Raw genomic sequence first — 54696 nt, 5'->3', positions numbered from 1 at the left:
ATTCGTAGACATCGCGTGCAGGCGTTCGAGCAGTGGGACGAGTTCGGGCCCCGCCGCATGGTCGGAGATGCCGAGCGAGAGCGTCTGCGCGACTGAAGCCTCACCTGACAGCGCCCGGTCATGCGCCTCCATCAGCGCGCGGGCACGATCGCGGAACGCGGCGCCCTCGGCGGTGAGCCGGACCGCGCGCGGCGAGCGTTCGACGAGACGCTTTCCGAGCAGCGTCTCCAGCCGCTGCATCTTCAGGCTGACGGCCGCCTGTGTTGTGCCGAGCGCCTCCGCGGCGCGGGTGAAGCTCTGGAGCTCGGCGACCAGCAGGAAGGCCTGGACGGTGGCGATGTCGAGGACGGCTGTCATCACAAGTCGTTATCATTGATATCATCAACGATAACATACCAAAATGGCGAAGGGAGATCTAGCTTCTCATCAACGCCGCGCGACCTGCGCGGCTCCGGAGGAGAACATCCATGCCCCTGATCACCGTGTCCTACACCACATCCCGCCAGTCGCCCTCGCTGAAGGCCGACATTGCGAACGCCGTGTCCGAGCTCACCGCAACGATCCTGCACAAGGACCCCAAGGTGACTGCCATCATCGTGAAATCGGTCGATGCAAGCGACTGGTTCGCCGGCGGCAAGTCGCTCGCCGAGCAGAAGCTTGCGAGCTACTGGATCGACATCCACGTCAGCGAAGGCACCAACACCAAGGACGAGAAGGCGGCCTATCTCGCTGCCATGTTCAGGCGCATGGCCGAGCTTTTGGGCCCGCTGCATCCCGAGACCTATCTGCACGTCGACGAGGTCAAGGGCGATGCCTATGGCTTCGGCGGCCTCACTCAGGAGCGCCGCTACATCGCCGGCAAGCTCGAGGTCCCGCTCAAGGCGGCGTGATGCCGGAGGTCGCGGGTGACGATCTCACCCGCGGCACGGACCGGACATCGAGGATCGTCAGCTCGCGAGCCGGAGCTGAACTTCGGAATTGTTCAGAAAGCACATCTTGTCGAACAGCTTCAGGTCCAGCGGATTTGGCAGCCTGACATCGCCGAGATCGGGGCATGGCTTGACGGAGGGGTCGTAGGATCGATTGATCTGCGAAATGAAGACGACGACCAATCCCCTGTCGTGTGCGAACGATTTCAGTGCGCGCACCTGAACGGAGAGGTCCGGCTCCCGCCTCTGATCGAGCAATTGCAGATAGTCTATCACCACGACCGTGCCGCAGGGAGCTGCGGCCATTTGCTTGACGACGTAGTCGGCGCTGATGGCGTCGGAGCAATCGATCTCGAACAGCCTGTCGAATTGTGCGGGTTCCACGCCGATCGCGCGGAGGCGGTCCAGAACCTCTTTCTCGGTATATTCGAGCGAGAAGAACGCAGCGCGATGGCCCGACCGCATTGCCTCCACCGCAAGCTCGAGGCTCATCAGGGTTTTGCCGTGAACAGGACGCGCGCCGACCAGCACCAGGTCGCCCGGCCGGAATTGCGAGAATAGCCTGCTGGCCGGCGTTACCGCCGCCGCCTTCGCCGCGAGCATGCTCCAGGCCGAAAACCCCTCAATCGTCGCGATGCGGTCAAGCGCCTCGTGAAGCGGAATGCCTCGCTCGCGGGACATGCGTTTCGCCTTGCGCTTCATATGATAGATGGGCGCAGATAATTTCATCGCGAGAACCTCCCATTGCGAGCATGATCGCAACCCCTCCTTATGCCTGGCGCTCGAACAGTCGGTCGAAGATCAATTCGCCCGGTATGAAGTCTACTTTCCCGGCGGAGGGGGGAGGCGTGGGCGACACCGAAACAAGCATAGCTGATTCCGCGAAGACCACGGAAGCGTCAGACCTCCGCTTCCGGCACCAGCGCGCGTGTCGGCCCGAACAATTGCTCGAACGCCTGGCGCAGCGCGATGTCGACATCGGCCATGGCCACGAGCTGGCCGAGATCGACCAGCGAGGTGACGCCATAGCGGGGATCGGCGACGCCGCAAGGGATGATGCCGCCGAAATGCGACAACTCCGGCTCGACGTTGATCGCAATGCCATGGAATGACACCCAGCGTCTCAGCCGGACGCCGATCGCCGCGATCTTGTCCTCATGCTCTGGCCCCTTGTCCGGCCGCCTGACCCAGACCCCGACCCGGTCCTCGCGCCGCTCGCCGCGCACGTTGAAGGCGGCCAGCGTGCGCAGAATCAACTCCTCCAGGCTCGCGACATAGGCCCGGACGTCCGGCCGGCGGCGCTTGAGGTCGAGCATGACATAGGCCACCCGCTGGCCGGGGCCGTGATAGGTGAGCTGGCCGCCGCGTCCGGTCGCAAAAGTTGGGAATCGTGGATCGAGCAGGTCGGATTCTTTGCCCGAAGTGCCGGAGGTGTAGAGCGGGGGATGTTCGAGCAGCCAGACCAGCTCGGCAGCCTCGCCCGCGGCGATCGCCGCGACTCGGGCCTCCATGGCGGCTACCGCGTCCGGATAGGGCACCGGAGCGTCCGAGATAAGCCACGTGACGGGGTGGCCGCTGGCGGCGGAAAACGACGTCAAATCGAGCTCGTGACGCGGGTTTTGGCGGGGGTTTTCGGGCGAATTAACCATTGGCTAACCATAACGTGGTGATCATGACGGGAGCAAATGCCAAGTTCTTTGGTTCAAAGTCCTTTGGTTCACAGTCCCAAGTTGCGGCGGTCCTGACAGTGCCCACTCTCGATAAAGTCACCGTGGATCTCATGGTCGTCCTCGGGACGACCACCATGCCGATCCATCAGGTATTACGTCTTTCCCGCGGCGCCATCATCGAACTGGACGCAACCGAGGCCGACGAGGTCAAGGTTTTGGCCAATAATTTGCCGGTCGCCTCCGGCGTCGTGCTGGTCGATCGCAACCGGATCGCGGTCGAGGTCAAGCAGATGCTGCCGCGCACGCCGGGGACGCGGTAGCGCCCCGGGGACGAGGTAAAGGCCTGGGCACGGGCTGAAGCCAGATCCCAAGGGAAGGGGCATGAACTTTCCTGCCTTGTGGAATTCGGGGCCTTTGCAGGCTTGTATCCCCCTGATGGATTTGTTAGATCGGCGGCCGCTGATCCGGCCAGCCTAAGACCTCAGGCCGGCATCTCCTAGCGCTCGTGGCGGAACTGGTAGACGCGCTGCCTTGAGGTGGCAGTGGGTAACACCGTGGGGGTTCGAGTCCCTCCGAGCGCACCACACCCACATATTCGGAGCGTCCGGAGCGGTCGCTTCGTCTGCGGACGGCTGGTCGAATATTCATCCCCTTTGTCCGGTCCACGAATTCAGGCCGGACGCCCCACCAAAAGCGCCATTCACGGGGGTCCGCGAGCGACCCGCTCGCATCAGGCCACGTTAGCGCAGAATTACCAGTCATTTGGTACGAAGGAACTAGTTCCGGGGGCGGGCGTTATCCAGGCAAATCCAAGCAAGTCGAATTCCGCAACCAGAGGGGAGCCAGGCCATGGGCCGAATGGCGAGCGATGATGCGCGCGAAAACGAACCTTGGACCGCGATTTTGTCTGCTCTCGAGAATGGCGCCATCGTGGTCGATAGGAAGGGAAACCTCGTTTGGGTCGATGAGAAGACCCGAAGTCGGCTGGATGGAAGTCTCAAGAGCCTTGAGCTGCCCCTTCGGAGGCCGGCAGGTCAAAGCATCGATTGCTTCGTTTCGGTTCGAACGCTGACGCTGTCGGATGCGCCGACCGCCATCTGCATCATTCAGGAAACGGAAGAGGCAAACCAGGACACGATGTCGGCGATCGAGTCGGTCCTGGCAGATACAACGTCTTTTGCCCGAACCATTATCGAGAAGCTGAAGGGTGTCCGTATCGCTCAACCGAATCCTTCTGTGGCGGATATCGAACTGCTCACCGATCGCGAGCGGGAGATTCTTGGACTGATCTGTCAGGGCAAGAGCGACCTGCACATGAGCGAGCAGCTGCACCTGTCCCAGAACACGATCCGCAACCACGTTGCATCGCTCTATCGCAAGATCGGCGTCAATCGGCGAAGCGCGGCAATCCTTTGGGCGCGCGAGCGCGGGATCACCAACGAGGCTTTGGCGGAGGCAAGACGGAGGCGACCGCGTGCGGATCGAGCGGAACGTTAGCCGCTACTAGTCGCCTAGTATTTCTCTCTCTCTTGCGCTCCGGGGAACCATGTTGTTCCTTCGGAGCGCAGGCTTGTTGAGCGACCGAAGACCGCCGGAGGGGCGAGCAGTGGCAGCTTTGGTTCGGCATTGACCCGACGATCAAAAAAGTAAGGCTATGTCCGGTGGCTGCTCCGCTCGTGCTACGACTCTACATTGCGGGTAACTCGGCGAACTCCCGCCGCGCCCAGCAGAATCTTGAGCGCCTTCGCGCCTCGGTGAGCAGCAAAGGCTGGGACGTCGAGATCATCGACGTGCTCACGCGTCCTGATCTCGCCGACCGCGCCGGCATCATTGCCACGCCGACCCTTTCGTACGAGGACGGCCCTCGCTCCCGTCGCATCGTCGGAGACCTCAGCGATACCAAACGCATCCTTGAATTCATGGGAATCGAAGGAGATCACGCATGACCGCCCAGGATAGCGGCCAAGACGGCGACCAGGAGACCGAGATCTCCAGCGTACTGGAGCGGGTCAGGACCGGCGTCGATGCGTTCGATGAATTGGTGATGGGTGGGCTCCCGCGCGCCCGAACGACGGTCGTCGGCGGCACGCCTGGAAGCGGCAAGACGGTGTTCGCCACCCAGTTTCTCGCGCACGGCATCGAGACGTTCAACGAGAACGGCGTGCTGGTCACGTTCGAGGAGCCGCCCGCCGATATCGAGGCCAATATGAGCGGGTTCGGCTGGGAACTGGCCAAGTGGCGGAAGGCCGGTCGCCTCGCGTTCGTCGACGCGAGCCCACCGAGCACGGACGAACTGGTCATCGGCGACTTCGACCTGGAGGGGCTGCTGTCCCGAATCATGCATGCAGTCAGGAGCGTCAACGCCAAGCGCGTGGTGCTGGACTCACTCACTCAGCTTTTCGATCATTTCATCAGCGATCCCAAGATACTGAGGCGCGAGCTGTTTCGCATCAGCACGGCCTTGAAGAAGGCGGGCCTGACCGTGCTGATGACGGCGGAGCGAAACAGCGAATATGGAGAGATCACGCGGCATCGGCTCGAGGAATTCGTCGCCGACAATGTCGTCATCCTGCGTAATCTCCTCTACCGAGAGAAGCGCCGGCGGACGATCGAGGTGCTCAAGATGCGAGGCAGCCATCACGCGGAGGGCGAGGCGCCATTCACGCTGTTGGCAGGACGCGGGGTCGTCGCCATTCCGCTGTCGTCTCTCCGGCTCGAGCAACAGTCCAGCACCGTGCGGGTCACCAGCGGAAATTCCGCAATCGACGAGATGTGCGGCGGAGGCTTCTTCCGAGACAGCGTGACGCTCGTGAGCGGAGCCACAGGCACCGGAAAGACGCTGCTGGTCACGAATTTTCTCGCAGGCGGCGTCGAGGCCGGGGAAAGAGCCATTCTGTTCGGATACGAGGAGAGCAAGGGCCAGCTCTTCCGAAATGCCACGGGCTGGGGCGCCGATTTCGCGCGGATGGAGGCGGAAGGAAAATTGAAGATCGTTTGCCTGTACCCCGAAGCCCAGGGGCTGCCCGATCACCTGTTGACGATCCAGGGGTTGGTTGACGAATTCAAGCCCAACCGAATTGCCGTCGACAGCCTTTCGGCCCTGGAGCGAATTGCCCCCGAGACCGGCTTCCGCGAGTTCCTGATCAGCCTGACATCCTTCATCAAGAAGCGGGAGATCGCCGGTTTGTGCACGGCGACCAGCAAGTCTCTGGTGGGCGGCGAAAGCGCAAGCGAGCAGCACATTTCCACCATGACCGACTCCATCATTCTGCTGCGATACATCCAGGAGCAGGAGATCATGCATCGCGGGTTGATGGTGTTGAAGATGCGCGGCAGCGAGCATGCCAAGGAGATCCGGCGTTTCACGATAGACGGCGCCGGCATGCATTTGGGTGAGCCGTTCAGTCGGGCTCCGAACGTATTCAGAGAATGAGCTCGCCGACGCATTCCACATGGCCGCTTCAGGTGAATCATGAGCATAGCGGGTCCGTCCACAAAGCCGGCGATCGATCAGTCCGAGGTCCGGTTTCTGATCGAAAAGAATGCCGACGGCATCATTGTCGTCGATGAATCCGGCGTCGTGCTGTTTGCCAATCCGGCCTCGGAAACGATCTTCGGCCGCCCGATCGGATCGTTGATCGGATCACCCATCGGGATTCCCTTTGTCGTGGACGATATGACCGAGATCTCGGTTCATCAGCCGGGCGCTCGCGTCATCGATGCGGAAATCCGCACGGTCGAGACGACTTTTGATGGCCGGCCTGCGCGCCTTGCGAGCATTCGCGACATTTCGAGCCGCAGGGCCACCGAGGAGCGTCTGCGCCATGCCGCCAAGATGGAGGCAGTGGGTCGGCTGACCGCCGGCATCGCACACGATTTCAACAATCTGCTAACGGTTGTGCTCGGAAATCTGGAAAGCGCCATGCGCGTGACTGCAGGAGCCGACAGCCGGATTGCCAATGCGCTCGAAAATGCCGCGCGGGGTGCCCGGCAGGCCGCGCAGCTGACGGCGAAGCTGCTGAGTTTTGCCCGCCAGAAGCCGCTGGAGGCCCGGCTCGTCGATCTCAAGGAGCTGATCTCGAGCTTGTCCGATCTGCTGCAACGGACGCTCGGAGAGACGATCGTCGTCAGAACGACGGTCGCAGAGGATCTTTGGCCGGTCGAAGTGGATCCGACGGAGCTGGAATCGGCGATTCTGAACTTGGCCGTGAACGCCCGAGACGCGATGCCGGAGGGCGGAAGTATCGCAATTGAAGTGGCGAATATCGATCGAAAGCTCGCCGATGAAACCCGCGAGGATGAAGGACGCCCAGGCCCTCACGTCCTCATCGCCGTGACCGATTCAGGCTGTGGAATGACTCCTGACGTGCTCAGTCGCGTGTTCGAGCCTTTCTTCACGACAAAGCCGGATGGAAGAGGAACGGGGCTGGGCCTCAGTCAGGTCTACGGCTTTGTGAGGCAGAGTGGGGGCCACATTACGCTGTCGAGCAAGCCAAATGGCGGAACAAGGATCGAGATCCTGCTTCCGAAGGCGGCGGCGCAATCCGACGCTCTGCCGCCGCCGCAAGCCTCAAAGCAAGACAGTCCGTTTGTCCTCCACTCACGAGAGGGCGAAACCATCCTTGTCGTCGAGGACAACGAGGATGTGCGGGCTTTCGCGAGCAACAGCCTCCGCGAGTTCGGATATGTGGTGATCGAAGCGAGCGACGCGCATTCGGCGCTGAAGATACTCGAGCGCGGCGCCAGGGTCGACCTTCTGTTCACGGATCTTGGCCTTCCCGGCCAGCTCACCGGGAAGGACCTCGCCGAGTGTGCTCGTGCGCATCGCCCCGGGTTGAAGGTTCTCATCACCACCGGCTATGCCGGTGACGTCCTCATTCGCGAAGGCCGCCTCGAGGCCGGCACCAGACTGCTCAGCAAGCCGTTCTCCTCGGCGGAGCTTGGTGGCAGGGTGCGCGAACTCTTGAACCACGGAAACGCCCCCACGCGGCGCGTCCTTGTCGTCGAAGACGAATTCCTCTTGAGCCTGCTGCTCACGGACATGCTCTCGGAGAGGGGCTTCGTCACCGAGGCCGCGACAAGCTTCGAGGAGGCAGTCCTGAAGGCGAGAAGCACGCACCACGAGCTGGCGGCCGCCGTGGTCGATCTCGGGCTTCCCGACCGACCCGGAGATGGACTGGTTGAGGAGCTTCGAGCCCTGCGGTCAGACCTGCCCATCGTCCTGACAACTGGCTACGCCGATGACGAGATTCGGCAACGCTTCGCGCCTGCGGCGCGACTTGAAATTCTGACCAAGCCCTTCGACGTGGATCAGCTGATCGCCGCGCTTGAGCGAATGGAGGTTCACTCGTAGATACTGAATGTGCAGCTGAACTCCATGAGCAATTCCCTGTATTTCATGCCGGCTTTATCGGATTTCGTAATTGGAACCAGGCTTCCCTCGGGCCGTTAAAGGCCCATCTTGCCGGACGCTCCTGCACTTCGGCCGGCAATATTCGCAGCGAGGAGAGTGGCGATGGCAAGTGCGGCAGATCGTGATCCCCGACACCATACACAGAAGATGCAGAAGGCTCTCCGCGATATCCGGAGCCATTTGCGCGAGGACATCGAGAAAGTCGACGAACCGCAGTTGAAGGCGATGTTCGAAACGTCCGCCGAGGTTTTGGGCGGCCTCGAGAAGGCTTTCAAAGACTACGAACAAAAGAACGAGAAGGCATGGCGCTGATCACAGCACGGTGCGGCCCCATTCACGGCAGGGCTATCGCATATGAAGGAAGCGTGGCGGATAGCTCGCCGCGGCCATCCATGAGACGCCCGCCTGCGGCGGGCCATCAGGATTAGGTCTCGTTTGGCGGCCGAAGTTCATGGCCTTGCTCGGCGCGAGCGTCGCAACAGGAGCGCCGCGTGCTGTCAGCTGGTGAGGCCCGCTTTGCGCAAACCATCGAGAAAGTGCTCGCGGTCGGCGGGATCGCGATAGCGGTCGGCTCGGGCCCGGGCCAAGTCGAGTGTCTTCGCGGGTGCGGCGTCGCCACGCGCGTTAAGTTCTCGACGCCGCTCGCTGATGAATGCCTCTGCTTCGGATCGGGCCTCGTTGAGCCGTCCGATCTGCGCATAGCACGCCGCGAGGAGAGCGTGTGACCACCTATCGAGCGATCGCGCCTCCATCAACGCATTGACCGCCTGCGTATACTCGCGGCCCGAATAGAGGGCGAGCGCGTGATACCAATGGTACAGGTTGGGCGGAAAGGGATTCAGCCGTTTGGCTGACCCGATCCATAGGAGGGCCTCGCGCCACCGTCCCCAATAGACCAGAATGTTGGCGAAGACGGCGACGACGTCGGCATCGTTTGGATTGAGTGCGAGAGCTCGACTGAAATGGATTTCGGCCTTGGCGTCTTCATTCAGCAGGAACAATAGCTGTGCGAAGACGCCATGAGACCAGGCGTCGCCGCCGTCGATGTCGAGCGCGGTCTCGATCTCGCGAAGCGCCTCGTCCAAAGTCGCGATGGTCGGCGATTCGAGAAACGCGTCGCAGACCATGGTCCAGGCGATGTTGACGTGGGCGCGGGCATATTGCGGGTCGAGCGCGACGGCGTTCCGGAAATACTCCCTGGCTTCGGCCATGCCCTTCACGGTCAGCTGACGCCACCGCTCGTTCCCCAGTAGAACCAGATCGTAGGCGGTCACGCTGGCGGTCGGCTTGCATCGGGCGATCTCGCGGCCGGCGTCCTCAAGCCGGCCCGGCAGAGCCGCGACGATCGCCCCGACGATCTCGTCCTGGAGCGCGAAGATGTCATCGAGTTCACGGTCGTAGCGCTCGGTCCAGAGATTATAGCCGCTCGTGGCGTCGAGCAGTTGAACGGTCGCCCGCACCCGGCTGCCGATCTTGCGCACGCTGCCCTCGGCGACATACCTGACGCCAAGCTCGCGGGCGACGCGCTTGATCTCGGGAGGCTTGTCCTTGTAGGCGAAGCTGGAGTGGCGGGCGACGACGAACAGCGACCTGAACCGCGATAGTTCGGCGATGATATCGCCTGTGATGCCGTCGGAAAAGTAATCCTGCCGGGGGTCGCCGCTCAGATTCGAGAACGGAAGCACTGCAAGTGACAGCCTATCGGACCCTGCAGGCGCCGATGAGGCAGGCTGGCCGGCTCCAAAGTCGATGGCGACCGGCGGCCCGACATAACGGTAGCCGCGGCGCGGCAGCGTCTCGATCCAAGCCGCGCCCCTGTCGCCGTCGGCAAATATTCGCCGCAGGGCGGCGATCTGAACCGTCAGATTGCTCTCCTCGATCGCAAGCCCCGGCCACGCCGCCTGCATCAATGCGTCCTTGGAAACCGGTGTTCCGGCCCGTTCGATCAGGAGCCGCAGCAGCACCACGGCGCGCCGACCGAGCGCGACCGGTTCGGCCTCGCGAAACAGCATCTCGGCCTCTGCATCGAGCCGGTAGGGACCAAATTCGTGGGTGGTCATCGCCTGGAGACTACATTTTTCGCGACTTTTTCGGAACTGATTTAGGACTTCCGGGAAGCGCGGGATCATGCTGCGGCGGCGCTGCCAATTTGGAGGTTTGCCCAATGCGCGACCATTGCGATGTGCTCGAGGCGGACGACCTGCTGCCTCGCCCTGATCCGGACGTGATTGCCGGCACCCCGGAGCCGGCTCGCCACCTGCTCGAGACCATCCAGGGACTTGCCCCGCTGATCGCTGCGCAGCGCAGCAAGTTCGACGATGCGCGGCGCTTGCCCGACGCGGTGTTCGCGGCACTCGCTGACGCCGGTCTATTCCGCCTGTGGCTGCCGCGTGCGCTCGGTGGACCCGAGTTGTCTCCCTTCGCGTTCATGCGCGTTGTCGAGCCCGCCTCGGCGCTCGATGGTTCAGTCGGCTGGCTGGTCGGCAACGGCGGCGGCATGAGCCGGCTCGGCGGCTATCTCGGCGAGGCCGTTGCACGCGAGTGGTTTGCCGACCCGCGCGCCTTCGTCGTCAGCGCGACTGGCGCAGTCGGCATGGCAACGGCGGTTGCAGGGGGATACCGCCTCTGGGGACGCTGGCCGTTCGGCAGCGGCGCGGATCATGCGACCCGTTTCATGGTGCTGGCTAGCATCAAGCCTGAGGACCCGGCGTCGCCACTTCTCTGCTGCTATCTCGATCGGGCAGACGTGACCATCCACGACAACTGGCATGTGTCCGGACTGCGCGGCACCGGAAGTTGCGATTTCGAAGCGCGCGATGTGTTCGTGCCGGCCGCTCACGTCCATCCGTTTTTCGCGCCGCGACCGACCCAGCCCGGACTGCTCTATCGCATGCCGCCATTATCGGTATTCGCGTGGAGCATCTGCGGCGTGCCGCTCGGCATAGCGTCCGGCGCCATGACCTCGTTCGCGGAGCTCGCCTGCCGGAAAAGCAACGTTGGCAGCCGGGTCCTGCTGCGCGATCGTGAGACAGTCCAGGCAACGCTGGGTCGGGCGAGAGCAACGCTTCGCGCCGCCCGCGCCTTCCTGAGTCATGCCATGACGGACCTGATGGCCGCTACCGCTACGGGCGGCAAGCGACTGGTGGAGGCGCGGGCGGACATTCGGATCGCCAACGCACACGCGGCAGAGACTGCGATGTCCATTACCGATGAGCTGGCCACCAGTGTGGGCGCGGCCGCCATCTTCGAGACCTGCGTCCTGGAGCGCGCCGTCCGCGACGTGCGCGCCGTCGCGACGCATATCGCGATGAGTCCGAACAACTACATCATCGCCGGCCGGCTGGCGCTTGGGCTCGATTCCGGCACCGCGAGATTTTGAACGTCACCTGATCACCAGCGGAGTTGCCCGATGTCTGTGATTTACCGGCTGGCGCGCGCCCAGGATCTGGAAGTCGCCGATGCTCTCGTCGTGTCCAGCATCAACGATCTCACGCAACGGCATGGCTTTGGGCCGATGGCCGCTTCTTCTCCTCCCCGGTTTCAGTTGTATTCCATGCAGGACGACCCCGACGGTCTGTGGGTGGCGGAGGAGGGCGAGCGGATTCTCGGCTTCGCCTGGAGCTGGGTCTGCGGTGACATGTGGTTTCTGGCCCAGCTCTTCGTGTCTCCCGATCAGCAGGGACGCAGCATCGGCCACGAACTGATCAAGCGGACCCTGGAGCACGCCGAGACATCGGCCGCCTCCAACCGGGTGCTCATTACCTTCAGCTTCAACACGGTCTCGCAAGGTCTCTATATCCGCCATGGATTGCTGCCGCGATTTCCCATCTACAGCGTCGGCGTATCGCGAGAGCATCTGATGGGTCGTCTGCACGGTGCGCGGTTTCAATTCACGCCGCTCGATGATGCGGCTTCGACGCTGCGTCGCCTGGTTCAGGCGGACGAGCGGGTGCTTGGCGTGTCCCGCGAAAAGCATCATCGCTATCTCATGAGCGACCGCGCGACGAGAGGGGTCAATCTCTACGACGGCAGCGACTGGGCGGGCTACGCTTACGTGGACGCCGGCGGACACATCGGACCGCTCGCGGTCCTGCAGGCGAATGCCGTCGCTCCCGCGTTCAGGACGGCGCTGCATTTGGCGCTTGAGAGTGGCTCGTCGCGGATATCGGCCTTCCTGCCCGGCGCAAGCGGGCCGGCTCTCAACACCGCGATCGAGCACGGAATGCGGATCAAGTGTCCGATGTTGCTGATGTCCTCGCGTGAGTTCGGAGACTGGGCCCAGTATCTGCCGCGCAACCCGGGCTTCATGTGACCGGACGGGAAGCGCAAGCGGGCCCAAGGTCAGCTCAAGGGCAGCCCAAGGGCAGTTCCCAGGAACCAAAGCCTTTGCGTTCGCATTGCCGTCGCTGAACTCGGCGGGGAATGCCAGCTGACGGCGTGCGGCCGAGCGCCTGACGGTGGAGAACGATGAGGGATAGTAGCTCGGAGATTGCCGAGATCAGGGATGCCGTTCACCTCTGCATCGACATGCAGAACATCTTTGCGCCGAGCGGGCTCTGGGCGACGCCCTGGATGGAGCGGGTGCTGCCGACGATCGCCTCAATCGTTTCCCGCCATCCGACCAGAACGATCTTCACGCGCTTCATCACGCCGCAGGATCCGGAAGACCGTCCCGGCCAATGGCAGAGCTATTTCCATCGCTGGCGCCAGGCCACTCGCAGGTATCTTCCGCCATCCGGTCTCGAACTCGTGCCGGCCCTGAGCGAGTTCGTTCCTCCGGCCGTCATTATCGATAAGCCGGCCTATTCCGCATTCAGCAATCCCGGACTCGCGAGTCTGCTGATCGAAAAGAATGTCGGTGCGGTCGTGGTCACGGGCGCAGAGACCGACGTCTGCGTGCTGTCGACGGTGTTGAGCGCCGTCGACCTCGGCTTCAGGGTCGTCATCGTCGAGGACGCGCTGTGCAGTTCGTCCGACGTCGGGCACGATGCGCTCATGACGATGTACCGCACCCGCTTTCACGGCCAGGTCGACCTCGTGACCGCGGAGGAACTGGAGGAGTTCTGGCGGGAGTAGATGGCCGATGAAGCGCGGCGCCCGATTCACATAACCTAGTGCGCGGGTCCCCCAAGGTGGTCAAAGTGTGCGGGCTGGAAAGGGGGCTGCGATGGCGATGGACCGCATCGAACAGGCTTTTATCGCCACTGCAATCACGGGCTTTCTCGTGATGATGGCGGCCATCGTTTGGATGATGATGGAGTGACCGCGCGAGGTTTCCTGTCTTGCGCGCCGCGCTGCCCTATGTCACCCCTGGCTCGCTGTCGCGCATCTGTTCTGATCGTCAACCGCGCGGATCGGCGATGAGTGCGGCCAGCTTCCGCGCCATCGCGCCGAGATCGATTGGCTTTTCCGGAAGCGGCACGTCCTCGAATTCCGGACCGACGGTGATCTTGTCATAGCCTGTGGTGAACACGAACGGGATGTTGCGCGCCTTCAGTTCGCGCGCAATCGGAAAAATCATCTCGCTGCGGATGTTCACGTCCAGCACCGCGCCATGCAGGATGCTGCCGTCGTGCAGGATTTTGACGGCATCCTCGAAATGACCGGCCGGACCCGCAATCTCCGCGCCCAGCGCGCGAAACGTGTTGCCGATGTCATCGGCGAGAAAATACTCGTCCTCAACAACGAAAATGCGACGCCCGGCGAGCGGCCCGCGCTGATGCGACGGGTTGGGCGATGTTGCCATGGTGCCTCAAGCCTCCGCTTCCAGCCCCTTGGAACATACAAGGGGGACCCGCCTTGGTAAAAAACGATGCGACCCAAATGGCTAACCGCGACATCATCGTCATCGGGGGCTCGGCGGGAGCGACCCAGCCCCTGAAGCAGATCCTCGGCCGCTTGCCGCCCGATCTGCCGGCAGCCGTCTTCATCGTCCTGCACATCCCGGCGCAAGGGATCGGCATTCTCTCGACCGTCGCCAGCAGCGTCGCCGCCCTGCCAGTCCGGCAGGCGGAAAGCGGCATGAAGATCGAGCCTAGCCGGATCTATCTGGCTGCACCTGACCACCATCTCCTGCTGGCGGAGGATCACGTGTTGCTCGGGCGCGGCCCGCGCGAGAACATGGTCCGGCCGGCGATCGACCCCTTGTTCCGCTCAGCAGCCCTCTATCACGGGCCGCGCGTGATCGGAGTGCTCTTGAGCGGCCTGTTGTCGGACGGGGCGGCTGGCCTCAATGCCATCAAGCGCTGCGGCGGGATGACCGTAGTCCAAGACCCCTCCGACGCCATTGCCGACGAGATGCCGCAACGCGCGATGGAGGCGACCACTGTTGATGTCTGTGTTCCCAGCGCCGGTATGGGCGACGTTCTCTCCGAACTCGTCAGAGAGCAGGCCGGAGCCATTCTGCCGATCCCGCCCGAGATCAGGCTTGAGGTGGAGATCGCAGCCGGCGACCGGATCGGCAGTGACAAGCTTGTCTCGATGGCCGATCCCGTCGCGCTGACCTGTCCGGCGTGCGGGGGCGTGCTGTCCGAGGTCAAGGAATCGCGCCCGATACGTTTCCGCTGTCAGGTCGGTCATGCTTTCGGTGCCGATGTCCTTGCCAAGGAGCAGGAAGGGCGGGTCGACGAAGCCCTGCGTGTTGCTTTGCGCATCATCGAGGAACGCGCGGAACTGGTGCAGCGCATGGCCGCGGATGGGCGTCGCAGTGGCCGGTCCGCCGTTGCCGAGATGTATGAGGCGAGGGCAGCCGAATATCGCGAATATGCCGACATGATCAGGCGCGTCGTGCTAAGGTCGCTGGATGCTCCGTTGCGCAAGCGGGAAGGTTGAGGGCGCTGTCATGGCCATCTCCGTTACCGAATGCTCCGAGCAACTCGATTCCGAGCGCCGCCATCTAACCAAGGCCAATGAGGACATCGAAGAGGGCTCGAAACGTATCCGTGACCAGGAGGATCGGGTTCGAGAGCTCATGGCTGGTGGCCATGACGCGGGTGAGGCCGAGCGGCTCGTCGCCCTTCTCAAACAGACGCTGACCGAGTGGGAGCGCCACCGCGTCCTGATCGAGGAGCGTGTCGCCTATCTCCAGCACGAGATTGATCCTGCGCTGCCGAGATAAGGCTGACGTTGGACGCTCAATTCCACACGATCTCAACCCCGGACGGTCGCGCTGCCGGCCCGAGCTGCGCAGCCTCTATTTTTCCGCGGGTTCAAAATGGGAAGGTCGGCATGCGGGCTGAGCCGCCCTCGGGCCACTATTGGCTCTAAGCATTTCTGCCTTCCATCTATTGGGATAACATCCATTTCTGCTATGTGCTTGGGGGGAGCGGTTCGCCCCGCCAGCCAATGAAAGCTAGCAAGGACATGCACGAAGTCGGCGACCAGCCGGTCGAAAGAGAGCGCCAGATCAGGTCCCCGCTGATCGTGGGGGTGGGTGCCTCGCCGACTGCCCTGGACAGTATCGAGCGCTTCTTTGCCAAGCTCACCGTTGAGCCTGATCAGGCTGTCGTACTGGCGCTTCAGCATCATGAGGCGTTGGACGAGCCGCGGCTGCGCGAAATCCTGCAAAATGCGAGCGCTGCCGTGGTCTCCGGCATCGGCGACGGCCAAACCATCGAGGGCGGTACGATCTATCTTTGTCCACCGGCGATGATCACCACGATCCATGGCGGCCGTTTTGCGATCCGCGAGGCCGAGCAGGCGCCCGGTGAGCGGGCCACGATCGACAGCTTCCTGGTGTCGCTGGCGGAAGAACGCGCCGAGCAATCGATCGGTGTCATACTGGCCGGCACCGGCGGCAACGGCACGCTCGGCGCAGCGACGCTGAAGGATCATGGCGGTCTTGCCATCGCCGAAAAAGTCGCGAGCGAGGAGCTGGATCATCTCGAGGACGCCAACACGCCAGCGGCCATCGCGGACTACGTGCTGCCGCCGCAAGACATTCCGGAGCACATCCGGGTTTATGCCCGCCATCTGCGACGGTTGGACGAGAAGCAGGGGTTTGATGAGGTGCTGGCCGCGGCCGCGGCCTCGCTATCACGCATCGCCGACATTCTGCGCAACAAGACCGGAAACGATTTCCACGGCTACAAGCAGAACACCTTCTTGCGCCGCGTGCAGCGGCGCATGCAGGTGGTCCAGATCGACGAAATCGCCGCCTATGTCGATTTCCTGCGCAACGATAAGGACGAAGTCCAGCACCTCTTCAACGACCTTCTGATCGGCGTCACCGAATTCTTCCGGGACAAGCGCGAATTTGAGGTCCTGGAGACCCAAATCGTCCCGAAGATATTCGAAGGCAAGGGCGCGGGGCAGCAGGTGCGCGTCTGGGTGCTCGGTTGCGCAACTGGCGAAGAAGCTTATTCCATCGCCATCCTTCTCCGCGAGCAGATGGCGCGGATGGATTCCCCGCCGCAGGTGCAGATCTTCGCGACCGACATCGATGGCCGGGCGCTCGCAACGGCGCGCGTCGGCCGCTATCGCACCAATATCGAGGCCGATATGAGCAGCGAGCGCCTGGCGCGCTGGTTCGTCCGGGAGGGCGACACCTATTGCGTGGTGAAGGAACTGCGCGAGATGTGCATCTTCTCCCAGCACAACGTCATCAAGGATGCGCCGTTCTCCAAGCTCGACCTGGTCTCCTGCCGCAACCTGCTCATCTATCTCAATGCCGAGTTGCAGAGCCGGGTGATCCCGCTGTTCCACTTCGCGCTGCTCCCCGATCGCTTCCTGTTTCTTGGCAATTCCGAGAACGTGACGCGGCATCCAAAATTGTTCGCGCCGGTGGACCGCCGCGCCCGCATCTTCAAGCGGCTCGAGACAGGAACGCGGCTGCCGCCGGAGTTTCCGATCACGACCGTGGCGGGAAGGGTCCCCGTCGAGCTGCCGCCGGTGCGTTCGTTCGGCCCCGACGTCGGCCTCGAGCGCCGCGCACAGCGCATCGCGGAGCGCTATGCGCCCGCTTACGTTATCACTGACGACAATTTTCAGGTCCTGCACTTCTCCGGGCGCACCGGCCGCTACATCGAGCCGACGGCGGGCGCCGCCACGCTCGACCTGCTCCAGCTCGTACACCGCGATCTGCGCCTGGAAGTACGCACAGCGCTGGGCCGCGCGGCAGAGACTAACGAGCCGGCCCATGCCGAGCAGGTGCAACTCGGGGTGCATGGCCATCGTATCCTCGTTGACGTCACGGTCGAGCCCATCCAGGACGGCGCCGGTGGCCATCGCAGCTTCGTCGTGCTGTTCAAGGATGGTCCACTCCGCACGATCGAGGCCGGCCAGGCCAATCCAAATGCGCTGGTCAGGACCGAGCATGTCGAGCGGCTCGAAAACGAGCTGCGTGCCACGCGCGAGCGCCTCCAGGCCACCATCGAGGAGCTCGAAAGTACGAACGAGGAGCTGAAGTCCTCCAACGAGGAGTACCAGTCGCTCAACGAAGAGCTGCAATCGGCCAATGAGGAGCTCGAAACCTCGCGTGAGGAATTGCAGTCGGTCAACGAGGAGCTGACCACCGTCAACGGCGAGCTGGCTCATCGCGTTCAGGAATTGACCCGCGCCACCAGCGACCTCAAGAATTTCCTCGAAAGCACGCAGATCGCAACCGTATTTCTCGACAATGATTTGCGGGTGATGACCTTCACGCCCGCGATTACGCAGGTTTTGCATCTGGTCGAAACCGACACAGGTCGTCCCATCAGTCATATTAAGGCGCGCGTCCCGATCGAGGAGCTCTATGACGACGTCCGCCGCGTGCTGCGCACGCTGGCCAGCGCGGAGCGCGAGCTGAGCGCGCCCGACAACGGTACGCGCTACATTGCGCGCGTCCTGCCCTACCGCAGCATCGACAATTTCATCGCCGGTGTCGTCATCACCTTCATCGACGTCACCGCCATCACCCGCGCCGAGGAGCGGCAACGCCTGCTGCTGGCCGAGCTCCAGCACCGCGTCCGCAACACGCTGGGCGTCGTGCGCTCGATCGCTCGTCGCACGGCCGACACAAGCCAGAGCGTCGAGGAGTTTGCTTCCCATCTCGATGGCCGGCTGAGCGCATTCGCCCGCACCCAGGCAATGGTGACCCGCGATCCCGAAAGCGGTGTCGATCTCGAATACCTCGCCGTCGAGGAGCTGCTGGCCTATAATGCCCGGGAAGGCGAGCAGGTGCGTTTGACCGGTCCGAAGGTGCGTTTGCAGTCCAAAGCCGCGGAAACCTTTGCGCTGGCTCTTCACGAACTCGCGACCAACGCGCTGAAATACGGCGCCCTGAGCCAGCCGACCGGGCGCATCGAGATCTCATGGCGAATCGAGGAGAGCACCGAGCCGGCAGTGATGATGTTCCAATGGCGGGAACGGGGCGGGCCGGTGGTCGCACCGCCGCCGCGCAAAGGTTTCGGCACCGAGCTCCTGGAGCGCACACTTGCGTTTGACTTCAAGGGGCAGACCACGATGGCATTCGATCCTGCCGGCCTGCAATGCACGATCACGGTCCCCCTGAGCAGACGCACTTTCCATACGCCGGCGGTGGCTGACTGATGCCGCTTTCAACATCCGACCGCAGCCTCGCTGAACCGGTCATTCGCCGATTGAACGTGCTCAGGCCGATGTCGGCTGAGGCGCGGCAATCACTCGAATACGCGTTGCTTGAGGCATTGCAGCGCACCAGATCGGGCGAGGACCTGATCTCCGAGGGCGATGCCGTCGATAGCGTCCGTCTCGTGCTGTCGGGCTGGCTCTGCCGCTACAAAACCCTTGAGGATGGCCGGCGCCAGATCGTCAACTTCATTTTTCCGGGCGAGAGCTGCGACGCGCACGCATTCCTGATGCCGGCCATCGACCATTCCATCGCGACGATGACGCCCGTCGTATACGCCGAGATCAAGCGTGCACACTTCGAGAGCCTGGTGGCCAACCACCGCTCGCTCGCCGAAGCGTTCCTGTGCGAGACCCTCGTCAACGCCGCGATTCAGCGCGAATGGGCCATCAATCTCGGCCGTCGCGTCGCCCTGGAGCGCGTCGCGCATCTGTTCTGCGAGATCATCGAGCGGCTTCGTCCCGTCGGCATGGTCGACGGCAATTCTTGTGTCATGCCGATCACGCAGACGGACCTTGCGGACGCCACCGGGCTCTCGGTGGTCCATCTCAATCGCACGCTCCAGGAGCTGCGCGCCTCCGGCCTCATCGTGCTGCGCGAGCGCACGCTGACCATCAACGATCTCGGCGCGCTCAAGAACGCTGCCCTGTTCTCGCCGAGCTATCTGCAGCTCTATCGGCGCGGCTGAAATTTCGGATGAGGCCGGCGAGCCGCTGAGCCAGTTCCAGAGTCGTTTCTCTGCCGAGGGCCAGCTTGGGCCGTGTGCTACCGTTGGATTCGCTGCGATCTATCTCACTATGAAGTGGAAGCAATCTGGAGTATTGTGCCTGCATCACCGGCCAAGGCTTTGCCCGTAGGCGCCGGTGGCTGAGAGATCGCGTGCTCCCGCCTGCATTGATCGGGAGCATGCTATGGACGACGATCCTTTCGCCTTTGAAACCCAAGACCTGCTAGAGCGCGCTGATCGCGTAATTGAGGAGAGTGTCCGCCTGCGGGCTCTCAACGCTGAGATCAGGAAGCAGCTACATCTCGCCCGTGATCAATTGGAATGGCAGCTCGCCGGGGCGGTCCTCAAGAAGTAGGGGCGCCGTCCTGTCTGCGACTGGTGAGCGCGCGGGCTTTCGCAAACTTCCACGAACCAAGCGTCGATCGTCCCGCTTCCGAGCGGCTCATTTCGACAGGCACGGCAACGCCGTTAAGATCTTAATCCAAGTTAGTGCCTGCATGAATTTTGAGCCGGCGGCGCATTTTGAGTAACTTGCGTAAAAGGCACTTTCACGCTGGCGTCCTATCATGGACCGATGCGCGATCCCCTCCTTTGCCGCGCAGCCGGCACGATAGACATCAGCCGCGCTCTGCGGGAGCAGCATCGACTGCTTGCGGCCGAGCACCGCCAGGCCGCGGGTGAACTGCGCCTTGCGCTCATGGAGAGCGCCATGGTCCTCACCGAGGTGAAGGCTCATCGTGACAATCGGGAAGACGAGTTCACATCGAGTGCCGGTTAGGCGATCTGCTGCCAGGTTTTTTGCGGAACCCGGCAACCGCTCCGCTTCTGGAGCGTTGATGGTTCGCCCACGCCGTTTGGGTGTGGCTAGCGCCTGACCATGGGGAACGCAACGGCGCGCTCTGCCCGATCATCAGGGAGAACGCCTCATGTTGATGCGGCATCGATCGAAGCAGACGGATCCGCTGGAGATACGCCTCGCCGCTGAAGCGCAGCGGCTGCGCGAAGAAGCCAAGGCGCTGCCGCCGGGAGCGGCACGGGACGAGATGTTGCGCAAGGCGAGGCAAGCGGAGACCGGCTCTCAGATGAGCGAATGGCTTCGATCACCAGGCTTGCAGCCGCCCGACTAGAACCACGCAGAGGCATGCGCAGACTGGCGCGCAAGGCCGCGGCGCAAATAATGCGACGCGGGTCCGGGCTGCACGCACCGGGAACAGGTTAGATGTCGGCGCGTACCGATGCGCTGGTGTCGTGGGCAGAAACCGGAAAAATGAGCACCACGTCCATCGTCCCCGTTGCGTCCGGTTGTCACCCGGCGGTGCCTTCCGTCAACGCCGCTTCGCGGCTTTGGTTCGCCTGTTATACGGCGAGCGATTGGTGGGCCTCAACGAAATCCCTTCACGCTGCGCCTTGCTGCGGATGGCTGCGGCCGGACGCTGAAGCTTAATGCTCATGACGCCGGTTGGCGTGTTGCCTTTCGCGAGCTGCTTCAGCTTGCTCACGTCCGCAGGCGTCCACGGCTCGCGCGCGCGGCGCTTGTAGGCGGGATGCGCCTTGCGTGGTCCTTTGCGGCCGATCGGTGAGCCCGGCCGTTTCCATGCTGCTTTCGCCATGATGATCCTCCTTCAAGTCCCCCATGAACATGCGAATCAGAATTTCGGTTCCGGCGCAGTCGAATTGCGCTGCGACGCAAACCTGCTGCGTAGCCGCGAGCAAAATCACGCATTGTTAACTTATTGAAATGCCGGAACCCGCTGATGCGGCGGAAGCTACAAACATCGCCGGGCTGGGCCGCCCCAGCCGGTACGAAACCTGGGCCCCGGTGCCCGACCTCCCGCCGGGGCCAATTTCCTTCCATCCAAATGATTTGTGAAACGACAATGACCGCCAAACGCAACCGCAGGAAACAGACCCAATCGCTCCAGGAGCGGCTGGCTGCATTCGCCGAAAACGCCCGCGCACGTGCGCGCAGCCTGCCGCCCGGTAGGGAGCGCGAGATGCTGCTGCAACGGGCCAAGCAGAACGAGGTGACCTCGAACCTGACGGACTGGCTGAGCGCGCCCGCCCATCCCAGGCGAGATCGATGACGATGCCGGGCATGAAGCACTATCGCGCTTTCCAGATCGATCGCGACGGTCATGTGTTCGGATGCATCAATCTCGTCTGCGGCGATGACGAGCAGGCCAAACGCGAGGCCGCCGCGCTCGTGCTGGTCCATCGCATCGAGCTATGGCGGCTGGACCGGCGGATCGCGCATTTCGATCTGGCTCAGGAAGCCGTTCGCCAACAGGCATTCGGGAACTAGCCGCTGCGCCCCGGGTTGGTCGAACGCGCCCGACTTTGCCAGGAGCCAGCATGACGGAAGCCGACATTCGCAAGGGGATGCCGCCCGTCAGGCTGTCGCGCGAAGAATTCGAGAGCCGTTACAGGAGCCAGTTCGTCGATCCTGCCTTTGCCCCCCTGCAACGCGAGCTTGATGCCATCGTCGGCGCCGCCTGGGACGCTTACAGCCATTCGCGCAAGGCGCCGCTGACGCGCAAGGCGGGAGCAGGCTTCGCCGATCCCGATTACGACATTGCCGTCGATTGGCTGGAGGCGCGTGCCGCCGTGCTTGCGGCGCAGCGACGGCATGACGATGCCAGTGAGACGCTGCGGATCCTGATCATCAACGGCTCGGCCCGCAGCGAGCACACCTGTCCCGGCGAGATGTCCAAGACCTGGCGCCTGGTCAAGTTGGCCGAGCCGGTCTTCACCGAGATGGGATTTGCCGTCGACATCCTCGATCTCTCGCGCCTCGCTTCGGAATTCGGCAAGAATATCCATCCCTGCAAATCCTGCGTCGCAACCGCGATGCCGCTCTGCCACTGGCCATGCAGCTGCTATCCGAACTATTCGCTGGGGCAGGTGGGCGACTGGATGAACGAGATCTATCCGCTCTGGGTCGCCGCCCACGGCATCCTGATCGTGGCGCCGGTGAACTGGTATCACGTGCCCGCCGGACTGAAAGCGATGATGGACCGGATGGTCTGCGCCGACGGCGGCAATCCCGATCCGAGCTCGACCCATGGCAAGAGGGCCGCTGAAGCCAAGGCGATCGAGCTGAAGGGCTGGCCTTATCCGCGTCATCTCGCCGGCCGTCATTACGGCGTCGTCGTTCACGGCGATGCGGTCGGCGCCGAGGGGGTGCGCCGCGCCTTGTCCGACTGGCTTACCGACATGCAGCTGATCTCGGCGGGCCGTTACGCCGAGCTCGACGGTTATGTCGGCTATATGGAGCCATACGCCAATTCGCATCGCGAGCTCGACGAAGACGACGAATTCCAGCAGCAGGTGCGGAATGCGGCGCGCGCGCTCGGCAACGCGGTCCGGCTGGCGCGGAGCGGGCGGCTCCAGGACCCCGGTGCTGGTGTTCAGGACCCAAACCCCAAATGACCAGCGCGCCACTCGATTGCTTGATCGTCGGCGGCGGCCCGGCCGGACTAATGGCCGCAATCTATCTGGCGCGATTTCGCCGCAGCGTCTGTGTCGTGGACGCCGGCGCGAGCCGGGCGGCGCTGATCCCGCGCAGTCACAACGTCCCCGGCTTCGTCCACGGTCTGTCCGGCACCGAATTGATCGCGCGCATGTCGGCGCAACTGGACGAGCTCGTCGTGGCGCGGGTCGACGCAGAGGTCACCACATTGCAGCGGCACGCGCATGGCTTTGAAGCGAGCTGGAACGGTCGCGCACATCAGGCCGTCACCGTCGTTCTCGCCTGCGGCATCGTCGACACCCATCCGCCGTTCGTGGAATGGCGCGCGGCGGTCGCGGACGGGCTGTTGCGCTATTGTCCCGTCTGCGACGCCTTCGAGGCCGCCGGCCGCCGCACCGGCGTCGTCGGCCCTCTTCACCGCGCTGCCGGCAAGGCGTTGTTCCTGCGCGGCTACTCGCGCGACGTGACGCTGCTCGCAACCGGTCCGGACGACGGGAAGGCAGCAACGTCAGAGCTGTCTGAAGCGGGTGTGAGGCTCGTGTTCGCGCCCGACCTGCACTTGCGGCGACGCGACAACGGCGTCGAAGCCGCCTTCGCGGACGGCCGGACGGCGCAATTCGACATAGTCTATCCCGCGATGGGCGCGGAGGTCCGCTCGCAGCTCGCGATGGTGCTGGGCGCCGAACATACCGCCGAAGGCTATTTGAAGGTCGACGACCATCAGCGCACGTCGATCGATGGGCTCTACGGCATCGGCGATATCGTCACCGACCTGCACCAGATCTCGGTCGCCTTCGGCCACGCCGCAATTGCCGCCTGCACGATCCATAACAGCCTGCCGCGGCTCTTGGCATGACGCGGCCGGGCCTGGCAGAGCCACACAATCGAGCGGAACCTGGAACGAAGCGCGTTGCCCCGCTTTGGTCGAGCGGAGTGAGGCGCGCGATGGGAGAGAACGGATGGCCCAATCCGAAGACATGACCCGCTGCATCGGGCTCTGCATGAGCTGCTATCAGACATGCCTCGGCACGGCGATGAATCACTGCCTCGAGACCGGCGGCAAGCACGTGGAGCCAAAGCACTTCCGCCTGATGATGGCCTGCGCCGAGATCTGCCGGACGGCGGCGCATTTCATGCTGATCAACACGCCCCATCACAGGCACACCTGCAGCGAATGCGCTGAAATTTGCGCCGAATGCGCCGAGGATTGCGAGCGGATCGGCGGCATGGACGAATGCGTCGCGATGTGCCGCTCCTGCGCCCAATCCTGCCGCGCGATGGCGGCCTGAAGGACGACGCCCCATGCTGGAAGAGAAACTCAAGGAAGCCATCATCGGCGAGCTGCAAAGACAGGCCGCCGAGCGGCCGCAAGCGCTTAGGGTTCAAGGCGCGGATGATGCCGAACGCTCGGAGGAGCTGAACGTCAACGGCAAGGTCGACCTTGGCGCGCTGGTCATGGTGATCGCGGGATCGGTTGCCGGCGGCCCTTAGCTCGATCGTCGACCGCCCCTTAGCCGTATTCCTCTCCGATGCCGTATTCCCGGTAGATCTCCAGCGGATCGAGGTCGGGGAACAGGCGGCATTTGGCCTGGGCCAGGTGCAGGCTTACCGCGGCCGGCTCCTTGCCATTCGAGAGCATCTTGCGGATGTCGTCCATATGTGCGTTCGGCCGGTGCTTGGGCTCGAGTTGCTCCAGTGCGACCAGCGCGGTCGCGAGGGCCTCGGTCAGAACCCAGTCGTCGTGGCCCGTGATTCCCTTCTTCGACATCGGCAGACCCCACATCTGGTGGCGGTCGATAGTCTATCGCGACTTCCGCCAAATCGCCATTGAACCGTTGCGGGCTACCGGCGTGCAATGGACCGACGGCATGCTCCGTCTTGCATTATGGCCGCGTGTGGCTAAATGGCGGCGAACTGCGAGGCGATAGTATCTTTGTTGAAACAAATTTGGCGTAGACGGACCTGCACGGTCTCCAGGCCGGCTGCTCCGTCCGGCCCCCTGATTCCGTATGCGCAACGATCCGGTTGCGCATCCCTCAAGGCTCGAGCCAGCATGGTCTTTCTTAGCTTCGTCTACCGCTTCATCACCAATTTCGCTTTCCTGGCGGTGGTCTATTTCAGCCTGAACTTCATGGAGAAGTATCCGAACCGGGCGATCCTGGCGATCCTGGTGCTGGTCTATGCCGCCATGCGCGCCGCCTCGACGCTGCGCGCGTTCTACTTCTTCCAGAAGATCGAGAAGCTGGAAGCCGAGACGCGGCGCCTTCAGGCTCCCATCAATGATGGCTCGGGCGGAAGCTCGGCACGCAAGCAGGTCGTCGCCGACGTTGCGCGGCTGCGGCGCGACGGCGAGCTCAAGTCCTATATGGACCTGTTCTTCCTGGCGCTGATCGTGCTGCTCTGCGTCGCCGCGATCATGCGGCAGTAGGACCTTAAGCACGCTTCTTCAGGCTGGCGACGCCGGTCGGGTGTGGGGCAGCGCTCTTGGTCTGCGCGGCGGGCTTCGGCGCGGCTGGCGCTGCCTGCGCGGTGCGCCGTCCTTGCGATCTCGCTGCCTTGCCCCTGGCTGCCTTGTCCTTGGCCGCGTGCGGCGTCTGGGCTGCCATGGCCAGCCGCGTCGCGCGCCGCGACAAGGACGTCGACAGCAGCACCTCGACCGAGCCCTCGGGGATCGCAAACAGATCGCGGCCCGGCACGGGCAGGGTAGCCTCGACATTCGCCTGCGCCATGGTCCGGCGCGGCAGCAGCGGCTGGTGCTCGGTCTGCGCATTGAGATCGGCAAGGGCGGGCGCCGGCAGCATCCGGGTCTGCGCGAACACGAAATTCGGCACGCGCGGCCAGCGCGCGATCGGCGTCGTCTCGGTCGGCGAATGCAGCAGCCATTCCACCGGCGTGGTCGGCGTCGCCGGCCGATCGGCGGTCGCGGGCACCACATGGACGATACGATAGCCCCGCGCCTTGAGGTCACGGATGATCTTCGGCAGCGCCGCCACCGTGCGGGCCTGGATGTCGTGCAGCAGCAGGATGCCCTTGCCCTTGGCCTCGAGGCGCTGGATCGCGAGCTGATAGACGCGATCCGACGACACATGGCGCCAATCGTCGGCCGGAAAATCGGCGCTCCAGACCTGGATGCCGCGCGAGATCAGATGGTTCTCCACGCCTTCGGCGCGCATCAGGCCGGGAATGCGGAAGAACGGCGCAAGCTTGGTCGGATCCGTCATTGCGGCCGCGGTCCATTCGATGCCGCCGTTGATCTCGGCCTCGGCCTTCTCGATCGGCATGCGATCGAACGTCAGCGGATGGTCCATGCTGTGCGTGCCGACGGTGTGGCCCGCCGCCACCAGCTTGCGCACCCCTTCCGGGTTGGCCTTGGCCTGGTTGCCGATGATGAAGAAGGTCGCCTTGATGCACTCGTCGGCTAAGATCTGGAGCACCTGGTTGGAATATTTCGGCAGCGGACCGTCGTCGAAGGTCAGGACCACTTCATGGTCCTTCAGGGGCAGCGTCTCGCGATATTGCATGGTGCCGATCAGCGGATGCTCGCGCGGATCGACCACGAGGGTACGGGACGTCCCGAGCGCGTCGGGATGGCCGGGACAGTCGGCCGCGAGCGCCGCCGGCGAAGCGGTCGTCAGCAATCCCAGCAACAGGCCAAGGGCCGTCCACGATCGCGTCCGCAAACCAACGCTACTTCCGATCATGAACCTCGTCTGCCCCCATGAGATTGCCGCCTTAATAGGTCGGAGATGCCCCAAAACGGTTCAGCCGGAGCCGCCCTCAACTTTGCATGGGGTAGCATGAACAGAGTATTAATTGGCCCCAAATCACCCATTTTGCGCCGGCGTGACATTCCGGCATCAATGCGCATCGGCATTCTTCTGCGCTGGGCCTGCCGGAACGATGTGAACAACTCGATACCCGTTCTCCCTCAGATACCGCAGGAAGGCCGGCATGATCGCGGCCGTGCGCGCCTTGGGGTCGTGGAACAGGATGATGCCCTTGCCGCTCGCGGCGAGGCGCTCGGTCACGAGCTTCAATTCCTGCTCCGGCGTGATCTCGTTCCAGTCGCTGGCCCAGAGGTCAGCCCCGAACACCACGATGCCGCGCGCCTGGAGCAGGTCGAGCTGTGCGGGCGTGGACTCGAAATAGGGGAAGCGGAAGAACGGCGTCGAGGGCGTCGTGGTCGAAACCCCGCGCAGCGCCATCTCGTCGGCCGCGATGCCGCGGTCGATCTCGCTCTTGGCCTTGTCGAACGGGATCCGCGCCATGAACGGGTGCGAGAAAGTGTGGTGGCCGATGGTGTGGCCCTCGCTGGCGATGCGCTTGACCATGTCCGGATGTTCGGAGGCGTGCAGGCCGATCAGGAAAAAGGTCGCACGTACGCATTCCTGCGCCAGCGCCGCCAGCACCTTCGACGTGGTCGGTGGATGTGGGCCGTCATCGAAGGTCAGCACGACCTCGCGATCGGCGAGTGGCAGCGTCTGCGGAAAGCTCTTCAGGCCCACGCGCGGGGTGGCCTTGACGTCGACACTCAGAACGCGCGCAGTGCCGAGCGCGTCCTTGCGCGGGCACTCGGCGGCTTCAAGCGAGGTCGCGCCGACGAGGCCGGCCAGCACCGCGCCCAGCGCCATCGGCGTCCATTCCGGGCATTGCATCTTTGTCATTGCGCTCGCTGTTCGCTTGTGGGTATTGCCTGAACCGTCAGCCCAGACCATCTGATCCAACCTGTCAAACGGCGAGGCGCGCCATGGATGAACATCTGGACGTTGCCGCTCCCGCCGCGGATTCGGTACTCGACCACGTACCGATGCGCAATGAAGACGGCGAAATTCGTCACGAATTCGTCGAGGAGATCGCGCATGCGATCGAGGCCGCAGACTCGGCACAGCTGCGCGCGATCGTCGCCGAGCTGCACGAGGCCGACCTGGGCGACCTGATCGGCGCGTTGCAGCCCGACGACCGCGTCCGCCTGGTCGAGCTGACCGGGCGCGACTTCGACTTCTCCGCGCTGAACGAGGTCGACGAGGCCGTGCGCGAGGAGATCCTCGAGGAACTGCCGCCGGAGACCGTCGCTGAAGGTGTCCGCGAGCTCGAATCCGACGACGCGGTCGAGCTCCTGGAAACGCTCGATGCCGAGGAACAGGAGGAGATCCTCGAGAAGCTGCCGCTGAAGGAGCGCGTCGCGCTCGAGCGCAGCCTGCTCTATCCGGAGAATTCCGCCGGCCGGCGGATGCAGACCGAATTCATCGCGGTGCCCCAGGACTTCACCGTGGGCCAGGCGATCGACTACATGCGCGAGACGCCGGACCTGCCCGACCGCTTTTATGAGATCTACGTCGTCGACAAGGACCAGCACTGGCAGGGTGCGGTGCCGCTCGACGTGCTGCTGCGGGCGCGCCGTCCGGTGCCGCTCACCGAGCTGACCGACGAGGATCGCCGCCGCGTCTCCGTCCTGGAGGACCAGGAGGAGGTGGCCCGCATGTTCGGCAAGTACAATCTCGTCGCAGCGCCTGTGCTCGACACCCAGGATCGCCTGGTCGGCGTCATCACCGTCGACGATGTCGTCGACGTCATCGAGGAGGAGGCGGACGAGGACCTCAAGGCGCTCGGCGGCGTCACCAGCGACGAGGAGCTGTCGGACACTTTTCTCACCATTGCGCGCGGCCGCTTCAACTGGCTGCTGGTCAATCTCGCCACCGCCTTCCTGGCGTCCTCCGTGCTCGGCCTGTTCGAAGGCCAGCTCGAGAAGATGGTGGCGCTCGCCGTGCTGGCGCCGATCGTGGCGAGCCAGGGCGGCAATGCCGCGACCCAGACCATGACGGTCGCGGTGCGGGCGCTGGCGACGCGCGAGCTCGGCTCCTCCAACGCCTGGCGCGTGGTGATGCGCGAGAGCCTGGTCGGCCTCGTCAACGGTCTCGCCTTCGCCGTGATCACCGGCATCGCGGCCGTGGCCTGGTTCAAGATCCCCGGCCTCGGCATCGTCATCGGGCTTGCGATGATCTGCAACCTCATTGCCGGCGCGCTCGGCGGAATCCTGATCCCGATGGCGCTCGACCGTGTCAGGGCCGATCCCGCGGTGGCGTCCGGCACCTTCGTCACCACCGTGACCGACGTCGTCGGCTTCTTCTCCTTCCTCGGCATCGCGACGCTCTGGTTCGGGTTGAAGTAGGACGGACGTGCGGCAACCTCACTCTCGTGTCCCGGGCGCGCAGCAACGCCCTTAGCGTTGCTGCGCAGAACCGGGACCCAAAAAGCGATAGGGACGAGACCCACGAGATGGGCCCCGACACTGCAGCGCAACGCTGAAGAAGTGCTGCGCTGCGTCCGGGGCACGAGACCGCTCTCTTAATCCGAACTTAAGCGACCTGCCGCATCATCGCCCCGCTTGGGGGAATGAGCATGCGGTTGCGGCTGAAGGCGGACGGACGGATCGTCGAATTGCGGGACGGACAGGAATTTCCGGTCCAGCCGGCGGCCAATGTCGCGCCGGGCGATGCCGGCCCGCTCGCGGTGCGCGATTTGCGCCGCCGCGCCTGCCTCACGCAGATGGAGTTCGCCGCAAAACTCGGCGTCCCAGTCGAGACCATTCGCAACTGGGAGCAGGGCAAGCGCGCCCCGCGCGGACCGGCCCGCGCGCTGCTCGCCGTGATCGCGCATGCGCCGGATACGGTCTTCCAGGCGCTCGCCAAAGTTTGACGCTAAGGACGGAACGCCAAGAGCTCGCGCGAACCTGCCGTTAGCATTGCGTTGAATATCCGGCCGAACTGTCGCGGCGTCCGTTGGCAGCGTCATGGGCCGGGTCCATAATGACGGCCGGATGATTTGGGGCTGCCGCAACAGAGAGGATTCCTCATGCTGTTCGTCGAGGCCAATGGTGCAAGGATCCCGGCGATCGGGCTCGGGACCTGGGAATTGGGCGGCCGGCCATGCGCTCGCATTGTCGAGCAGGCGCTGCGGCTCGGCTATCGCCACATCGATACCGCGCAGGCCTATGACAACGAGCGCGAGGTCGGCGACGGCTTGCGGTCCTCGGGCGTGCGCCGCGACGACATCTTCCTCACGACGAAAGTCTGGACCAACCATTTCGCGCCCCACGATCTCGAACGCTCGGTCAAGGAGAGCCTCGCCCGCCTGCGACTTCCCTCCGTCGATCTGTTGCTGCTGCACTGGCCGAATTCGCATGTGCCGCTGGCGGAGACGCTTGGAGCGCTGTCGCATGCGAAGCGCATGGGCCTGACCCGCCACATCGGCGTTTCCAATTTCACGGTGGCGCTGATCGAGCAGGCGGTGGCGTTATCGCCCGAGCCGCTTGTCTGCAATCAGGTCGAATATCACCCTTATCTGGATCAGGCGAAGGTGAGGGCGGCCTGCGACCAGCATGGTCTTGCTCTCGTCGCCTACAGTCCCATCGCCAAGGGCCGCATCAAGTCCGACCAGACGCTCGCGGAGATCGGCCGCGTCCATCGCAAGAGCCCGGCGCAGGTGTGCCTGCGCTGGCTGATGCAGCAGAATGTCGCCGCGATCCCGCGCACCTCGCGCGTCGAGCGTCTGTCGGAAAACATCGAGATCTTCGATTTCGAACTGTCGGAGGACGAGATGGGCCGGATCGCCGCGCTCGCCAATCCCAGGGGACGCCTGACCGACTTCGGCTTCGCGCCGAAATGGGATTGAGGGGGGCTTCCATTATGCTAGGACCAGCGCGGCAACCTGAAGTCAATCGATGGAACTGCGGAAGATCATACGGACGGACCTGGCGGCGTCGGCAATCGCGCATCTGACGCTGGTGGCGCTGATCATCCTGATCAGCGAAGTCCATCCGTTCCACGCCGCGCCACCCGAGACTGTTACGGTCGACATCGTCACGCCGGAGCAGGTGAAGGAGGAGGCCAAAGCCGAGCAGAGGGCCCAGGAAGAGGCGAGGGAGAAGCCGCCGGAGCCGAAACCCGACCTGAAGCTGCCGAAGCTGGATTTCGCCGACAAGTCGGATGCGACGGCCAAGCAGCAAGCCGCGCCATCGCCCTCACCGCAGGCTTCGCCCGAGCCGCAACGTTCTGCGCAGCAGCAACAATTGCAGAAACAGCCTTCGCCGCCGAACCCGCGCGAGGTCAATGCACAGCCGCAACAGCCTCCGCAGCAAGCCCTGCCGCAGCCGATGCCGCAACCGCCGCCTCAGGGCATGCCGCTGCCTCCGACGCCGCCATCACAGGTGATGCAGCAGCCCCAGGCCGCACCGCCGCCGGCCTATCAGGCTCCGGAGCCCGACGTCACCGTCAAGTACGGCGTCATGCTGGGCCTGCCACCTGAATTGACGGAGCTGCCGAAAGACGCCCCCAAGAACGTCGGCGGCGACGCCAAGGATTCGATCGCCGCCAAGCTGCCGTCCGAGGTCATCGCCGAGCTGCGCCGTCACCTGAAAAACTGCGCCAAGCTGCCGTCCGGGGTCGCGCCGACCGACAACGTCTATATCAAGCTGCGCACGGTGTTCGCCACCGACGGCACGCTGGCACGCGAGCCGATCCTGATGGAAGCCCCGCCGTCCGCGAAGGGCGTCGCCATCGTCAAGTCCGCAATGAGCGCACTCCAGAATTGCCAGCCCTACAAGATGCTGCCGGCCGACAAATACGGGGAATGGAAGGTGCTGGATTTGCCGTTCAGCCCGCGGGATTTCGGCGGGGGCTAGGACATAGTCGTGTAGCCCGAACGGAGCGCAGCGTAATCCGGGTGATTGCTCGCCATTGACACTTTCCCCGATCGCGCCGCGCTCGATCCGTCGCCGCGCCTGTGTCGCGGCTCTGTCAATCCCGATTGCGCAAAATATTCTCCTTTACCGAAATTCGGAAATGACGTATGTATCGCCCACCCCGGCTCATCCGAGAGGGGCGATCATGTGTCGTGATGATCGCGGAGCCGGGCTTGCGGTGGACGCGGCAGCGTCGGGCGCGAGAGGCCAAGGGCAGGGCGGATTGCTCTCCGTGAGCCCTTAAGCTTCGCGCAGACGGACGGCGCTGTCAGGTTCGTCGCGCCAGCATGTCGATGGCAAGGTGCACAACGCCGTCGAACCCTGCGGCGCAGGCGAGCCGCGCGTACGGCAAAACCGTGTGGTCCTGGCCGTCGTTGCTACGGTCAAGCCCTGGCGGATGCGGCATGGGCGTCAACCGGCGCGGTGTCCGTGACTTTCGCTGGAGTGAGGGAGGCCAGAACGAACTCGGCTCCCGGGAGAGCGCGGCATAAGCCGTCAAACCACTGCGCAGGGAAGGCCGTGTGTTGGGCTTCACCTGTATGCCGCTGTGCAGTTCTTCTGCGTGTGCCTTTCGCACAGCGGACCGTGGGTGCCAGCCGGCACCCGGCCTTTCCTGCGCCCTCCGGCTTTGAGGGTGGAGAGATCAAGCAAAGCTCGGGCGAAACGCGCCGCGAGAATGCGAAGGCGTGTCTGCACGTTGAATGTGTGTTGGAGAATGACGTTGGTTCACCATGCTCCGTCATTGCGAGCGCAGCGAAGCAAATCCAGAGTCTTTCCGCGGAGGGATTCTGGATTGCTTCGCTGCGCTCGCAATGACGTTGAGAGAGCATGCCTCACTCTCCTCTCGTGCCCCGGACGCAGCGCAGCGCCCTTCAGCGATGCGCTGCAGAGCCGGGGCCTATATCGCAGCGCCTTCCCGTGTGGGCCGGGTCCCGGCTCTGCGTCGCGTCACTTCGTGCCGCGCCGTGTCCGGCACGGCAGTGCATCAATGACCGCGCTTCTTCTCCTCGTCAGCCGCCACCACCTCCGGCGCCATCGCCGCCCAGGCACTGGACGCGAATTGCCGTCGCCAGGTCACGACCACCACGGCCGCCGTGGTCGCGAACAGCAGCCAGGGGCTGACGAACCAGCCGAGATAGCCGAGCGCGAAGAAGAAAGCGCGCTGGCCGCGGTTGAAATGGCGGCCTGCGGATTCGAACAGGCGCGTGGTGCGGATGACATGGGCTTCCGCCTCCACCGTGTCGCGCTGGGACGCTGGCGGCATGCCGCCGAACAGGATCGCGACATAGTTGAACAGGCGATAGGCCCAGGCGAACTTGAAGAAGGCGTAGACGCAGATCAGCACGAGGCCGACGCATTTCAGCTCCCACAGTGCGGGCGAGGGGCTGAGGTCGATCGGCAGCTTGCTCAGGATCGTGATGGCGTCGTTGGTGGCGTGCAGCAGCGCCAGCGCGCCGCCCAGCGCGAACAGGCTGGTGGAGGCGAAGAAGGCGGTGCCGTTCTGGAGCGAGGCCATGATCTGCATGTCGACCATGCGCGTGTCGCGCTCGAGCAGCTGGCGCACCCAGACCTCGCGGTAGCGATTCATGCGCGCCGACAGGCTGTCGCGGCCATAGGCCGAATGCTCCAGCGTCAGCGCGTAGACCAGCCATTCGATGATGAAGAAGCCGACGGCGGTAATGTCGACCCAGTGCCTGCTCATGTCCGTCTCCTCGCGGGCGGCAACGATTGCCACGCATGGCAAGGCGCGGCAACGATTGATTGGGGGCAGGCTATGGCGTTAAAAGCAGCTCGCTTCAGGACGTCTCGGGGAGGATTGACGACATGGCTGCGCTGAAACTCGCGATCGGCAACAAGAACTACTCGTCATGGTCGATGCGGCCTTGGCTTGCACTGCGCGCCAGCGACATCCCCTTCGTGGAGACCGTCATCCCGCTCTACACCGACAATCCCGCCGACAAGGAGCAGATCCTGTCCTTCAGCCGCGCCGGCAAGGTGCCGGTGTTGGTCGATGGCGACATCACGGTGTGGGACTCGCTCAGCATCATCGAATACATCGCCGAGCGCTACCCGGAGAAAAAGCTGTGGCCCGACGATGTCGCCGCGCGCGCTTATGCCCGGTCGGTGTGCGCCGAGATGCATTCCGGCTTCATGGCCTTACGTAACGAATGCGGCATGAACCTGCACCGCCCCGTGCGCCCGGTGACGTTGTCGGCGGACGCCAAGGCCAATATCGCGCGCGTGCAGGAGATCTGGCGCGAGTGCCGGACCCGGTATGGCGCCAAGGGACCGTTCCTGTTCGGCCGCTTCGGCGCGGCGGATGCGATGTACGCGCCGGTCGTGCACCGCTTCCGCACCTATGCGATCGAGGTCACGCCCGAGACCAAGGCCTACATGGACACGATGCAGGCGCTGCCGGCGTTCCAGGAATGGACCCGGGACGGGCTCGCCGAAACGCTTCGCATCGAGAAGTTCGAGGACGCCTGACCGCTGGTCCGGACGGGAAGGCCGGCCCGCGCGCCGGCTGGCGGCGCTCCTGCCACCGCCGTGATTCCCCACGCTGCGACATCCGGCTGCGACATGCCGCCGGACGGGGCTGCTCCGGCGGTATCATCGGCCCGCCGGTCCATCTCTATCGTTCTGAAAAGACTGTCAAATTGGCGCGGTTGTCATGCCGGCATGACGCTGGCCAAACGGGCGGGGCTCGTGCTATACGACGGCCCGGGTTTCCGGCCGGCCATCGCAGTGGGACACTGGGCGAGGCAGGCGCTGTTTGAGTGATGGAGAGGGTGTTGAAGCACAAATTCCCCGTGGGAACGCGCGTGTTGTTCACGGCCAGCAATGTGGCGCGTCCGGCTGCCAGCGGCGCGTATGAGATCATCCGTCTGCTGCCGACCGATGGCGACGACTGCCAGTACCGGATCAAGAGCTCGACCGAAGCCTTCGAGCGCGTCGCCAAGGAAAGCCAGCTCGCGCTCTCCTGAAGACGGACGCTACCCTGCGCATTGGCGCCTCCCGGAATTGTATCCTCTCGCCGTCAAAAGGCCCGCTTCGGCTTCGCAAGGTGGGGCGGGGGCAGTTGCCGACTCGCGGTGCTCGCTTGACCATTCGCTCTTTGCTCGCGTGAGAGGACGTCGCGTATGACCTGGTCGCTCGACCAAATTTGGCGCTGGCCGGCCTTCCCGATGTGGATGACGCTGCTGGCTGCCGGATTCTTCGGGCTGATCCTGCTGATCACGCTGCTGCGCGCCGACAGGTCGGTCGCCAACGGCGCGTTGACCGTGATCACGCTGCTGTCCATTGCGATCGCCGGGGCGGCCACGGTGCGCGTCTATGGTTCAGAGGGGCAGGCCACCCCGGCCGAAGCGCGCGCGCAGGCGGTAACGGCGAGCCTGCCGGCGCTGTCCTGCCTCGACGATCTCGCCGGCGATGCCGTGGCCGTTGGCTGCGAGAAGGCGCTGTTCGGCGCGCCTGAGGCAGCGGCTGCCGCCGTCTCCTATACCGCCGCCAGGATCGACCGGCTGACCGCGCTCGGCGACGTCGCCACGGCCGAGAAGAGCCTGACGCTGGACCTGAAGGTGCTGCGCAAATCGCTGGAGCGTGATCGCTACGGCCTCGTCGCCCATGTGCTGGTCGCGCGCGACGGCTGCACGCAGTTCGATTGCGCTGCGTTCCGCTCGCTGACCGACCAGCAGCAGGTCGCCGCCAACATGGATTCCCATCGCTACGACACGCTGGTTGCGCGCTATGCGCCGACCTGGAACGCGCCCGCAACGGCGCTGGCGATGCCGGCTACCGGCGCGCTTTCCGGATTGCCGCCGTCGATGCCGACGGGCAAGCCGACCAATGCCGAGTTCCCGAGCGCCTCGTCGACGCCGCCGGTCAGCATCATGAATCCGGAGCCGCCGACCGCGGCGACGCGCCAGGCGGCACCGGCCGCAAACGCAGCGCCGGCAGCGCGCGCGCCGGCAGCGGCCTCGGCACAGGCCGCAGCGCCTGCGGCACCAACTGCATCGGCCGCGAAGAAGCCGCCTGCTCCAAAGGCAGCGCGTTCTCCCGCAGCGCCGGTTCCGCTCGCGCCCCCGCCAGCCTCGGCGGCTGCTCCAGCGGCTGCGGATAACGAGTAGATCGGCATTCCAAATGCGCGGCTGCCCGGCTAATGCTGGGGCATGCCGCTACACCTGATCAAGCTCGCTGTCGGCTGCGACTCCGTCAAGGAATTGAAGGAGTGGATCGCCGAACGGATGCAGACCGCCAAGAAGAAGGGTCTGCCGCAACGTCACATCCACATCACCCGCATGGTGCCCAAGCGCGACGCCGAGATCCTCTCGGGCGGTTCGCTCTATTGGGTCATCAAGGGCGAGATCGCCGCGCGGGAGAAGATCATCGGGATCGAGCCGTTCCGTGATAAGGACGGCATCGGGCGCTGCCGGATCGTGATGCAGCCGAAGGTGATCTCGGTGTCGCCGCGGCCGATGCGCCCGTTCCAGGGCTGGCGCTATCTGACCGATGATTCGGTGCCCGCCGATCTCGGCAAGTCCGCCGCCGGCTCGATCGCGGCGATGCCGGAGCCGATGCGGCGCGAGCTGCGTGATCTCGGATTGCTCTAAACCGCGATATTGTCGATCAGCCGGGTGGTGCCGAGCTTGGCCGCGACCAGGATCCGCAAGGGTCCGTCCTTGCGCGAGGTGACCGGCGCCAGCGTCGCGGCATGGCGGGCTTCGAAATAGTCGAGGGCGAAACCGGCCGCCTTGATCATCTCGGCGCCGCCGGCCATGGCGGGCGCGATCGCATCGCCTGCACGGATGCGCCCGGCGCTCTCCTTCATGGCGCGGTAAAGCGTGATTGCGGTCTGCCGCTCCTGTGGTGACAAATAGACGTTGCGCGAGGACATCGCGAGCCCGTCGCGCTCGCGCACGGTGCGGGAGCCGATGACCTTGACGCCGAGGTCGAGATCCCGCGCCATCTGCGCCACCACCCGCAGCTGCTGAAAATCCTTCTCGCCGAAGATCGCAAAGTCGGGCCGGCATTGCGTGAACAGCTTGCCGACGACGGTGGCGACGCCGCCGAAGAAATGCGGGCGGAAGCGGTCCTCGAGCCCGGCCAGCGCCGGCCCCTCCGGCACGATGCGGGTGGCAAAGCCCTCCGGATACATGGCCTCGACGCCGGGGTGCCAGACTACATCGACGTCCTCGGCCGCGAGCTTGGCGATGTCGGCCTTCCAGGTGCGCGGATAGGCGCCAAAATCCTCGGTCGGGGCGAACTGAGTGGGGTTGACGAAGATCGACACCACGACGCGGCTCGCGCGTCGCTTGGCGAGGCGAACCAGCGACACATGCCCATCATGGAGTGCCCCCATGGTCGGGACCAGTGCGATCGTGGCCTTTCGCTTGCGGAGAGTGTCGACGGCGCGCCGCAGGGCAGGGACCGTGCGGGCGATCAAGGGACTTGATGACATCAGGACTCGATAGGGTTGGGAATCAGTGCGGGTGCGGCCGGCGCGCGACCGGCTAACCTTAACAAGCGGCGATCATGGACACCATGCATCCGGATGCGGCACAGCATCCCGGCCAAGGCTGCGCAGAATGTCGCGACATTGTGGGCTGGACCACAGACGAAAAGATGCCGCCGCAATTCATAACGAAGAACGGCGCATTGCAATTTGCATTACCTGTCACGCATTTCACTTGACCGCCGATGCGGTCAACTCGAAGATATTCGTTAGGGGTATTGAGGATCGCCATGCTTGTGCAGGCTAGCCAAGGCCAATCCGGCTCGGCGCATGTGGTCGTGCTCGGCAATGAGAAAGGCGGCTCCGGAAAATCGACGACCGCCCTGCACATCGCGGTTGCGCTCCTGAAGGCCGGCCAGCGCGTCGCCACCATCGATCTCGACTGCCGCCAGCAGAGCTTTACCCGCTACATCAGCAACCGTTCAGCCTGGGCGCGCCGCACCAAGCTCGACCTCGAGCTGCCGGTGCATCGCTGCATCAAGCTCGGCGAGACCATGCAGATCGCCGAGAACGAGAATGCCGAGTTCCTGCAATTCATGGAGGCGGTCTCGGCAGTCGAAAGCAGCTTCGACTTCATCGTCATCGATACGCCCGGCACCGACAGCTACCTGATGCGGCTGGCGCATTCGATGGCCGACACGCTGGTGACGCCGATCAACGACAGCTTTCTCGATTTCGACGTGCTCGGCACCGTCGATGCCGCCAACTACGCGGTCACGGGGGAGAGCCATTACGCGGAGATGGTGCGCGACGTCAGGCGCAAGCGCCGCCAGCTCGACGGCGCGACCACCGACTGGATCGTGGTGCGCAACCGCCTGTCGATGCTCGGCTCCCGCAACAAGCAGCTCGTCGCCGAGGGGTTGAAGGATTTGTCGCTGCGGCTCGGCTTCCGCTACGTCGACGGCTTCGCCGAACGTGTCGTCTATCGCGAATTCTTCCCGCGTGGCCTGACCGCCCTCGACGAGATCGACGAGGCCACGCTCGGCATGCGGCCCAATCTCGGCCATCTCACCGCGCGGGAGGAGGTGACCAGCCTGCTCCGCCAGCTCAAGCTGCCGCTCGATGAGCGCGGCCGCCGCCGCGCCGCCAACCGTGCCGAATGGTTCAATCAGGTCGACAAGCCGCTCGAGGTCCACGACATCCTCGGCGCCTGAGGCCGCGGTATATTGCTACTTTCCGTCAAATCCGAGCCAGTTGCCGCGGGAACTCGGTCCGCGCTCCGCGCGTTTTCATCTCACGTTGACTACGAATTGAACCCGATCGGGCCCGGTTGCGTCGGATGGTGACCTGCACCCTGACGAAGCCTTATGACAAAGGGTGCCCAACAAACGTGTGCGACGCACAATGAAAGGGCTGCCGGTTCACAATATTTAGCCTTCCTGTCACGCTGCTGTGACATATATTAGGGAATAGGCGACAAGGGGACAAAGAGCCCCGGAGAACACGATTTTCAACAGGGATCAGGCCGCAAGAGCCTGCGGCTGAGGACGAAGATGAAGCGTGGAATTGCCGTTCTGGTTTCGGTCAGTGCTCTCTGCGGCATCGCCTATTTCACGGCGAGCAAGTGGGCCATCAAGCACGAGACCATCACCTTCTACGACGCTTCGCGCGACAATCGCCCGGTGCCCGTCCACATCGCGGTGCGCCGCGACAAGGAAATGCAGGCCAACGCCGGCATGATTAAGTTGCCTGTCGCCGTGATCAATCATGGCAACACCGTCAAGAACACCGAGTACGGCTTCCTCGCCAACATCTTCGCTGCGCGCGGCTACATGGTCGTGAGCCCGCAGCATGATTTGCCGACCGACCCTCCGATGGTGACCAAGCCGGGCGAGCTCTATGTCGGCCGGCTGCCGCAGATCCTGCGCGGCGTCGCCAACATTCATCTCGCCATGCAGGAGATGAAGAAGGTCCAGCCGAATGCCGACTACGACAAGGTGACCATGGTCGGTCACTCCATGGGCGGCGACATCACGATGTATTTCGCCAAGCAGTATCCGGATGAGGTCAAGAAGGTCGTCACGCTCGACAATCTGCGCGTTCCCTTCGTCACGGCCGGCAAATTCAAGATCCTGTCGTTCCGTTCCACCGATCCCCAGTTCAAGGCCGATGCGGGCGTGATCCCCACGGACGAGGAGTGCGAGAAGGCGGGCATTCAGGTCGTGAAGACCGAGTTCCAACATAATGACATGCGCGACACCGGTCCGGATGCGGCCAAGAACTCGATCCAGAGCATGCTCGACAGGTTCCTGAGCGCCACCGACAGCGACGTCGGACCGGTCGACACGCAATCGTCTCCGCCCAAGATTCTCGAGCCGGGTCCAGTTGCATTGATGGCGCCTGCCAAGAGCTGACGCCTCCCTCATTGATACCGATCTCGAAGCCTCCGCCGGCTTACGTCCGCGGAGGCTTTGCACATTGACCGGGCTGTCCGCGCCCACCACATTAATCGCCCACGCATGGTTGAGCAGCGATGTCGGGCGACCCCATCAAACCGCGCGGCGATGCCGTCTCGACGAAAGCCGGCGGCGCAGTGCCGCAGGCCGGAACGTCCACCTCGGATGACATTGCCGCCTTTGTCGCCAAGGCGCGTGCGTTGTCACCGCATGCGCCCGGCGCGAGGGGGCGGCTGATCTTCGCGCTGGATGCGACGATGAGCCGGCAGCCGACCTGGGACATGGCCTGCGCGCTCCAAGCCGACATGTTTCGCGAGACTGCGGCGCTCGGCAGCCTCGACGTCCGGCTCGTCTACTATCGCGGCTTCAACGAATGCCGTGCGACGGCGTGGATCTCCGACAGCGCCAGGCTTGCGACGCTGATGAGCAAGATCGATTGCCGCGGCGGCGACACCCAGATCGGCAAGGTGCTGAGCGAGGCCCGGCGCGAGGCCGTCGCGTCCGGCGTGCGGGCCGTCGTCTTCGTTGGCGATGCCATGGAGGAGAACGCCGACGAACTCTGCGCCAGGGCCGGCGAGCTTGGCATGCTCAAGGTGCCGGTGTTTGTGTTTCAGGAAGGCCATGACGCCGTGGCCGAGCGGACCTTTCGCGAGATCGCGCGCCTGACCGGCGGTGCCTGGTGCCGGTTCGATCCTGGCGCGGCGGCGCAGTTGCGCGAGCTGTTGCGGGCGGCCGCGGCTTACGCCGCCGGCGGCCGTGAAGCGCTGCTGGAATTGGCGAAGAGCGCGAGCGCTGCGGCGAAGCTGATCGGCCAGATGAGGTAGCGATCAGGCTGGCGACCGGCTGCGGAAGCTGAACGCGATGCATTTTGCCGAGAGCGCGACTATATTCCGCCCATGACCCTGCTCGCCGGCGCTGTCGCCGTTATCACGCTTTATCTGCTGCTCCAGATGTTCCGCTCCGCCAATCCGGCGGTGCTGGCGCGCACCATCAAGCTCGGTGGCGGCGTGGTGGCGCTGGCGGTCGCAGCGTTCACGGGTCTGCGGGGAGAACTGGCGGTCGCGATTCCGCTCGGCATCTTCGGCGCCGGGCTGCTCGGCTGGACACCCTTGGCCAACGCCGGCTTCGGCAATGTCGGAGGGCTGTTCGGCGGCGGCGCGACGCGCGCCTCCGGACAGGCCTCGCGCGTGCGTTCGCAATTCCTCGACATGCGGCTCGACCACGACACCGGCCAGCTGACAGGCCGGATCGTTGCCGGACCTCATGCCGGGCGCGATCTCGGCGAGTTCGATCTTGCCGGCCTGCTGGCGATGGTGCCGGCGTTCGATGCCGAGAGTGTGGCCTTACTTGAAAGCTATCTGGACCGCCGGTTTCCCGCTTGGCGTCAGAACGCGCAGGGCGATGCGGCAGGGCGGCAGCGTCGCACGGCGGCGAGCGGCAAAATGACGGCGGAGGAGGCCTATCAGATCCTTGGCTTGCAGCCGGGCGCGGGGCGTGACGACATCAGCAGGGCTCACAAGTCCCTGATGAAGAAACTCCATCCCGACCAGGGGGGCTCGACGTATCTCGCTGCCCGTGTAAACGAGGCCAAGGATACTCTGCTTCGTACGCATAACGGCTAACTCCGGCACCACGCTACAAACGCCCGTACCGCGTGAGCTCCGCTTGCTCTGTCTGCCGTCGCCCCGATGCCCGCCATTGTCGGCGTGGTCGATCCCTTGAGGAAAGTTTTAACCGTAAATTGTTGACGAGAGGTTGTCGCGGAACAGCCTCGGCGTCACCCCAAAACGAAAATGCCCGCGCAAGGCGGGCATTTGCTTTGAGAGACTCGAGAGATCAGTTGCGCACGGTGATGCAGGAGATTTCGGCGCGCTTCAGGGTGCGGCAGACCGCTTCGGCCTGGTCGCGCTCGAGCCCGGCGAAGCGGGCACGGTAGAGCTTGCGATTGTCCTTGGCGACGACCGGCTCGGTGAACGGGTCGGCCTTGCTGAGCAGGCCGCGGGCCGAGCTGCGGGCGGCGTCGATGCGTTGCTGGGCTTCGCTCTCGCTCTCGAGCGCACCGACCTGGACGATCCAGCCGCTGTGGGTGACGACTGGCTTGGTCGTGGCGCTCATCTGGATTGGCCGCGGCGCCGGATCGGCGGAAGCAAGCTTCGGAGCGGCCGGGGCGGGAGCGGCGGCGGGTGCGGCTGGCAGCACGCCGAGGATGCCGTTGCCGGTGCCGAAGCCCGCCGGCTGCCGTGGCAGCTCGGTGCGGGCGATCTCGGACTTCGGCGCTTCCGGCTGGCTCGGGATTTCGGGCCTGTTGATGAGATCGGCCCGGGCGACGACGGCGCCGGACGTTTCCGGGACATCGGACCGGGACGGAATGGTGTTCGTGACCGGTGGCGACACCTGCGCCGGGGCAGCGGAGGCGACTTTCACGGCGCCGGCCTTGACCTGAACGGTCTTGACCCGGACCGGCTTCATCGGTTCGGACGAGCCGGGGATGATGGACAGCGGCTGGCTTGAGATCACGCCATTGGTGAGCGGCGCCGGCTCGATCTTGGCTTCAGCCGGGCGAACTTCAGGCTTGGCCTGAGCCGGCGGCATCGCGGCAGTCGCAGCCGCCAGCGTCGACAGACGCGCGGCAAGGCGGGACGAGGCGGCCTCGGGAGCAGGGGCCGCCGCGGCCTGGACCTGCGGGGCAGAGCGTGGAGCATCCGAGGCGTCGGCGACCTCGGCACTGGCGTCGGCGCCGTTGCGCTCGGTGACGGCGGCGACGGTGTGGGTGGTCGCGCCCTTCTCGAGATTCTCCGCGAGCAGATTGCGCATGATCGCGTCGCGGGAGCTGCCGCTGCGGCCGCCGAGCACAACGCCGATCAGATGGCGATTGCCGCGGCGCATCGAGGTGACGAGGTTGAAACCGGAAGCGCGGGTGTAGCCGGTCTTGATGCCGTCCACGCCCTCGACATTGCCGAGCAGGTGATTGTGGTTCCGGATCGACTGTCCGCGCCAGTTGAACGAGGCGGTCGCGAAGTAGCGATAGTAGCGCGGGAAGCGCTCCTGGATGGCGCGGCCGAGCGTGGCCTGGTCGCGTGCGGTCGTCACCTGCTCGTCGTTCGGCAGGCCCGAAGCGTTGCGATAGACGGTCTTGGACATGCCGAGCGCGCGTGCCTTGCGCGTCATCATCTGGGCGAAATCGCTCTCGTCGCCGCCGATCGTTTCTGCGATCACCACGGCGGCGTCATTGGCGGAACGCGTCACGAGGCCCTTGATCGCGTCCTCGACGCGGATGGTCTGGCCGGGGCGGAGGTTGAGCTTGGTCGGATCTTGGTCGGCGGCATGCTGCGACACCGGCATCTCGCTGTCGAGCTTCAGCTTGCCGGATTCGAGGCGCTCGAACAGCAAGTAGAGCGTCATGATCTTGGTGAGCGAGGCGGGGTGACGCAGTGCGTCGGGGCTGGTCGACTGGAGCACCGTGCCGGAATTGCCGTCGACAATGATGGACGCAAATTTTGAGCTGGAGCTCTCGGACACCTCGCGCTGCACCCGATGGTGCGCGTAATGGCGCCGGTGGCGCCGTGCTTCGGCAGCGTCGGTGGTGACGATGATTACGGTGGTGACCGTAAGAAGCCCGAAAACGCCAACCCGCGCCAAGCGCGAGGCAGACAAGTTGTTACGAAGCATGGAACCCCGTCCCCGTTTCTGACTTGATCACCGGCTCGTGAGGCAAAATTGTGCCCAATCGACCCGGGATCATTACCTGCTCAGGCTGTCCCTCCGCTGATGTTCACCGCGGGGGACGTTTGGACCTGAGCCGCTGTTCTGGCTAAGGTGATGTTCTCAAACGGCTTTGGCCGCCTGCGAAAGTGAACACGTCCAGGGAATCAGGGTAGGGGGCCGCGGTTTCCAAAAGCTTAAGGAACCCTTGCGGAAAACCCCGGGAATCTTCGCGATTTAAATCTGCTTTTGTGCGACGCACAAGATTCTTGACTTTTTTGTGCGCTGCACTAATTGTAGGCAAAGTCAGGGAGCCGGGGCTTCCCGACGAGAGCCAGGGAAAAGGATTCCGACATGTTCAAGGTTGAAGACTTTCAGAACTACGGGAAAGAGCAGTTCGAGCAGTGCGTCGCCTCCGCGACCTCCGTGCAGCACGGCCTTCAGGCGATCGCGAGCGCTTATGGCGACTACACCAAGAAGTCGTTCGAAGACACCAAGTCCTTCGTCGAAAAGCTCTCGGGCGTGAAGTCGCTGGACAAGGCGATGGAAGCGCAGACCGATTTCGCCCGTTCCGCCTACGAGACCTTCGTTGCGGAATCGCAGAAGATCGCCGGTCTCTACAGCGACCTCGCCAAGCAGGCGCTCAAGCCGGTCGAGACCATTGTGTCGAAGTTCACCCCGGCTGCGAACTGAGCTTTCCGGGACGTCTTGGAATCGAAAAGCCCGGCTGATCAGCCGGGCTTTTTTTGCCGGTGGGAAACGTTGATCACCTCGCCAGGCGCAGCTTGCTCAGCGCGGTTCCGATCGTATTGAAAATGGTCGCGATCTCGGTCGAGCTCTTGATCTCGTAGAACTTGTCCGGGCTGCTCGCGCAATATTTGAGGATGGCCGAAGTCGGGTCGCCGCTGGTGTTCACCTGGATTGCGTAAATCGTGTACATCGATGCGCCATTGGAATCCTTGGCGTTGTGCAGGTTGTCGCACAGGACTTGCTGTCGGGCGTCAATCGAGCCGGGGAAGGTGCTGTTGCCGTAGGTGGTGGTCTGATTGCTGCCGTTGCCATATGCCGGCCAGCGGTCCTCGGTATTGAGACCGTCAGACAACAGGATGATCACCCGATTGTAAGTGGTGTTGACGGTTCCAGTCTCTGCGGGCGCGTTCAGGGGATTGCCCTGCAGCAGAGATTGCCAGGCCCAAGCCAGGCCGACCGCCTGATTTGTGCCGCCGGTGGGTTGCATGGCGTTGACCGCCGTCTTCAATGCGCTCCAATTGTAGGTGAGCGGCATGATCGGCTTGAGCTGGGGCGAAGAGCTGTCGCTGCAATAGGCGGTGCTGTTTTCGAAATATTGGTTGGCCGGGAACAGCGTTGCGGTATTGGACGACGAAGGGGACGTACCGGTTGCGTCGTTGGGCTGGGTGCGATCAGCGATACAGCCCGTCCATGTGTTGATCGGGTTGGTGGATGCCTGCTGCCAATTGTTCTGAACGGTGGGGGTCGGGTTGCTGGCAGTCCATTTGTTGTTGGCGAAGCCGACGACGGCGCTCACCCGCGGCTGATTCAGGTTATGGGTGAGGTCGTTCGGCCCAGGCTGTGTCCAATCGTGGGTATAGAGCTGGCCGGTGCACGATTTTCCGTTGCCGCTGCCGGTGCAACTGCAACCGGAGACGCTGTTGCCCGAGGCATCGAGCGGGCAGCTGCAGCTTGAGCTGCCGGAGCAGAACGTTCCATTGCCCGCAGACTTGCTCTCCCAGCAGCCGTTGTACATGGTGTGGGAATTGGCGTCGACGCCCGGGCAGATGTAGCCGCTCGGGGGAACAACGTTGACGCCACTGACCGTGTATTTCGAGCTGTTGTTGGTCGCTCCGCTCGTGCAGTAGAAGCCGCCGCTGTTGTTTGACCAGGGGCAGCGCGCCCCGGGTCCCACTGCGTGCCAATTCATCGGAAGACTCGCCTGGTAATTCCCGACCACGTTCGCCGGCTGTGCGGTGGGCGGATTGAGCCAGTCCGTCCAGTCAATCCAGCTCTGGCCGTAATTGCTTGCTCCGACATTGACGGTTTTGGCAAAAGGAACGAGTGAAATGTAGACGTCGCCATCGTTCTTGCTGAGCGCGCTGAGCTGGTCGATCAGGCCGCCGCTTCCGGCCACTGCATTCCTCAATGCCGTCATTTTTCCGTTCTGAGCCATCGACCCCGTGTTGTCGAGCGCGAGCGCCACGCGCATCTTCGCGTTGCCCCAGGTTGCGGTCGACGTGGTATTGAAGCCGAGCGTCGGATAGCCGGCGATCTGCATGAACATGGAATCGATGTAGCTGGAGCCTTCCAGAAGGATCTTCGCTGCCGCGCTTGTGGTCGCCGCAGTGTAGGTTGCCGTTAGCTGAACCCTTGTCTTTGCTGCCGTGTCCGCGGCTTCGCTACCGGCGAACAGGCCCTTGAAATAGTCTGCCGCTTTCTGGCTGATCTGGGACTGGGAGATGGTACCGGCTGTCAGGTCCCTCGACAGCATCAGCGCGGTCGAATCCAGGGCGGCCTGCATTGACGATCGCGCGCGGGTGGCCCGGCTGTAATCGATCGCGGCACCGACGAAGGTCAGCACTGGGACGAGCGCGATGGCGAAGATCACCGCGATGTTGCCTTGCTCGGCCTTCCCGAAGCTGGCGAGCTGTCGACCAATGCGGCGGACAACGGGCAGGTGAAGCATGACGACCCCCGAAATCTGTGGTTTGCCCGATTTCGCCCCAGGCCCTTGAAGGGTCGGTAAATGGGACCGTAGAAAGCCGGAGATATCCCGTCGAAACCGCCGCAGTCGCGCTAACGGCCGGGTTCCTGGTCAACAGGTCCAAACAGTCACAGTGGAAATTTTTGTCAAATCGATCCGGATTGATTAACCTTGGTTTGGATCGCCGGGCCGGGAATCGGGACCGCCGCGGCCGCATCGGCCAAACCTTTGCACGCTTGCGGCGAGCCGGGGGCAGGGCCATATTGCTAGCGAACGATCCGGTTCGGACCGGACCGCTCGGAAGCGGCGATCCGGAAAGGCGGCGCGCTTGTGCGAGGCTCCGAGGTACTGAGCTGCGCCGCAGACCGTCATTCGCTTCCCTGGGGAATTTGAACGCCTGTGCCATGCCGCAACTGACTTCCAGACTGGACCTGCCAGCGGTCACCGCCGCCTCCGCTCCCCGGATGAGCAACGACGAAAACCGTTCGGGCGGCCCTTCCGGGCCGAACACGTCGGTCATTACAAAGGTCAAGCCGAAGACCAAACGGCCGAACCTGTATCGTGTGCTGATCCTCAACGATGACTACACGCCGATGGAATTCGTCGTCCATGTACTGGAGAAATTCTTCCAAAAGGACGTCGAGGCTGCGACCAAGATCATGCTGCACGTCCATCATCACGGCATCGGCGAGTGCGGCGTATTCACCTACGAGATTGCCGAGACCAAGGTGACGCAGGTGATGGACTTCGCCCGCAAGCACCAGCATCCGCTGCAATGCGTGATGGAAAAGAAGTAAGATGCCTCACGGCGCGCTTGAAGCCGGCTCTTGCGTAGTGGCGGTGTGATCGTCGCGCGAGGTCTGCGCGCGGCATCCGCTGCAGCCGGCAGAACTACGGAATTCTGTGCCGGCGCCGATCCCGCCCAAATCGGAACGGGTCTTGCATCGAAAATGCCGGCCTTGTGTGCAGCCGCCTGAGTCGCGGAACCGGTCTTTCGCCGCGCTCTTGTATAACTATATGTGAGAAAGGTTGTTGTTGCCTGACCGGGCGATGACGATCATGATGGTGGGGGCCATAGAGGACGCGAATGCCGACTTTTTCCCAAAGCCTTGAACAATCCCTGCATCGTGCACTGGCGATCGCAAACGAGCGTCATCACCAATACGCGACGCTCGAGCATCTATTGCTCTCTTTGATCGACGACTCCGATGCAGCCGCCGTCATGCGCGCCTGTAGCGTCGATCTCGACAAGCTCCGCACGAGTCTCGTCAACTATCTTGAGACCGAATTCGAGAACCTGGTGACGGATGGCGCCGACGACGCCAAGCCGACCGCCGGCTTCCAGCGCGTGATCCAGCGCGCGGTGATCCACGTGCAGTCGTCCGGTCGCGAAGAGGTGACCGGCGCCAACGTGCTGATCGCAATCTTCGCCGAGCGCGAGAGCCATGCCGCGTATTTCCTGCAGGAGCAGGACATGACGCGCTATGACGCGGTCAACTACATCAGCCACGGCATCGCCAAGCGGCCAGGCGTCTCCGAAGCGCGGCCCGTGCGCGGCGTCGACGAGGAGACGGAGGCCAAGGGCAACGAGGACGCCAAGAAGAAGGGCGAGGCGCTCGAGACCTATTGCGTCAACCTCAACAAGAAGGCCCGCGACGGCAAGATCGACCCGGTGATCGGACGCAATTCCGAGATCAACCGCGCGATCCAGGTGCTGTGCCGCCGGCAGAAGAACAACCCGCTGTTCGTCGGCGAAGCCGGCGTCGGCAAGACCGCGATCGCGGAAGGCCTCGCCAAGCGCATCGTCGACAGCGAGGTGCCGGAGGTGCTGGCGGCCGCGACGGTGTTCTCGCTCGACATGGGCACGCTGCTCGCCGGCACGCGTTATCGCGGCGACTTCGAAGAGCGCCTGAAGCAGGTGCTGAAGGAGCTCGAGGCGCACCCCAACGCCATCCTGTTCATCGACGAGATCCACACCGTGATCGGTGCGGGTGCGACGTCGGGCGGGGCGATGGACGCATCGAACCTGCTCAAGCCGGCGCTGGCCTCGGGCACCATCCGCTGCATGGGCTCGACCACCTACAAGGAATACCGTCAGCACTTCGAGAAGGACCGTGCGCTGGTGCGGCGCTTCCAGAAGATCGACATCAACGAGCCGACGGTCGAGGATGCGATCGCGATCCTCAAGGGCCTCAAGCCGTATTTCGAGGACTACCACCGGCTGAAATACACCAACGAGGCGATCGAGGCCGCCGTCCAGCTCTCCTCGCGCTACATCCACGACCGCAAGCTGCCGGACAAGGCGATCGACGTGATCGACGAATCCGGTGCGGCACAGATGCTGGTCTCCGAGAACAAGCGCAAGAAGACCATCGGCATCAAGGAGATCGAGACCACGATCGCCTCGATGGCGCGGATTCCTCCGAAGAGCGTGTCGAAGGACGATGCCGAGGTGCTCAAGCATCTCGAGCAGACCTTAAAGCGCACCGTTTTCGGCCAGGATAGGGCAATCGAGTCGCTCGCCGCTTCGATCAAGCTGGCGCGTGCTGGCCTGCGCGAGCCGGAGAAGCCGATCGGCTGCTACCTGTTCTCGGGTCCGACCGGCGTCGGCAAGACCGAGGTCGCAAAGCAGCTCGCGGCGACGCTCGGCGTCGAGCTGCTGCGCTTCGACATGTCGGAGTACATGGAGCGGCACACCGTGTCGCGCCTGATCGGCGCGCCTCCCGGCTATGTCGGCTTTGACCAGGGCGGCCTGCTCACCGACGGCGTCGACCAGCATCCGCATTGCGTGGTGCTGCTGGACGAGATCGAGAAGGCGCATCCCGATCTCTACAACGTGCTGCTCCAGATCATGGATCACGGCCGGCTTACCGACCACAACGGCAAGCAGGTCAATTTCCGCAACGTGATCCTGATCATGACCACGAATGCGGGCGCGGCGGATCTCGCCAAGCAGGCGTTCGGCTTCACCCGTTCGAAGCGGGAAGGCGACGACCACGAGGCGATTAACCGGCAGTTCGCGCCGGAATTCCGCAACCGCCTCGATGCCATCGTCTCGTTCAGCCATCTCAGCGTCGAGGTGATCGGCACCGTCGTCGAGAAGTTCGTGCTTCAGCTCGAGGCGCAGCTTGGCGATCGCGACGTCACCATCGAGCTGTCCGAGCCGGCCAAGACCTGGCTGGTCCAGCACGGTTACGACGAGCAGATGGGTGCACGTCCCATGGCCCGCGTGATCCAGGAGCACATCAAGAAGCCGCTGGCGGACGAGGTGCTGTTCGGCAAGCTCAAGGGCGGCGGCCATGTTCGTGTCGTTCTCGTCAAGGACGAGGCCGACGAGACCAAGGAGAAGATCGGCTTCGAGTTCGTTGAGGGCCCGGTCACGCCGAAGCAGGAGAAGCTGCCCGGCGCCCGCAAGCGTCCGCCAGGCAAGTCCAAGCCGGGCGGTCCCGGCGGCTCCAAGGGGCCGACCTCGAAAGGGCCACTGGTCAAAGTCTGATTTGCACGCGATGAGTTGAAAAGGCCGGCTGAAAAGCCGGTCTTTTTGTTGCTCGCATCACCGTAGCGGCGTCATTCACCCCGCAGGCGCTGGTCGTCCTGCACGCGAACGTGCTCGGCGCCGCGCGCGCCCGGGGGCGACAGTCGCAGCATGCTCAGCACCGCGCCGCAGAGTGCAAAGCCGACACCGGCGAGGAGCGCCAGCCGGGTTCCTTCGACCGGATAGCGGCCGAGGAACAGCGCCACCAGTGCCGCGCCGGTGGTCTGGCCGAGCAGGCGGGCCGTTCCCAGCATGCCGCTGGCGCCGCCGGCGCGCTCGCGCGGGGCGGCCGCGATCATGGTGCGGTTGTTGGGGGTCTGGAACAGGCCGAAGCCGGCGCCGGCCAGCGCCATGCGCCAGATCACGTCGAACGGCGCGGGCGTTGCAGGCAGCAAGGCGAGCGCGCCGAGGCCGCAGGCGAACAGCGTGAGCCCGATACCACCGAGCAGGCCGGCGGGATAATGCTCGACAAGGCGGCCAGCGAGGGGCGCGGCGAAAACCACCGCGATCGGCCAGGGCGTGATCAAGAGGCCCATGTGCACGGCGGAATAGCCGAAGCGGCTCTGCAGATAAAAGGGGATCGCGACGAAGGCCAGCATCTGTCCGCAGAACGATGCGATCGAGGTCGCAATCGACAGCGCGAACACCGGGATGCGCAACAGATCGATCGGCAACAGCGGCGAGGTCATGTGGGTTTCGCGATAGATCAGCAGCGCGCCGGCGACGATGGCGATGGCGAACTGCACGAGGCAGGTGACCGCCGCCTCGCCATGGCCGACGCTGTCGACGGCGGCGATGCCGACGCCGAACGTGATCGCGGAGAGCCCCGCGCTCTGCCAATCGAAGGAACGGCTTGCGGGCCTGGTGTGCGGCAGGCTGCGCAAGCCGATCAGCAATGTCACCGCACCGAGCGGGAGGTTGATGGCGAACAGCCAGGGCCAGCTTCCGATCGCGAGAATCCCGGCGGCGAGCGTCGGGCCAACCGCGGCCGAGAAGGCGACCACGAGCGCGTTGAGCCCGATGCCGCGGCCGAGCTGGCTGCGCGGATAGGTGAAGCGCACCAGCGCCGCGTTGACGCTCATGATTCCGGCCGCGCCAAAGCCCTGGATGATGCGCGCGATTGTCAGGAGCGGCAGCGTGTGTGCCAGCGCGCACAACGCGGATGCGAGCGTGAACAGTGCGAGCCCGACCAGATAGACGCGACGATAGCCGACGATCTCGCCAAGCGAAGCCAGCGGCAGCAGCGAGATCGTGATCGCGAGCTGGTAACCGTTGACGATCCAGATCGAGAAGGCCGGGCTCGCATCGAGGTCGGCCGCGATCGTCGGCAGCGCCACATTGGCGATGGCGCTGTCGACCACCGCCATGATGATGCCAAGCGCAATGGTCAGCACCGCCTGGCTGCGCTGCGGCTGCGGCAGGCCGTCGGCATGCTCGATCGGGGCGGATGACATGATGGAGGCGCGGTTGATTCGAGCCGTGATTCATCTCCGAATAGGAAATTGCCGGATCGACAGCAACCCGTCAGGACACGGACAGTTCCCCTGCCGGGAGCCGGGCTTCCGCCATGAAAAGAAAGGAGTCGGGAGCGCTTTCGCGAGAGCCCGGCATGGCTTGGCAATGCCCTAGTCGTGCCGCAGCATGTCAGCGAAGGCCGCGTCGGCAACGCGCGGGTCGATCGCTTTCGCCTCGGGCTGGATTTCGATCGTCGTTGCGGACGAGGAGAAGCAGGCGAGCTGGTAGTCACCCGGCTGCCGCGGCAGGAGCGTCAACCCCCAGCCTACCAGGACGAGCAGCGCGAGCCGGATGGCGATCACACCAAGCAATAGCTCCGTTCCGCTTATGGTGGCGTCGGTCCTCATGCGTGCCAGCTTGAGGCAGGTCAGCAGGCAAGACAATTTGGAATTGGCGAGCGCTGCCTTCGCTCGAAGCGAAGGCTCGAGGTGATCGCTGACTGGACTGTCAGTGCCGCGACTGGCTCTGCCGGAAGTCGCGCGGCGACATGCCGAAATGGTCGCGGAAGACGCGGCCGAAATGCGAGAGGTCGTTGAAGCCCCAGGCGAAGGCGATCTCGCTAATGTGGCGATGGGCGAGCACGGGCGAGGCGAGGTCGCGCCTGCATTGGGCGAGGCGTTCGGCGAGGACATGGCGCTGGAACGAGGTGTCCTCGTCGGCGAGGAGATCGTTGACATAGCGCGGCGAGATGCCGAGCGCGGCCGCGGCCTCCGCGAGCGAGAGGTCGGGATCAGCAAGATGCGCGCGGATGTGCGCCTTTAGCCGGTAGAGCAGGGCGGAGCGATGGGTCGAGGACGGCAGCGACGTCTTGCCGAGCCGCTCGCCGAGCGCCATCGCAAGGAGATCGACCGCCTGCTCCGACAGTGCGGCCGCGTTGTTTGGAGCAAGTTGGTCCGCGCTCTGGCAGAGCCTGACAATGAAATCATAGGCGAGCCGTTCGAGCGGCACATCGGCGCCGAACGCAATCGCGGTCAGTGCCTCGGTGCCGCCGAGCCGGCGCTGCAGCATCTCACGCGGCACCTTGAAGATGGTCTGCGTGAAGCTGTCGTTGAACTTCAGCTCATACGGCCGCGTGGTGTCATACAGCGCGAATTCGCCGGGATGGATCACGGTCTCGCGGCCATCCTGCACCACGCCGCCGTTCCCGCGATTGCCGAGCGCGACCAGGACGAAATCCTGATCAGAGCGCGCGATGCGCGAGGGCGTGCGGAAGACATGCTGGCGGTCGGAGCAGACCTCGGAGCACACGGCCCTGCCGAGCGAAGCCTGCGTGACCGAGCCGTGAAAGGCGCTACCAACGTCCGACTTGCAGTCGAGCCCGACGAAGACGTCGCAGACAATGTCCTGCCAGAGGGCCAGCCGCCGGTAGCCGGGGCTGCCGTCCGTCGTGAACTGGATTGGCATCTGAGGAGCCTCCCTTTCACACCCTGCAAAAATCGCCTGTTGGCGGATCCAGCCTGCCCGGAGGCAAATCCCGTACCGGTTGGCGGGCGCGTCCAGTCGAGTTTTTGTTCCGCCCTGGTCGAGCGCCCGGCCGTCCGGCTTGGCCAAATAGACTGCATCGGACGTGGCTTCCGATCAACCGGCGATGGAGGCGGGAATGGGCATCGAACATCCGAAATACAAGGTGGCAGTGGTACAGGCGGCGCCGGCCTGGCTCGACCTCGACGCCTCGATCGCCAAGTCGATCGCGTTGATCACGGAGGCCGCGGAAAAGGGCGCCAAGCTGGTCGCCTTTCCTGAGGCGTTCATCCCCGGTTACCCCTGGCATATCTGGATGGACTCGCCGGCATGGGCGATCGGCCGCGGCTTCGTGCAGCGCTATTTCGACAATTCACTGTCCTATGACAGCCCGCAGGCTGAAAAGCTGCGCGAGGCCGTGCGCAAGGCAAAGCTCACAGCCGTGATCGGCCTGTCCGAGCGCGACGGCGGCAGCCTCTATCTGGCGCAATGGCTGATCGGGCCCGGCGGCGAGACCATCGCAAAGCGCCGCAAGCTGCGGCCGACCCATGCCGAGCGCACCGTCTATGGCGAGGGCGACGGCAGCGACCTTGCCGTGCATGCGAGAGCCGACATCGGCCGCCTCGGCGCACTGTGCTGCTGGGAGCATCTCCAGCCGCTGTCGAAATACGCGATGTACGCCCAGAACGAGCAGGTGCATGTCGCCGCCTGGCCGAGCTTCTCGCTCTACGATCCCTTCGCGCCGGCGCTCGGCGCCGAGGTCAACAATGCGGCTTCGCGCGTTTACGCGGTGGAAGGCTCCTGCTTCGTGCTCGCGCCTTGCGCGACGGTGTCGCAAGGAATGATCGACGAGCTTTGCGACCGGCCCGACAAGCATGCTCTGCTGCATGCCGGCGGCGGCTTTGCCGCGATCTATGGCCCCGACGGCAGCCAGATCGGCGAGAAGCTGGCGCCGGACCAGGAGGGTCTCCTGATTGCCGAGATCGACCTCGGCGCCATCGGTGTTGCAAAGAACGCCGCCGATCCCGCCGGGCATTATTCGCGGCCCGACGTGACGCGGCTCCTGCTCAACAACAAGCCGTACAAGCGGGTCGAGCAGTTTGCGCTGCCGGTCGATATGGTCGAGCCCACGGACATCGCCGCCGCGGCGAGCTGATCGCCGGGACCACGGGAAAGCATGATCATGGAATCCGCAATTCCTCTGCATCTCGAAACCCAGCGCACGCGCCACAAGCGCGTGCCGGACGACTACCAGCCGCCATATCCGTCGTTCGTGGCGCGCTACAAGCCAGCCGTGAACCGCGTCGTGATGGCCTATCTCGGTGTCCAGTATCGCGGTGTGGCACCGGCGGCGACGGACGCTTTGATAGAAATTGCGGAGCTCTTCGCTGCAGAGAACGGTCCGTCCCACTGGGACCGCGCGCATTATGTCGACCAGTTCGGCCATGAGAACGTTGTCTCCGTCGGTTATTGGGACGACGTCGCACGCTTCGATGCCTGGTTCGCACCTGCGCGAGAGGCGTGGACCGGAAGTCAGCGAGACGATATCGGCACCTTCATCGAGGTGCTGCGACCCATTGTGGCGCGGCACGAGACGCTGTTCTCCTCGCCTGACCGGCCCGAAGGTGTCGCCGCAATCGCCGCCGACATGAGCGGCGAGGTGCAGGAGCACGCGTATTGGGGCGGCATGCGTGATCGCATTCCGCTGTCCCAAACGGATGCGATGACGCCAGGCGGCGCACCGGAGCTGATCCGCGCTGGCGCGCGGCTGCGCGTCGTGGCGCACGACAATCTCTGCCTGATCCGCTCTGGGCAGGACTGGTGCGATACCGAGACGTCCGAGCGCAAGCTCTATCTCGACGACGTCGAGCCGGTGCTGCGCCAGGGCATGGATTTCCTGCGCGACGACGGCCTTGGCATCGGCTGTTACGCCCATCGCTACATGCGGATGCTCGCGGCTGATGGCAGCGTCAGCGAAAAGTCCTATGGCCAGAGCTGGTGGAAGAGTCTCGCTGCGCTCGAACGCTGGGCGGAGTCGCATCCGACCCACCTCAAGATTTTCGGCGCCGCGATGAAATATCTGTCGACGCTCGGGCCGTCAGCCAAGTTGCGGCTCTATCACGAAGTCACGGTGGCTGCCGCCGACGAGCAGTTCTTCGAATATCTGAACTGTCATCCGAAGACGGGCATGCTGGCGGCGGTGTAGGCCGTCCGCGCCTGATCGGCTAAAGCGGGATGGGGTTTGGTTGAATCGATTTGGGATTCCCAAATCAGTTCGTTTCTGATTCACCATGCTGGCTGGGCGGGAGGCCAGCATGGATGG

Annotated in this window: 58 protein-coding genes and 1 tRNA gene (1 of these 59 only partly in view); 42 read left to right on the top strand and 17 right to left on the bottom strand. The window is 64.1% G+C overall.

The annotated features are described in order from the left end of the window. Positions 1 to 357, bottom strand: the start of a protein-coding gene (locus tag IVA91_RS19050; protein WP_247420550.1) for a LysR substrate-binding domain-containing protein. The gene continues 498 nt to the left of window position 1, outside the view; 357 of the gene's 855 nt are visible here — the first part of the coding sequence; its start codon is at positions 355 to 357; its stop codon lies beyond the left edge, outside the window. Between the two features lie 110 nt (positions 358 to 467). Here IVA91_RS19050 and IVA91_RS19045 point away from each other — a divergent pair, with 110 nt between their 5' ends. Next, positions 468 to 890: a 4-oxalocrotonate tautomerase family protein gene (locus IVA91_RS19045; RefSeq protein WP_247420552.1), complete on the top strand. Its 423-nt coding sequence runs from the start codon at positions 468 to 470 to the stop codon at positions 888 to 890. A gap of 57 nt (positions 891 to 947) precedes the next feature. Here IVA91_RS19045 and IVA91_RS19040 read toward each other — a convergent pair whose 3' ends face one another. Both IVA91_RS19040 and lipB read right to left on the bottom strand, forming a co-directional pair. Further along, positions 948 to 1658 (bottom strand): DNA helicase, encoded by a 711-nt coding sequence (locus IVA91_RS19040; protein ID WP_247459061.1) that lies wholly within the window; start codon positions 1656 to 1658, stop codon positions 948 to 950. A 170-nt stretch (positions 1659 to 1828) separates the two neighbouring features. After that, complete coding sequence (gene lipB / locus IVA91_RS19035; RefSeq protein WP_247459060.1) at positions 1829 to 2578, bottom strand: lipoyl(octanoyl) transferase LipB; 750 nt, start codon at positions 2576 to 2578, stop codon at positions 1829 to 1831. A gap of 98 nt (positions 2579 to 2676) precedes the next feature. On the opposite strand from lipB, the gene IVA91_RS19030 reads away from it, so the two are divergent. The 7 genes from IVA91_RS19030 to IVA91_RS19000 all read left to right on the top strand — a co-directional run bounded on the left by IVA91_RS19030 (position 2677) and on the right by IVA91_RS19000 (position 8324). After that, positions 2677 to 2919 (top strand): FliM/FliN family flagellar motor switch protein, encoded by a 243-nt coding sequence (locus IVA91_RS19030; RefSeq protein WP_011088012.1) that lies wholly within the window; start codon positions 2677 to 2679, stop codon positions 2917 to 2919. Between the two features lie 179 nt (positions 2920 to 3098). Next, a tRNA-Leu gene (locus IVA91_RS19025) sits at positions 3099 to 3183 on the top strand. Positions 3184 to 3448: 265 nt separating this feature from the next. Further along, positions 3449 to 4096: a response regulator transcription factor gene (locus IVA91_RS19020; protein ID WP_247275719.1), complete on the top strand. Its 648-nt coding sequence runs from the start codon at positions 3449 to 3451 to the stop codon at positions 4094 to 4096. Positions 4097 to 4260: 164 nt separating this feature from the next. Then, positions 4261 to 4545, top strand: a complete 285-nt coding sequence (locus tag IVA91_RS19015) for a circadian clock KaiB family protein (RefSeq protein WP_247459059.1) — start codon at positions 4261 to 4263, stop codon at positions 4543 to 4545. Further along, on the top strand, positions 4542 to 6032 hold the full coding sequence (kaiC, locus tag IVA91_RS19010; RefSeq protein WP_247459058.1) for a circadian clock protein KaiC: 1491 nt from the start codon (positions 4542 to 4544) through the stop codon (positions 6030 to 6032). Before IVA91_RS19015 ends, kaiC begins: the two co-directional genes overlap by 4 nt. 39 nt (positions 6033 to 6071) lie before the next feature. Next, positions 6072 to 7952, top strand: coding sequence for a response regulator (locus IVA91_RS19005; protein WP_247459057.1), 1881 nt, complete (start codon positions 6072 to 6074; stop codon positions 7950 to 7952). 162 nt (positions 7953 to 8114) lie between these two features. After that, positions 8115 to 8324, top strand: coding sequence for a hypothetical protein (locus tag IVA91_RS19000; protein ID WP_247275783.1), 210 nt, complete (start codon positions 8115 to 8117; stop codon positions 8322 to 8324). Between the two features lie 185 nt (positions 8325 to 8509). On the opposite strand, the gene IVA91_RS18995 is transcribed toward IVA91_RS19000, so the two are convergent. Further along, the gene (locus IVA91_RS18995; RefSeq protein WP_247459056.1) at positions 8510 to 10072 is read right to left on the bottom strand and encodes a winged helix-turn-helix domain-containing protein; all 1563 of its coding nucleotides are present in this window, start codon (positions 10070 to 10072) and stop codon (positions 8510 to 8512) included. A 104-nt stretch (positions 10073 to 10176) separates the two neighbouring features. Here IVA91_RS18995 and IVA91_RS18990 point away from each other — a divergent pair, with 104 nt between their 5' ends. The 3 genes from IVA91_RS18990 (at position 10177) to IVA91_RS18980 (ending at position 13088) form a co-directional block, all read left to right on the top strand. Then, positions 10177 to 11391 (top strand): acyl-CoA dehydrogenase family protein, encoded by a 1215-nt coding sequence (locus IVA91_RS18990; RefSeq protein WP_247450858.1) that lies wholly within the window; start codon positions 10177 to 10179, stop codon positions 11389 to 11391. A gap of 30 nt (positions 11392 to 11421) precedes the next feature. Continuing rightward, complete coding sequence (locus tag IVA91_RS18985) at positions 11422 to 12324, top strand: GNAT family N-acetyltransferase (protein WP_247275725.1); 903 nt, start codon at positions 11422 to 11424, stop codon at positions 12322 to 12324. A gap of 155 nt (positions 12325 to 12479) precedes the next feature. After that, a complete protein-coding gene (locus IVA91_RS18980) occupies positions 12480 to 13088 on the top strand; it encodes an isochorismatase family cysteine hydrolase (RefSeq protein WP_247275726.1) in 609 nt (202 codons plus the stop codon). Between the two features lie 265 nt (positions 13089 to 13353). Here the strand turns inward: IVA91_RS18980 and IVA91_RS18975 are convergent, their stop codons facing one another. Further along, positions 13354 to 13758 carry a response regulator gene (locus IVA91_RS18975; RefSeq protein WP_247275727.1) on the bottom strand — a complete coding sequence of 135 codons (405 nt, stop codon included), beginning with the start codon at positions 13756 to 13758 and terminating at the stop codon, positions 13354 to 13356. Between the two features lie 77 nt (positions 13759 to 13835). Between IVA91_RS18975 and IVA91_RS18970 the strand changes: the two genes are divergently transcribed. The 5 genes from IVA91_RS18970 (at position 13836) to IVA91_RS18950 (ending at position 19682) form a co-directional block, all read left to right on the top strand. After that, positions 13836 to 14843, top strand: coding sequence for a chemotaxis protein CheB (locus IVA91_RS18970; RefSeq protein ID WP_247420569.1), 1008 nt, complete (start codon positions 13836 to 13838; stop codon positions 14841 to 14843). Positions 14844 to 14853: 10 nt separating this feature from the next. Beyond that, positions 14854 to 15129, top strand: coding sequence for a hypothetical protein (locus IVA91_RS18965; RefSeq protein WP_247275729.1), 276 nt, complete (start codon positions 14854 to 14856; stop codon positions 15127 to 15129). Positions 15130 to 15374: 245 nt separating this feature from the next. Further along, positions 15375 to 18542, top strand: coding sequence for a CheR family methyltransferase (locus IVA91_RS18960; protein WP_247275784.1), 3168 nt, complete (start codon positions 15375 to 15377; stop codon positions 18540 to 18542). Continuing rightward, positions 18542 to 19288, top strand: a complete 747-nt coding sequence (locus tag IVA91_RS18955) for a Crp/Fnr family transcriptional regulator (RefSeq protein WP_247275730.1) — start codon at positions 18542 to 18544, stop codon at positions 19286 to 19288. Before IVA91_RS18960 ends, IVA91_RS18955 begins: the two co-directional genes overlap by 1 nt. Before the next feature lie 223 nt (positions 19289 to 19511). After that, complete coding sequence (locus tag IVA91_RS18950; protein WP_247275731.1) at positions 19512 to 19682, top strand: hypothetical protein; 171 nt, start codon at positions 19512 to 19514, stop codon at positions 19680 to 19682. An 87-nt stretch (positions 19683 to 19769) separates the two neighbouring features. On the opposite strand, the gene IVA91_RS18945 is transcribed toward IVA91_RS18950, so the two are convergent. Continuing rightward, positions 19770 to 20063 carry a hypothetical protein gene (locus IVA91_RS18945; RefSeq protein WP_247275732.1) on the bottom strand — a complete coding sequence of 98 codons (294 nt, stop codon included), beginning with the start codon at positions 20061 to 20063 and terminating at the stop codon, positions 19770 to 19772. Positions 20064 to 20253: 190 nt separating this feature from the next. On the opposite strand from IVA91_RS18945, the gene IVA91_RS18940 reads away from it, so the two are divergent. Beyond that, positions 20254 to 20454, top strand: a complete 201-nt coding sequence (locus tag IVA91_RS18940) for a hypothetical protein (RefSeq protein WP_247275733.1) — start codon at positions 20254 to 20256, stop codon at positions 20452 to 20454. 198 nt (positions 20455 to 20652) lie between these two features. Here the strand turns inward: IVA91_RS18940 and IVA91_RS18935 are convergent, their stop codons facing one another. Continuing rightward, positions 20653 to 20937: a hypothetical protein gene (locus IVA91_RS18935; protein ID WP_247275734.1), complete on the bottom strand. Its 285-nt coding sequence runs from the start codon at positions 20935 to 20937 to the stop codon at positions 20653 to 20655. A 267-nt stretch (positions 20938 to 21204) separates the two neighbouring features. On the opposite strand from IVA91_RS18935, the gene IVA91_RS18930 reads away from it, so the two are divergent. From IVA91_RS18930 to IVA91_RS18905, 6 genes are all read left to right on the top strand, one after another. Then, positions 21205 to 21411, top strand: a complete 207-nt coding sequence (locus IVA91_RS18930; protein ID WP_247275735.1) for a hypothetical protein — start codon at positions 21205 to 21207, stop codon at positions 21409 to 21411. After that, positions 21408 to 21629, top strand: coding sequence for a hypothetical protein (locus IVA91_RS18925; protein ID WP_247275736.1), 222 nt, complete (start codon positions 21408 to 21410; stop codon positions 21627 to 21629). The genes IVA91_RS18930 and IVA91_RS18925 overlap by 4 nt, the downstream gene beginning before the upstream one ends. A gap of 50 nt (positions 21630 to 21679) precedes the next feature. Then, entirely contained in the window at positions 21680 to 22756 is a 1077-nt protein-coding gene (locus IVA91_RS18920; RefSeq protein ID WP_247420577.1) for a flavodoxin family protein, read from the top strand. After that, entirely contained in the window at positions 22753 to 23652 is a 900-nt protein-coding gene (locus IVA91_RS18915; RefSeq protein WP_247275738.1) for an NAD(P)/FAD-dependent oxidoreductase, read from the top strand. The genes IVA91_RS18920 and IVA91_RS18915 overlap by 4 nt, the downstream gene beginning before the upstream one ends. Positions 23653 to 23755: 103 nt before the next feature. Next, a complete protein-coding gene (locus IVA91_RS18910) occupies positions 23756 to 24085 on the top strand; it encodes a four-helix bundle copper-binding protein (protein WP_247275739.1) in 330 nt (109 codons plus the stop codon). A gap of 13 nt (positions 24086 to 24098) precedes the next feature. Continuing rightward, entirely contained in the window at positions 24099 to 24287 is a 189-nt protein-coding gene (locus IVA91_RS18905; protein WP_247275740.1) for a hypothetical protein, read from the top strand. A 19-nt stretch (positions 24288 to 24306) separates the two neighbouring features. Here IVA91_RS18905 and IVA91_RS18900 read toward each other — a convergent pair whose 3' ends face one another. Beyond that, complete coding sequence (locus IVA91_RS18900) at positions 24307 to 24564, bottom strand: hypothetical protein (protein ID WP_164940018.1); 258 nt, start codon at positions 24562 to 24564, stop codon at positions 24307 to 24309. 285 nt (positions 24565 to 24849) lie between these two features. On the opposite strand from IVA91_RS18900, the gene IVA91_RS18895 reads away from it, so the two are divergent. Then, positions 24850 to 25224: a hypothetical protein gene (locus tag IVA91_RS18895; RefSeq protein ID WP_247275741.1), complete on the top strand. Its 375-nt coding sequence runs from the start codon at positions 24850 to 24852 to the stop codon at positions 25222 to 25224. Between the two features lie 4 nt (positions 25225 to 25228). Here the strand turns inward: IVA91_RS18895 and IVA91_RS18890 are convergent, their stop codons facing one another. Both IVA91_RS18890 and IVA91_RS18885 read right to left on the bottom strand, forming a co-directional pair. Continuing rightward, positions 25229 to 26497 carry a polysaccharide deacetylase family protein gene (locus tag IVA91_RS18890; protein ID WP_247420604.1) on the bottom strand — a complete coding sequence of 423 codons (1269 nt, stop codon included), beginning with the start codon at positions 26495 to 26497 and terminating at the stop codon, positions 25229 to 25231. Positions 26498 to 26653: 156 nt separating this feature from the next. Continuing rightward, a complete protein-coding gene (locus IVA91_RS18885; protein ID WP_247275785.1) occupies positions 26654 to 27427 on the bottom strand; it encodes a polysaccharide deacetylase family protein in 774 nt (257 codons plus the stop codon). 116 nt (positions 27428 to 27543) lie between these two features. Here IVA91_RS18885 and mgtE point away from each other — a divergent pair, with 116 nt between their 5' ends. The 4 genes from mgtE to IVA91_RS18865 all read left to right on the top strand — a co-directional run bounded on the left by mgtE (position 27544) and on the right by IVA91_RS18865 (position 31476). Next, a complete protein-coding gene (gene mgtE, locus IVA91_RS18880; RefSeq protein ID WP_247275743.1) occupies positions 27544 to 28965 on the top strand; it encodes a magnesium transporter in 1422 nt (473 codons plus the stop codon). Between the two features lie 224 nt (positions 28966 to 29189). Continuing rightward, a complete protein-coding gene (locus IVA91_RS18875; RefSeq protein ID WP_247275744.1) occupies positions 29190 to 29492 on the top strand; it encodes a helix-turn-helix domain-containing protein in 303 nt (100 codons plus the stop codon). Between the two features lie 156 nt (positions 29493 to 29648). Beyond that, on the top strand, positions 29649 to 30467 hold the full coding sequence (locus IVA91_RS18870; RefSeq protein ID WP_247275745.1) for an aldo/keto reductase: 819 nt from the start codon (positions 29649 to 29651) through the stop codon (positions 30465 to 30467). Between the two features lie 49 nt (positions 30468 to 30516). Then, positions 30517 to 31476, top strand: coding sequence for a hypothetical protein (locus tag IVA91_RS18865; RefSeq protein WP_247459055.1), 960 nt, complete (start codon positions 30517 to 30519; stop codon positions 31474 to 31476). Positions 31477 to 32521: 1045 nt separating this feature from the next. Here IVA91_RS18865 and IVA91_RS18860 read toward each other — a convergent pair. Further along, positions 32522 to 33238 (bottom strand): DUF599 domain-containing protein, encoded by a 717-nt coding sequence (locus IVA91_RS18860; RefSeq protein WP_247275747.1) that lies wholly within the window; start codon positions 33236 to 33238, stop codon positions 32522 to 32524. Between the two features lie 122 nt (positions 33239 to 33360). Here IVA91_RS18860 and IVA91_RS18855 point away from each other — a divergent pair, with 122 nt between their 5' ends. From IVA91_RS18855 to IVA91_RS18840, 4 genes are all read left to right on the top strand, one after another. Further along, complete coding sequence (locus IVA91_RS18855; protein ID WP_247275748.1) at positions 33361 to 34023, top strand: glutathione S-transferase family protein; 663 nt, start codon at positions 33361 to 33363, stop codon at positions 34021 to 34023. Positions 34024 to 34316: 293 nt separating this feature from the next. Continuing rightward, a complete protein-coding gene (locus IVA91_RS18850; protein WP_247275749.1) occupies positions 34317 to 34520 on the top strand; it encodes a hypothetical protein in 204 nt (67 codons plus the stop codon). 156 nt (positions 34521 to 34676) lie between these two features. Continuing rightward, on the top strand, positions 34677 to 35663 hold the full coding sequence (locus IVA91_RS18845; protein ID WP_247275750.1) for a hypothetical protein: 987 nt from the start codon (positions 34677 to 34679) through the stop codon (positions 35661 to 35663). Positions 35664 to 35705: 42 nt separating this feature from the next. Next, entirely contained in the window at positions 35706 to 36146 is a 441-nt protein-coding gene (locus IVA91_RS18840; RefSeq protein ID WP_247275751.1) for a DUF1489 domain-containing protein, read from the top strand. Here IVA91_RS18840 and panC read toward each other — a convergent pair. Next, positions 36143 to 36994, bottom strand: a complete 852-nt coding sequence (gene panC, locus IVA91_RS18835) for a pantoate--beta-alanine ligase (protein WP_247420616.1) — start codon at positions 36992 to 36994, stop codon at positions 36143 to 36145. The genes IVA91_RS18840 and panC overlap by 4 nt on opposite strands. 74 nt (positions 36995 to 37068) lie before the next feature. Between panC and IVA91_RS18830 the strand changes: the two genes are divergently transcribed. The 5 genes from IVA91_RS18830 to IVA91_RS18810 all read left to right on the top strand — a co-directional run bounded on the left by IVA91_RS18830 (position 37069) and on the right by IVA91_RS18810 (position 41066). Then, positions 37069 to 37227, top strand: coding sequence for a hypothetical protein (locus IVA91_RS18830; RefSeq protein WP_247420618.1), 159 nt, complete (start codon positions 37069 to 37071; stop codon positions 37225 to 37227). Positions 37228 to 37278: 51 nt separating this feature from the next. Further along, the gene (locus IVA91_RS18825; RefSeq protein WP_247275754.1) at positions 37279 to 38202 is read left to right on the top strand and encodes a division plane positioning ATPase MipZ; all 924 of its coding nucleotides are present in this window, start codon (positions 37279 to 37281) and stop codon (positions 38200 to 38202) included. A 339-nt stretch (positions 38203 to 38541) separates the two neighbouring features. Beyond that, positions 38542 to 39402, top strand: coding sequence for an alpha/beta fold hydrolase (locus IVA91_RS18820; RefSeq protein WP_247275755.1), 861 nt, complete (start codon positions 38542 to 38544; stop codon positions 39400 to 39402). A 119-nt stretch (positions 39403 to 39521) separates the two neighbouring features. Then, positions 39522 to 40268 (top strand): VWA domain-containing protein, encoded by a 747-nt coding sequence (locus IVA91_RS18815; protein ID WP_247275756.1) that lies wholly within the window; start codon positions 39522 to 39524, stop codon positions 40266 to 40268. A gap of 72 nt (positions 40269 to 40340) precedes the next feature. Continuing rightward, positions 40341 to 41066, top strand: coding sequence for a DnaJ domain-containing protein (locus IVA91_RS18810; RefSeq protein ID WP_247275757.1), 726 nt, complete (start codon positions 40341 to 40343; stop codon positions 41064 to 41066). A 214-nt stretch (positions 41067 to 41280) separates the two neighbouring features. Here the strand turns inward: IVA91_RS18810 and IVA91_RS18805 are convergent, their stop codons facing one another. Further along, entirely contained in the window at positions 41281 to 43113 is a 1833-nt protein-coding gene (locus tag IVA91_RS18805; protein ID WP_247275758.1) for a D-alanyl-D-alanine carboxypeptidase, read from the bottom strand. Between the two features lie 387 nt (positions 43114 to 43500). Here IVA91_RS18805 and IVA91_RS18800 point away from each other — a divergent pair, with 387 nt between their 5' ends. Beyond that, entirely contained in the window at positions 43501 to 43839 is a 339-nt protein-coding gene (locus IVA91_RS18800) for a phasin family protein (RefSeq protein WP_247275759.1), read from the top strand. Between the two features lie 73 nt (positions 43840 to 43912). On the opposite strand, the gene IVA91_RS18795 is transcribed toward IVA91_RS18800, so the two are convergent. After that, positions 43913 to 45766 carry a pilus assembly protein TadG-related protein gene (locus IVA91_RS18795; RefSeq protein ID WP_346015507.1) on the bottom strand — a complete coding sequence of 618 codons (1854 nt, stop codon included), beginning with the start codon at positions 45764 to 45766 and terminating at the stop codon, positions 43913 to 43915. 560 nt (positions 45767 to 46326) lie between these two features. Between IVA91_RS18795 and clpS the strand changes: the two genes are divergently transcribed. Next, the gene (gene clpS / locus IVA91_RS18790) at positions 46327 to 46659 is read left to right on the top strand and encodes an ATP-dependent Clp protease adapter ClpS (RefSeq protein ID WP_164934959.1); all 333 of its coding nucleotides are present in this window, start codon (positions 46327 to 46329) and stop codon (positions 46657 to 46659) included. Positions 46660 to 46949: 290 nt separating this feature from the next. Then, the gene (gene clpA, locus IVA91_RS18785) at positions 46950 to 49358 is read left to right on the top strand and encodes an ATP-dependent Clp protease ATP-binding subunit ClpA (protein ID WP_247275761.1); all 2409 of its coding nucleotides are present in this window, start codon (positions 46950 to 46952) and stop codon (positions 49356 to 49358) included. Between the two features lie 71 nt (positions 49359 to 49429). Here the strand turns inward: clpA and IVA91_RS18780 are convergent, their stop codons facing one another. From IVA91_RS18780 to IVA91_RS18770, 3 genes are all read right to left on the bottom strand, one after another. Then, positions 49430 to 50851 carry an MFS transporter gene (locus IVA91_RS18780; RefSeq protein WP_247275762.1) on the bottom strand — a complete coding sequence of 474 codons (1422 nt, stop codon included), beginning with the start codon at positions 50849 to 50851 and terminating at the stop codon, positions 49430 to 49432. Positions 50852 to 51022: 171 nt separating this feature from the next. Beyond that, entirely contained in the window at positions 51023 to 51259 is a 237-nt protein-coding gene (locus IVA91_RS18775; RefSeq protein ID WP_247275763.1) for a hypothetical protein, read from the bottom strand. 100 nt (positions 51260 to 51359) lie between these two features. Then, positions 51360 to 52316 (bottom strand): helix-turn-helix domain-containing protein, encoded by a 957-nt coding sequence (locus tag IVA91_RS18770; RefSeq protein WP_247275764.1) that lies wholly within the window; start codon positions 52314 to 52316, stop codon positions 51360 to 51362. A 196-nt stretch (positions 52317 to 52512) separates the two neighbouring features. Here IVA91_RS18770 and IVA91_RS18765 point away from each other — a divergent pair, with 196 nt between their 5' ends. Together IVA91_RS18765 and IVA91_RS18760 are read left to right on the top strand one after the other, a co-directional pair. Beyond that, the gene (locus IVA91_RS18765) at positions 52513 to 53529 is read left to right on the top strand and encodes a carbon-nitrogen hydrolase family protein (RefSeq protein ID WP_247275765.1); all 1017 of its coding nucleotides are present in this window, start codon (positions 52513 to 52515) and stop codon (positions 53527 to 53529) included. Positions 53530 to 53556: 27 nt separating this feature from the next. Then, positions 53557 to 54579 carry a phenylacetaldoxime dehydratase family protein gene (locus tag IVA91_RS18760; protein ID WP_247459054.1) on the top strand — a complete coding sequence of 341 codons (1023 nt, stop codon included), beginning with the start codon at positions 53557 to 53559 and terminating at the stop codon, positions 54577 to 54579. Positions 54580 to 54696 lie beyond the last annotated feature (117 nt).

Origin of the sequence: Bradyrhizobium sp. 153, assembly GCF_023073835.1 — a bacterium.
Classification (GTDB): Bacteria; Pseudomonadota; Alphaproteobacteria; order Rhizobiales; family Xanthobacteraceae; genus Bradyrhizobium.
The sequence above is the reverse complement of the archived record's forward strand: the minus strand, read 5'-3'. Positions and strand labels throughout refer to the sequence as shown.

Coding starts and splice junctions, on each gene's coding strand:
- IVA91_RS18865 (WP_247459055.1), top strand. CDS start 30,517: ATGGAACTGCGGAAGATCATACGGACGGACCTGGCGGCGTCGGCAATC.
- IVA91_RS18765 (WP_247275765.1), top strand. CDS start 52,513: ATGGGCATCGAACATCCGAAATACAAGGTGGCAGTGGTACAGGCGGCG.
- IVA91_RS18830 (WP_247420618.1), top strand. CDS start 37,069: ATGGACACCATGCATCCGGATGCGGCACAGCATCCCGGCCAAGGCTGC.
- IVA91_RS18770 (WP_247275764.1), bottom strand. CDS start 52,316: ATGCCAATCCAGTTCACGACGGACGGCAGCCCCGGCTACCGGCGGCTG.
- clpA (WP_247275761.1), top strand. CDS start 46,950: ATGCCGACTTTTTCCCAAAGCCTTGAACAATCCCTGCATCGTGCACTG.
- IVA91_RS18975 (WP_247275727.1), bottom strand. CDS start 13,758: ATGGCAACATCGCCCAACCCGTCGCATCAGCGCGGGCCGCTCGCCGGG.
- IVA91_RS18800 (WP_247275759.1), top strand. CDS start 43,501: ATGTTCAAGGTTGAAGACTTTCAGAACTACGGGAAAGAGCAGTTCGAG.
- IVA91_RS18990 (WP_247450858.1), top strand. CDS start 10,177: ATGCGCGACCATTGCGATGTGCTCGAGGCGGACGACCTGCTGCCTCGC.
- IVA91_RS18935 (WP_247275734.1), bottom strand. CDS start 20,937: ATGGCGAAAGCAGCATGGAAACGGCCGGGCTCACCGATCGGCCGCAAA.
- IVA91_RS18775 (WP_247275763.1), bottom strand. CDS start 51,259: ATGAGGACCGACGCCACCATAAGCGGAACGGAGCTATTGCTTGGTGTG.
- IVA91_RS19000 (WP_247275783.1), top strand. CDS start 8,115: ATGGCAAGTGCGGCAGATCGTGATCCCCGACACCATACACAGAAGATG.
- IVA91_RS19020 (WP_247275719.1), top strand. CDS start 3,449: ATGGGCCGAATGGCGAGCGATGATGCGCGCGAAAACGAACCTTGGACC.
- IVA91_RS18965 (WP_247275729.1), top strand. CDS start 14,854: ATGGCCATCTCCGTTACCGAATGCTCCGAGCAACTCGATTCCGAGCGC.
- IVA91_RS18995 (WP_247459056.1), bottom strand. CDS start 10,072: ATGACCACCCACGAATTTGGTCCCTACCGGCTCGATGCAGAGGCCGAG.
- IVA91_RS18970 (WP_247420569.1), top strand. CDS start 13,836: ATGGCTAACCGCGACATCATCGTCATCGGGGGCTCGGCGGGAGCGACC.
- IVA91_RS18870 (WP_247275745.1), top strand. CDS start 29,649: ATGCTGTTCGTCGAGGCCAATGGTGCAAGGATCCCGGCGATCGGGCTC.
- IVA91_RS18855 (WP_247275748.1), top strand. CDS start 33,361: ATGGCTGCGCTGAAACTCGCGATCGGCAACAAGAACTACTCGTCATGG.
- IVA91_RS18930 (WP_247275735.1), top strand. CDS start 21,205: ATGACCGCCAAACGCAACCGCAGGAAACAGACCCAATCGCTCCAGGAG.
- IVA91_RS18810 (WP_247275757.1), top strand. CDS start 40,341: ATGACCCTGCTCGCCGGCGCTGTCGCCGTTATCACGCTTTATCTGCTG.
- IVA91_RS19040 (WP_247459061.1), bottom strand. CDS start 1,658: ATGAAATTATCTGCGCCCATCTATCATATGAAGCGCAAGGCGAAACGC.
- IVA91_RS18960 (WP_247275784.1), top strand. CDS start 15,375: ATGCACGAAGTCGGCGACCAGCCGGTCGAAAGAGAGCGCCAGATCAGG.
- IVA91_RS18910 (WP_247275739.1), top strand. CDS start 23,756: ATGGCCCAATCCGAAGACATGACCCGCTGCATCGGGCTCTGCATGAGC.
- IVA91_RS18820 (WP_247275755.1), top strand. CDS start 38,542: ATGAAGCGTGGAATTGCCGTTCTGGTTTCGGTCAGTGCTCTCTGCGGC.
- panC (WP_247420616.1), bottom strand. CDS start 36,994: ATGTCATCAAGTCCCTTGATCGCCCGCACGGTCCCTGCCCTGCGGCGC.
- IVA91_RS18850 (WP_247275749.1), top strand. CDS start 34,317: ATGGAGAGGGTGTTGAAGCACAAATTCCCCGTGGGAACGCGCGTGTTG.
- IVA91_RS18815 (WP_247275756.1), top strand. CDS start 39,522: ATGTCGGGCGACCCCATCAAACCGCGCGGCGATGCCGTCTCGACGAAA.
- IVA91_RS18885 (WP_247275785.1), bottom strand. CDS start 27,427: ATGGCGCTGGGCGCGGTGCTGGCCGGCCTCGTCGGCGCGACCTCGCTT.
- IVA91_RS19045 (WP_247420552.1), top strand. CDS start 468: ATGCCCCTGATCACCGTGTCCTACACCACATCCCGCCAGTCGCCCTCG.
- IVA91_RS18985 (WP_247275725.1), top strand. CDS start 11,422: ATGTCTGTGATTTACCGGCTGGCGCGCGCCCAGGATCTGGAAGTCGCC.
- IVA91_RS18845 (WP_247275750.1), top strand. CDS start 34,677: ATGACCTGGTCGCTCGACCAAATTTGGCGCTGGCCGGCCTTCCCGATG.
- IVA91_RS18920 (WP_247420577.1), top strand. CDS start 21,680: ATGACGGAAGCCGACATTCGCAAGGGGATGCCGCCCGTCAGGCTGTCG.
- IVA91_RS18875 (WP_247275744.1), top strand. CDS start 29,190: ATGAGCATGCGGTTGCGGCTGAAGGCGGACGGACGGATCGTCGAATTG.
- IVA91_RS18895 (WP_247275741.1), top strand. CDS start 24,850: ATGGTCTTTCTTAGCTTCGTCTACCGCTTCATCACCAATTTCGCTTTC.
- IVA91_RS18980 (WP_247275726.1), top strand. CDS start 12,480: ATGAGGGATAGTAGCTCGGAGATTGCCGAGATCAGGGATGCCGTTCAC.
- IVA91_RS18890 (WP_247420604.1), bottom strand. CDS start 26,497: ATGATCGGAAGTAGCGTTGGTTTGCGGACGCGATCGTGGACGGCCCTT.
- IVA91_RS18805 (WP_247275758.1), bottom strand. CDS start 43,113: ATGCTTCGTAACAACTTGTCTGCCTCGCGCTTGGCGCGGGTTGGCGTT.
- IVA91_RS18940 (WP_247275733.1), top strand. CDS start 20,254: ATGTTGATGCGGCATCGATCGAAGCAGACGGATCCGCTGGAGATACGC.
- IVA91_RS19005 (WP_247459057.1), top strand. CDS start 6,072: ATGAGCATAGCGGGTCCGTCCACAAAGCCGGCGATCGATCAGTCCGAG.
- IVA91_RS18945 (WP_247275732.1), bottom strand. CDS start 20,063: ATGAGCCTTCACCTCGGTGAGGACCATGGCGCTCTCCATGAGCGCAAG.
- IVA91_RS18950 (WP_247275731.1), top strand. CDS start 19,512: ATGGACGACGATCCTTTCGCCTTTGAAACCCAAGACCTGCTAGAGCGC.
- IVA91_RS18905 (WP_247275740.1), top strand. CDS start 24,099: ATGCTGGAAGAGAAACTCAAGGAAGCCATCATCGGCGAGCTGCAAAGA.
- IVA91_RS18840 (WP_247275751.1), top strand. CDS start 35,706: ATGCCGCTACACCTGATCAAGCTCGCTGTCGGCTGCGACTCCGTCAAG.
- IVA91_RS18900 (WP_164940018.1), bottom strand. CDS start 24,564: ATGTCGAAGAAGGGAATCACGGGCCACGACGACTGGGTTCTGACCGAG.
- IVA91_RS18760 (WP_247459054.1), top strand. CDS start 53,557: ATGGAATCCGCAATTCCTCTGCATCTCGAAACCCAGCGCACGCGCCAC.
- IVA91_RS18860 (WP_247275747.1), bottom strand. CDS start 33,238: ATGAGCAGGCACTGGGTCGACATTACCGCCGTCGGCTTCTTCATCATC.
- kaiC (WP_247459058.1), top strand. CDS start 4,542: ATGACCGCCCAGGATAGCGGCCAAGACGGCGACCAGGAGACCGAGATC.
- IVA91_RS18825 (WP_247275754.1), top strand. CDS start 37,279: ATGCTTGTGCAGGCTAGCCAAGGCCAATCCGGCTCGGCGCATGTGGTC.
- mgtE (WP_247275743.1), top strand. CDS start 27,544: ATGGATGAACATCTGGACGTTGCCGCTCCCGCCGCGGATTCGGTACTC.
- IVA91_RS18915 (WP_247275738.1), top strand. CDS start 22,753: ATGACCAGCGCGCCACTCGATTGCTTGATCGTCGGCGGCGGCCCGGCC.
- clpS (WP_164934959.1), top strand. CDS start 46,327: ATGAGCAACGACGAAAACCGTTCGGGCGGCCCTTCCGGGCCGAACACG.
- IVA91_RS18955 (WP_247275730.1), top strand. CDS start 18,542: ATGCCGCTTTCAACATCCGACCGCAGCCTCGCTGAACCGGTCATTCGC.
- IVA91_RS18925 (WP_247275736.1), top strand. CDS start 21,408: ATGACGATGCCGGGCATGAAGCACTATCGCGCTTTCCAGATCGATCGC.
- IVA91_RS18780 (WP_247275762.1), bottom strand. CDS start 50,851: ATGTCATCCGCCCCGATCGAGCATGCCGACGGCCTGCCGCAGCCGCAG.
- lipB (WP_247459060.1), bottom strand. CDS start 2,578: ATGGTTAATTCGCCCGAAAACCCCCGCCAAAACCCGCGTCACGAGCTC.